The organism is Amycolatopsis sp. NPDC051106 (assembly GCF_040682775.1).
In the GTDB taxonomy this organism is placed as follows: Bacteria; Actinomycetota; Actinomycetes; order Mycobacteriales; family Pseudonocardiaceae; genus Amycolatopsis.
The window spans coordinates 1-40,544 of record NZ_JBFBBQ010000079.1; the positions used below are offsets into that span (position 1 = coordinate 1).

Here is a 40,544-nt window from a genome sequence, read left to right on the forward strand (position 1 = left end):
CGCGGGCTCGGCCTCGGTGCGGCGCATCCGGGCCCGGACCCGCGCGACCAGCTCCTTCGGCTTGAACGGCTTGACGACGTAGTCGTCCGCGCCGGACTCCAGGCCGAGGACGATGTCGACGGTGTCGCTCTTGGCGGTGAGCATGACGATCGGCACCCCGGACTCGGCGCGGATCGCCTTGCAGACGTCGATCCCGTTCATCCCGGGCAGCATCAGGTCGAGCAGGACGAGGTCGGGTTTCAGCTCGCGCAACGCGGGCAGCGCGCGCGAACCGTCGGCGACCACGGCCGTGTCGAACCCCTCCCCACGGAGCACGATGGTGAGCATCTCCGCGAGGGCGGGGTCGTCATCGACCACGAGAACACGTGCCTTCATGTCCACATATTCGCACTAGTTCCGGCGGCCGGACGCGCGACCCGCGTGTTTGACCACCAGAAAGATCAAGATCGCGACCGGCGCCTGCTCCATCCGGGTGCCCCCGGACGGTTCCGGGGACGGCCGGAACAGGTGCGTCGACGTGCCGGCGAGGCGTCCTGGTGGGTGCCGGTGCCGTCGACGGCGAAGGAGTCGTCCTCGGTGTGGAACACGGACTCCGGCGGCGGCCGCGTCAAGAGATTCGCCCACTCAGCCGATAGGACCGGCACAAAACGGATAGTGTTGCGCTATGCGGAACCAGGACTCTGCTGACGCAACCTCGGCGGGAAAGCGGGCCTCGGCCGGCGGCAACGCGACCCCAAGCCAGGTGCAGTCGGTCGACCGGGCCATCAGCGTGCTGGAGCTGCTCGCCCGCAACGGCGAGACCGGCATCACCGAGATCGCGGGCGAGCTGGGCGTCCACAAGTCGACGGCGTCGCGGCTGCTCAGCGTCCTGGAGTCCAGAGGCCTCGTCGAGCAGCTCGGCGACCGCGGGAAGTACGCGATCGGGTTCGGCATCGTGCGGCTGGCCGGCGCCGCGACCGGCCGGATGGACCTGGCCAAGCTCGGCCGCGCCAGCTGCCTCTCGCTCGCCGAGGAGCTGGGCGAGACGGTGAACATCGCCATCGCCGACGACGGCGTCGCGATCAACATCAGCCAGGCGCGCGGCTCGGCGGCGATCACGACGCAGAACTGGACGGGCCAGCGCACGCCGCTGCACGCGACCTCCAGCGGCAAGATCCTCTTGGCGTACATGGCCGAAACCGAACGCAAGCGCGTGCTGAAGCGGAAGCTGGAGCAGTACACGCCCCGCACGACGGTCGAGCCGGACGAGCTGATGACCGAGCTGGAACGGGTGCTCGAAGACGGCTTCGCGGCCTGCTACGAAGAACTCGAGCTCGGCATGCACGCGGTCGCCGTGCCGATCCACGGCCCGGGCGGCGACGTCGTCGCGGCGATGAGCGCTTCGGGCCCGTCGTACCGGCTTTCGAAGCAGCGGGTGAAGCAGATCGTGCGGCCGATGACCGAGGCGGCGGACGACCTGTCCGCGCAGCTGGGCTACTTCAGGGACTAGGGGTACAGCCGCGCCATCGCGCGGATCGTGTTTCCCATGTGGGCCACCAGTTCCGGGGGCTCGAGCACCTGCGCGTCCGCGCCGAGCCGCAGCAGCCCCGCGGCCGCGTGGGGGACGTTCTCCAGCGGCACGCGGGCGCGGCGCCACCCCGCGTCGTCCTCGGGTTCGAGCGTGCGGGAGACGAGCCGGGCCGCCCGCGGGCCGAGGATGTCGGGCAGCGCGGCGATTCCGGCCGCCGAGAACCGTACGACGGCCGTCTCGCCGGCTTCGCCCTCCTCGTAGCTTTCGACGTTCGCGCGCCAGAACTCCGCCAGGTCGAACCCGGCCGGCCGGATGAAGTGCTCGTCGAGCGTCCGCAGCTCCTCGATGTTCCCGACGCGGTAGGTGCGCACCTTCGGCCCGGCGACCAGGTACCAGACACCGGCCTTGAGCACGAGGCCGAGCGGGTGCAGCCGCCGCGTCACCACGCCGGGCGCCGGTGACCAGCGCCGGTAGGAGACCTCGACGACCTGGTCCTGCCACAGCGCTTCCGCCGCCGCGAGCAGCTGCGGCACCGGGTCGGCCTCGCGGTACCAGCCGGGCGCGTCGAGGTGGAAGCGCTGCCGGATCCGCACCGACGCGTCCCGGTACGGCGTCGGCAGCGCGGCCATCAGCTTCAGCTCGGCCGCGGCCACCTGGGCGCCCAGGCCCAGCTCCGCGGCCGGTTGCGGCAGGCCGGTGAGGAACAGCGACCCGGCTTCGCCTGCGGTCAGCCCGGTCAGCCGGGTGCGGTAGCCGTCCATCAGCTGGTAGCCGCCGTCGGGACCGGTCTCGGCGTAGATCGGGACGCCCGCGGCCGCGAGCGCCTCGACGTCGCGGTACACGGTCCGCGGGGTCACGCCGAGTTCGGCGGCCAGCTTCGAAGCGCTCATCCGGCCGCGGTTCTGCAGCAGCAGAAGCAGGGACACCAGCCGGCTCGCACGCACCCGGCGAAGTCTGCCAGCCACCACTGACAGAAGGTGTCAGTGGCAGCCACCCAAGATCACCGCCATGAACGACTTCGACTTCCTCATCGGCTCCTGGACCGTGACCAACCGGCGGCTCGGCAAGCTGCTCGCCGGCAGCGACGACTGGGCCGTCTTCCCCGGCACGACGACCTGCTGGTCGCTCTTCGAAGGCGGGGGCAACATGGACGAGATCGTCTTCCCGACCCTCGGCAGCCGCGGCTGCACCCTCCGGCTCTTCGACGTCGAGCGCGAAGAGTGGTCGCTGTACTGGGCCAACAGCCGGACCGGGCTGCTCCAGCCGCCGGTCACCGGCACCTTCACCGGCGACCGCGGCGACTTCCACGGCGAAGACACCCACGAAGGCGTGCCCGTGAAGGTGCACTACGCCTGGACCGGCACGACCACGTCCTCGCCGCGGTGGGAGCAGGAGTTCTCCGCCGACGGCGGGCGGACCTGGGAATCCAACTGGGTCATGGACTTCGCCCGCGCCTGAGCGGGCACCTTTCGGGCGCTTGACACGACGTCGCGCATAACGCACGTTGTTGCCGAAGGCGCAACTTCATCGCCCGGAGGAACACGATGGCAGCACGGCCCCGGGTGGTCGTCGCCGGTGGCGACCTGCTCGGCTGCGCGCTGGCCGACGAGCTGACCGAACGCGGCTGGACCGACGTCACCGTCCTGGGCGGCGGCGAGGCGGACGAAGGGCCGGGGCTGCTGTTCCGGACCGACGCCGACCGCACGCTGACCGAGTTCGCGAAGTACACCGCCGCGAAGTACGGCGGCCTCGACGGCCAGTGGTGCTTCAACCCGGTGGGCAGCCTGGACCTCGCGACCACGCCCGAGCGGCTCGCGGACCTGCGGCGGCGCCACGGCTGGGCGACGTCGTGGGGTGTGCGCGGCTTCCTGCGCACGCCCCGCGAGTGCGCCGACCTGCACCCGCTCCTCGACGAAACCCGGCTGCTGGGCGGCTTCCACGTCCCCGGCGACGGGCTGCTGCACGCGCGGCGCGCGGCCGAAGCCCAGGCCCGGCGGGCGAAGGCGCGGGGCGCGCGGTTCACCGCCGAGGAGGTCGTGACGATCGTGCGGGCCGGCGGCCGCGTCACCGGCGTCGTCACCGCGGCCGGGCGGGTGCGGGCCGACGTCGTCGTCTTCTGCGACGGCTCGGACGGGCTCGCCCTGCCCGAAGCGCCGCTGCGGCTGCGGTACGCGCGGTCGTCGCCGCTGCCGGAACTGGCCGGGCACAACGACGAGCACGTCCAGGCGGGCAAGCCCGTGCTGCGCGACCTCGGCACCGGGCTGACCGTCCGCGAGCACGTCGACCGGCTCGGCGTCGGCGGCCCGTGGGAGCAGGCGGTCGCGCTCCTGCCCGCACTCCGGGACGCCGAAGCCGAGGCCACGACGACGGTCCTGGTGCCCGGCACCCCCGACGGGATGCCGCTGCTGGGCGAACACCCGGAGCTCGACGGCTTCTGGGTGGCGAAGGCCGTCCGCGCGGAGCACTCCGCCGGGGTCGCGCGCGAGCTGGCCCGCTGGCTCGTCGACGGGCAGCCGGCCCTCGCGCTGCACGGCTGCGACCTCGCCCGGTTCGCGCCGTCGGCCCGGTTCACCGCGGCGCCGGTGCGGACCGGGCCCTTCCACGAGCGGCAGCTCGCGCTGGGCGCGCGGTTCGGTCCGGCGGACGGCTGGGCGCGGCCGGAGCGGTATTCGTCCGAGGCCCGCGCGGAAGCGCTCGTGACCCGCGAGCGCGTCGCGATGTTCGACCTGACGTCCGTGCCGCGGCTGGCCGTCACCGGCCCCGGCGCGCTGCCGTTCCTGCACACCATGACGACCGGCGATCTCGCGGAACCACCGGGCACGGTCACGGAAACGCTGCTGCTCGGCGAAGACGGCGGGGTGCGCGGCCGGCTCACCGTGGCCCGCCTCGGTGGCGAACGGTTCCACGTCGGCGCCGGGAGCCGTCTCGACTCCGCCTGGCTGCGGCGGCACCTGCCGGGCGACGGCAGCGTCCAAGTCCACGAAACGACGTCGGGCACGTGCTGCGCCGGCGTCTGGGGACCGCTCGCCGGGGAACTGCTGCCGGAACTGTCCACAACGGACTTCCCGGTCGAGGAGACGTACGTCGGCGACGTCCCGGTCATCGCGCTGCGGCTGCCCACTGTGGGCGAGCCCGGCTGGGAGCTGCACACGACGGCGGACCTCGGCCGCCGCCTGTGGGACACCTTGCGCGAACGGGACATCGCCGTCGCCGGCCACCAGGCGTTCGCCAGCTTGCGGCTGGAAGCCGGCACGCCCGTCGCCGGTGTGGACTTCACCACCGAGCACGACCCGTACGAAGCCGGGCTCGGCGACGCCGTCCACCGGGACAAGGGCTACTTCCTCGGCCGGGACGCGCTGGCGGGCCGGTCCCCGGCGACCGTGAGCCGCCGGCTGACCCGGCTGACGACCGGAAAGGTGCTGCAGGGCAAGGAACCCGTGTACGTCGAAGGGCGCGCGGCCGGGTACGTCACCAGCGCCGGGTACGGCCACACCGTGGGGCAAGCCCTCGCCTTCGCCTGGCTGCCGGTGGAGTACAGCGGATCCGGGACACCGGTGGAGATCGAGTTCTACGGCGAGCGCGTGCCGGGGAGGGTCGCGTGACGCACTACGACGTGATCGTGCTCGGCCTCGGCGGGATGGGCAGCGCCGCGGCGTACCGGCTGGCGCGGCGCGGGCAGCGGGTCCTCGGCATCGACCAGTTCGCGCCGGTGCACAACCGCGGGTCGAGCCACGGCGGTTCGCGGATCACGCGCCAGGCGTACCTCGAAGGCCCCGAGTACGTCCCGCTCCTGCTGCGCGCCCACGAGCTGTGGGAGGGCCTCGAGCGCGACAGCGGGCGGCGGCTGTTCACCCGCTGCGGCGGGATCATGGTCGGCACGGCCGGCTCGCGCACGATCACCGGCAGCCTGGCTTCGGCCCGCGCCTTCGGCATTCCGCACGAGCTCCTGGACGCTCCCGCGATCCGGCGGCGGTTCCCGACCTTGGCGCCATCGAGCGATGAAGTCGCGCTGTACGAGCCGGGCGCCGGGCTGGTGTCGCCCGAGGGCAGCGTCGCCGCGCACCTGCAGCTCGCCGCTCGGTACGGCGCCGAGCTGCACCACGAGGAGAAGGTGTTCACCTGGAGCACGCCGGCCGGCGGCGTGCGCGTCGGGACGTCGCACAGCTACTACACGGCCGACCGGCTGGTGCTCGCGCCCGGCGCGTGGGCCGGCGAGCTGCTGCGCGACTTCGGCGTGGAGTTCACGGTCCGGCGGCAGGTGCAGTACTGGTTCGCGCCGGCCGGCGGGGTCGCGCCGTTCCAGCGGCACCCGGTGTACCTCTGGGAAGGCGACGGCTACACGTTCTACGGCTTCCCGGCGCACAACGCGCCCGCGGACGGCGTGAAGGTCGCGTTCCACACCGGCGGCCGTGAGTGCACCCCGGACGGCATCGACCGGACGGTGTCGGTCGAGGAGGTCCTCGAGATCTCGTCCGTCGTCGAACGGCACCTGCCGACGCTGCCCGGCGCGTTCCTCCGCGCGGCGACGTGCATGTACACCGACACGGCCGACGAGAGCTTCGTCGTGGCACCGCACCCGGAGGAGGAGCGGGTGGTGCTGGCGTGCGGGTTCTCCGGGCACGGGTTCAAGTTCGCGCCGGTGATCGGCGAGATCGTCGCGGACCTGGTGGTCGACGGCACGACGGCCCACCCGATCGCGAGGTTCGATCCGGCCCGGCTACTGCGTTAGCAGGGTCTTCGCGAGTGCTTCGAGGTCGACGCCCGCGACGCCGTCCAGGACGTGCCACGGCGCCAGCCAGCCCGACGCCGCCAGCTCGTCGTACACCGCCGCGCACCGGCGCTGGAGCCCGTCGTCGGTCTCGAACGCGTCGCGCTCGCGGCCGGTCTCCGCCTCCGCGCGCCGCTCCGCCCGCTCGGCCGCCACCGCCGGCGCCACCCGCAGCAGCAGGTGCGCGTCGGGGCGGGGCAAGCCGAACCGCCCGATTTCCAGCTCCCACACCCACTTCACGACTTCGCCGGCCGCGTCCTGCCGCAACCGCGCGGCCGCGTACGCGGCGTTGGACGCCACGTAACGATCGAGCAGGACGACGTCGTGCGTGTCCCGGAGTGCGCGGATGTCGTCCGCCGCGCCGCTGCGGTCGAGCGCGTAGAGCACGGCCATGCCGTACACCGAGTCCGCGAGGTCGCCGTGCCCGCGGTGCAGCGCCTCCTTGACGAGGTCGGCGTGCACGCTCTCGCCGTAGCGCGGGAACGCCAGCTTCGCGACGCTCGCGCCGTTCGCGCCCAGCGCGTCCGTCAGCCCGTCGGCGAGCGTGCGCTTGCCCGCGCCGTCGAGCCCTTCGATGACCACCAGTCGACCCACGGAGGCCACCCTAACGGTGGTGGACCGGCGGGCTCGGTGGAAGGTGATCGACGCCGAGCCCGCCGGTTCGTCTTCAGGCGGAGATCCGCCTCAGGTGCAGCACGTAGCCGGCGCCGCTGACGGCCAGCACGCCGACCAGGATCAGCAGCGGCACCCAGCCGGTGTCGTGGCTCGACGGCGCCGGGCCGCCGTCGCCGCGGGGCATCACCTGGGACGTCGCGTCGTAGCCGCCCGCCTCGCCTTGACGGGCGTAGGCCGAGCCGGGCAGCTTGTCCGCGTACCGCTGCGAAACCGTCCGCTGGTAGTCGGCCACGGTGACCGCGGCCTTGGTGTCCGACAACGACGTCACACGGCCGTCGCTTACTGCGTACCAGGCGTCGACCTGGGGCTCGTGCAGCAGCTGGGCGCCCGCCGGCAGCTTCTGCGCGTACGCGGTCTCGACGTCCCCCGAGGCGATGTTGCCGATCTGCCACGCCCCACCGCCGTCGCGGACCGACCAGAGGGTCGCCGTGCGGCCGTCGGAGGCCCGCACGGGGATCGCGAAGTAGGCGAAGTCCCCGGGGGACACGCCCGGCTTGCCGACGACGAAGTCCGGCGAGAGCTCGTAGACCGGGTAGGCGTCCGGTGCGACCTGGACCGTCACCGACCCCTTCGCGTCCGGGGCCTGCGCGAAGAACCGCACCAGCGTGTCCCGGAGGTCCGCCGCCGCGGCGTGCGCGGCCACGGCGTCGGCGCTGCTGATGCCGGCGGCCTGGGCCGCGCCTGACACCGGTGCCGTCATCAGCAGCGCCGCGCCGGTCAGCACGGCGAGCACGAGCGCCCGCCTGCTCATCGGGAGATCCCGGTGAGCGTGTGCGTCCAGGTGAACGACGAGTTGTGCGTGTAGTAGCCGTAGGTCGACCAGTTGTAGCGCTTGGCGGGCCCCGGGTCGGCCCAGTACACCCAGCCGCCGCTGGTGTCGTAGCCGTAGAGGACGTGGGCGTGGCCGCCGCCTGAGCGGTACCCGACGCGGGTCTCGACCGGCCGGTTCGCCGCGGTCTGCGTCCGGATGTCGGCGTAGGAGATGCGGTGGTCGAGGTAGCGCCCCGGCGACGCGAACCCGAGCTTGGCGAAGGCTCGCTGCGGGTCGGCGAGGGTACCGGGGAGGTTCGCGCAGTCCGTTGCGGTCCCACCGTGGGCGAGCCGGCAGAACCGCGTCTGGCTGACGGCGGCGCCGTGGAAGGCCGCGATCGTGGCGCCGGAGCCCGCCCAGCACCACTGGCTCCGTTCCTGGGACTGCATCGTGATTCGGGTCTGGAAGGTCGACGGCACTCCGGGCGCGGCTCCGGCAGTGGCCGGCGCGACCAGGCACAACATCAGGCACACGGCCAACGTGGCGTGTACCCGGCTCGACTTCACCAGCACGGACGGCCTCCTGCTCGAACGTGGGCGAACCAGCGGTGGTCACAACGGTGAACAACCCGGTCACAAGGAGCAAGAACGCCATCCGGTGGAACGGACCGTTCCGGGGGCCGACCGGAACGCGGAACAGTCACCACAACGAGGCCAACCACCCTGAACGGGGGTCGGCCCGGGCACTCTACGCTGCTAACGTGAACGTTCCGCGGTGTTCACGCCCAGCGCACACACTGGTCGGGTGAAGGGACGAGCGGTGGCACAAGACGGGAACCTCCCACTGATCATCGATGGCGCCCGCACGACCCGGGCATCGGTCGCCGAACTGCCGAAAGAGCTGACCGAGGCGCTCCGCACCGGCGAGTTCCACCATGCCCTGAGACTGGCGATCGCCTATCGCGGCCTCTCGCTCGCGCGGCTGCGCGCGCACCTCGCGCTACGCGGGGTCCAGATCGGACAGTCCACGCTGAGTTACTGGCAACGCGGCCTGCGCCAGCCCGAGGTGCCCAAGGCGCTCCCGGCGGTCCGGGCCCTGGAATCGGTCCTCCAGCTGCCCGCGGACGCCCTCGTGGTGCTGATCGGGCCGCGACTGGTCCGCCGCGGTCACCAGCCGGCGGCGTCGTTCCACGACCTGCGTTCCGGTGACATGGGGTCGATCGTCGAGGACCTGCTCGCCGAGCTCGGCGCGTACCCGTCGTCGAACCACTACAACGCCGACCTCGAGCTGCTGTCGGTGCACGACACGATCACGTTCGACGCGGAGCACCGCCAGGTCAGCCTGCGCACGCGGCTGGTGACGCGGGCGCGCCGCCACGGCCCGGACCGCTACCTGACGGTCTACAACGGCGACCCGGGCTGCCGCATCGACGACGTCGAGCTGATCACCGACGAGGGCTGCCGGATCGGCCGCATGCGCCGCAACCCCGACGCGGACACGATGGCGACGGAGCTGCTGTTCGACCGCAAGCTCGCCGAGGGCGACATCCACGTGTTCTGCTACGAGGTCCGCGACGACTCGGGCTCGGCGTCGCCGGGCTACTACCGGATGCTGCGCGACCGGTGCGCGAGCTACCTGGTCCAGCTGCGCTTCGACCGCAACGCGCTGCCGGCCCGCTGCACCCGCCAGGTCCGGGCGCGCGACGACGCCCTGCCGGTGGTCGCGGAGGAGCTGGCGTGCGACATGGGCGGCGTGAGCAGCGCGTTCTTCAGCGACGCCGGGCCGGGGCTGGCCGGCGTCGCCGTCGAGTGGAACTGATCACGCCACGCCCGCCCGCAGGCGCTACGCGGGCCCGCCGCCGATGCCGAGCTCGTTGCCTTCGGGGTCGCGGTAGATGATCTTGCGGACACCGTTGCCGTAGGTTTCCCGATCGGCCGGCTCGATGCCGCGGGCGGAGATCCCGGCGACGCGTTCGTCGAGGTCTTCGACGAAGAGGGTGTGCATGGCGAGGCCCGCGCGTTCAGGCCGCTGCACGACGTAGACCGAGCCGTGCGGGGTGACTTCCCACAGGACCTCGGTGTCGTGCACGACGAAGGTGGGCGGTGAGCCGAAGAGGCGTTCGTACCAGGCGAGCGCACTCTTGAAGTCGCGGACGGCGATCCCGGCGAAGAGTTCGACGCTCACAGCACCTCGAATCCGTTGGCTTCGGCAGCTTCGGCTTGGCGTTGATCACGCGTGACGAAGGTGACCGGTTCGCCGGCGGTCAGCTCGGCCGTGGAGTTCATCGCGACCGCGATGTGGATCGCGTCGAGGGTGCGCACCGGATAGTTCTCGGTGACCAGCCGTCGCGCGGTGGGAATGACCCGGCCCGGGTCGAACGGGATGAGCACCAGGTCCCCCTCCGGGGAGGCGAGGTGATCGAAGTGCGCCAGCACCGTCGCGGGATCGGGGATGCGGCCGGTTCGCTTGGCAGCTGTCATCGCGCCCGCGAACTCGACGCGGGTGAAGTCACTGCTCACGATCGGGGCATCGCCTTCGAGGAGCAGCTTGCGGAACTTGTCGTGCTCCGGCTCGTCCGGCAGATAGGCGGTGACCAGCGCACTGGTGTCGACGTACAGCACGGTCACCACTCCCCTCGGGTCCAGTCGAGCGCTTCGCTCACAGCTGTGCCCCAGCCTCGGGACAGGTCCTCGATCTCATCGAGGGTCGGCACGTGAGCCGGCGGCTCCACGTGCACGACCTTGCCTTCGGCGATGAGTCGCCGCTTCCATTCCGCACGCGTTTCGGTCTTCGCCACTACGCCCCTCAACGCTTCCGTGACCAGGTCGTTCATGCTGCGCCCTTCGGCTTCGGCCCTCGCCTTCAGCCGGGCGTGCAGCTCGTCGTCGATCCTCGTGATCAACTGTTTCACGCCTCCATGATAACACGTCACCCATTCGTGCTATCACTGTCGCAAACGCAGAACAAAGGGCCGCCCCGAACACGTTCGGGGCGGCCCTGACCTGCTGAAACGCCGTTACCTCAGTACCGGTAGTGCTCCGGCTTGAACGGGCCTTCGACGTCCACGTCGATGTACTCGGCCTGCTCCTTGGTCAGCTTCGTCAGTTCGCCACCCAGAGCGTCCAAGTGGATCTTCGCGACCTTCTCGTCCAGCTTCTTGGGCAGCCGGAAGACCTCCTTGTCGTACTCCTCGTGCTTGGTGAACAGCTCGATCTGCGCGATCACCTGGTTCGAGAAGCTGTTCGACATCACGAACGACGGGTGCCCGGTCGCGTTGCCCAGGTTGAGCAGCCGGCCCTCGGACAGCACGATGATCGTGTTGCCGTTCGGGAAGATCCACTCGTCGACCTGCGGCTTGATGTTGATCCGCCGGATGCCCGGGTAACGCGCCAGCCCCGCCATGTCGAGCTCGTTGTCGAAGTGGCCGATGTTGCCCAGGATCGCCTGGTGCTTCATCTTCGCCATGTGCTCGACCAGCACGACGTCCTTGTTGCCGGTCGTGGTGATGATGATGTCGGCCTCGGGCAGCACGCTCTCGAGCTTGCGGACCGCGTAGCCGTCCATCGCCGCCTGCAGCGCGCAGATCGGGTCGATCTCGGTGACGATCACCCGCGCGCCCTGGCCGCGCAGCGACTCCGCCGCGCCCTTGCCGACGTCGCCGTAGCCGCAGACCACCGCGACCTTGCCGCCGATCAGGACGTCGGTGCCGCGGTTGATGCCGTCGATCAGCGAGTGGCGGATGCCGTAGCGGTTGTCGAACTTCGACTTCGTCACGGCGTCGTTGACGTTGATCGCCGGGAACAGCAGTTCACCGGCCGCGGCGAGCTGGTAGAGCCGCAGGACGCCGGTGGTGGTCTCCTCGGTGACGCCGCGGATGCCCGCGCCGATCTTCGTCCACTTGCCCTTGTCGGCCGCGACCGAATCGCGCAGCAGCTCGAGGAACACGCGGAACTCGTCCGAGGTGTTCTCGTCGGGGGTCGGGACGACGCCGGCCTTCTCGAACTCGGTGCCCTTGTGCACCAGCATGGTGGCGTCGCCGCCGTCGTCGAGGATCATGTTGGGACCCTCACCGTCCCAGGTGAGCATCCGCTCGGTGCACCACCAGTACTCCTCGAGCGACTCGCCCTTCCACGCGAAGACCGGGACGCCCTTCGGCTCCTCCGGCGTTCCGTGCGGGCCGACGACGATCGCGGCGGCCGCGTGGTCCTGCGTCGAGAAGATGTTGCAGGACGCCCAGCGCACCTCGGCACCCAGCGCGACCAGCGTCTCGATCAGGACGGCCGTCTGCACGGTCATGTGCAGCGAACCGGAGACGCGCGCGCCGCGCAGCGGGTAGACCTCGGCGTATTCGCGCCGCAGCGCCATCAGGCCCGGCATCTCGTGCTCGGCGAGGCGGATCTCCTTGCGGCCGAATTCGGCGGCGTCGAGGTCGGCGACGGCGAACTCGATGCCGCCCAAGGTCTGGTGCCGCTTGGCAACGCTTTCGGGGGGCATAGTGGCGATTCCTCCAAGACTCGATGACGTCCGAACACTACCGTTGTCCGCTCGACCTGCCCCAGGATCGCGTAGGAGGCCTGCACCGTGCCCATGCCCGGCCCGGACACCCGCGTCGTCGAAATCCGCGTCGCCGGACTCGTCGGCACCAGCGGCGAGACGCTGCTCGACGCGGTGTCCACCGTCGACGTCGCCGGCGACGGGCTGGGCCGCGTGATCCGCCCGGCCGACCGGCTGCGTCGGCCGGCGCCCGGACCCGTGCTGCCGGCGCTCGGCCGGTCGATCCCGCGGACCCTCGAAGGCTACCTGTGGCACGGGATGACCTCCGGCGGCGCCGCCAAGGCGACCTGGGCGCTGCTGTTCCCGTTCTCCCTGGCCAACGTCGCGTTCTGGATGCTGCCGCCGGTCCCGCCGGACCGCCGGCTGCCGCGCGTGCTCGGCGCGGTGTGCCGCGGCCTGCTGCGCGTCGGCGCGCTGCTGCTCACGATGCTGCTGATGGGCCAGCTCGCGGCGATCGCGCTCGACCTCTTCGCCGCGCAGTGCCTCGCACCCGGGTCCGGCTGCCTGCCCGTGGTCCCCGACGTCCTCCGCTCGGTGCCGGCGCGGATCGCGGTCGGCGTCGTGCCCCTGCTGGCCGTGATCTTCGTGCTGCACCGGATCTCGTCGGCGACGTGGGCGGTGCACGCCGACGGCGACCTCACCGGCGGCCCGCTGCGGATGCGCGCGGACCCGGACACCCCGGCGCTGCGCTGCCTGCACACCGTCGGGGCGCTGGTCTCGGTCGCGCTGCTGCTGCTCGGCGGGCCGTTCCGGGTGCCGGGCGACGGCTTCGGCCTGGTGGTGTGGATCATCACGCTGGCGCTGGTGCTCGCCACGGTCGTGGCGGCCGCGATCGGCGTCGACACCGGCCGGTTCGCGCGCCCCGGCGTGATCGCGCTGGCCGCGCTGCTCGTCGTCGTGGCCGCCGTGCGGCTGCGGCCCGGCCCGGGTCCGCTGCCCGGGACCAACGGCGTCGTCGAAGGGCTGGGCGCGGCCCTGGTCGCCGTCACGGTGCTGTTCGCGCTCTTCCTGGCCCCGGCCGCGCTGCTGGCCCGGCCCGGCTGGGCGCACAAGCCGCGCCGGCTGCGGCCGTGGCTGGGCGGCTGGGCGGCCGCGCCGGTGCTCGCGCTGGCCGGGCTGCTGGGCGGCGGGTTCGGCGCCGGTCTCGCCGAAGCGCTCCGCCGGCTTTCCGGCGCGGAACTGCTGCGCGTACCCGACACGTACCTGCTGGTCACGGTCCTGTGGGGCGCCGGTCTGGCGCTGGCCGCGGTGCTCGCCGTGCTGGGCTTCGCGGTCGCCGTCCCGCTGCGCCGGCTGCGGCGGGGCGTCCCGGAGATCGTCGAACTGATGGAGCACGACGAGCGGCAGGAGGCCCAGGCCGCGGCGGCGTGGGCGCGCTCGGCGTGGGAGCGGCGGCACCTGCACCACCTGGCCCTCACGGTCGCGTCCGCGATGTCCGCCGGCGGCGCGGCACTGCTCGTGCTGCGGTTCGGGTTCGGGCTGGTCCCCGGCTGGTTCGGGCCGCTGTCCGCGATCGGCGTGGTCGCGCTCGGCGCGCTGGCCGCGGGCCTGCTGCGCGTCGTCTACACGGCCGCGCGGACCCCGCAGCGCAGCCGGCACCTCGGCGCGCTGGCCGACCTCGTCTGCTTCTGGCCGCGGGCGGCGCACCCGACCGTGCCGCCGTGCTACGCGCTGAAGGTCGTCCCCGAACTGGCCGCGCGGGCGCGCGAGCACCTCGCCGAACCGGGGACGCGGGTGGTGCTCTCCGGCTACAACCTCGGCAGCCTGCTCACGGTCATGGCCGCCGCCCGGCTCGCGGCCGAACTGCCGGAGGCCGACCTCGAACGCGTCGGCGTGCTCACCGCCGGCTCCCCGCTGCAGTGGGGCTACCAGCGCGCCTTCCCGGCGCTGCTCCCGCAGGAAGCGCTCGAACGGCTCTTCGGCGACCTCGACGGCCGCTGGCGGGCCCTGTGCCGGGGCACCGACATCTTCGGCGGCGGCGTGACGACCTGGCGGCACGAGGTCTCCGACCGCTGCCTCTACGGCGTCGGCTACCAGCCCGAAGGCGGCATCGGCCCGCTGAAGGCGAGGGCGGACGCGAACGGCGTCCTCATCCTCGGCGGCGACCACTGGCTGCCGGACCCCCTGCGCGGCCCGACCGGGCGGCACCGCTGGGCGCCCGGGGTGCTCAAGCACCAGGACTACGTGGTCGACGCGGAATGGGACCACGCCGTCGCGATGGCCGCCGGCCTCGGCAAGCCGTCCGGCGGCGAACAGGGTCTGCTCTTCGGGGACTTCGGATTCCCCGGAAAGCCGTGAAGGCCCCCTTCCCGGCTTCTTGAGCCGGTAAGGAGGCCTTCACGGAACTTCTGGCTAGCTCAGCCTCACTCGGAGGCCTTGCGGCGGAACTTCAGCAGCGCGAGCAGGCCGCCACCGCCGAGGATCAGCAGGGCCGCGATCCAGACCAGCCACATGTTGTCGAAACCGGTGTTGGCCAGGCCGCCGCCGGTGCCGGACTCGTTGCCCGCCGGCACGACGGCCGCTCCGGTGGTGCTGGTCGGCGCGACCGAGGTGTCCGAGGTCGCCGGGGCGCTCGGCTTGGTGGTCTCGGTCGGCTTGGTCGTCGGCGGCTTCGAGGTCTCGGTCGGCTTCGAGGTCTTGGTGCCGCAGAGGAACCACTTGTCGATGTTCGGCTGCTTGCCCTTGAAGGTCAGCGTCGCCTGCAGGTTCTCCCACGGCGCGTTCGCCGAGAGCTTCTTCTTGCCCGGGACGTACTCGTTGAAGCCGTCGTCGCCACCGATGACCACGATGCGGGTCACGGTCACGCCTTCGTGGACCTTCGTGATGGTCAGGGTCTTCTGGCCCACGCCACCGGTGAAGTCGACGTCGTCCTGGGTGATCTTGTCCTGCTTGGGCGCGCACGCCGAGTGGCTGCGGTCCGGGACCGGGTTCGACCGGTCGTCGTCGCTGTAGCAGGCCAGCGCCGAACCGGCGGTGCCGATGAGGGCTGCGGTGGTCAGCGCCATGACGGCGACGGCGCCGCGGAAGGTACGTCTGCGCATTCAGAACTCCTGATACCGGCGGGGAGAGAGCACTTGCGAAATCTGGGGTCGCAAAGCCACCGAGCGTGCGAATCACGCTGCTGTAATTCACCCGTCAGTGGCACGCGAAGGATCGAAAGGTATCGCACGTCACTCGGCCCGCTACACGGGGTCCCCTTTTAAGCACGAAACGCAAGATCGTCCGATGTGAAGTCCCGCGAAAAAGCCCCGCCGACCTGCGCGAACGCGGATCGGCGGGGCTTCTCGAACGAGTGGGTGACGCTAGGCCTCCGGAGCCTTGACGGGCTCGTCGAGACCACCGGACTGCCGCTTGCCCAGCAGCGAGTGCCGCCGGCTGTAGCCGAAGTAGATCAGCACCCCGACCACCATCCAGGCGACGAACCGCAGCCACGTCAGCACGGTCAGGTTCAGCATCAGCCACAGGCAGGCGACGATCGCCAGGATCGGGATCAGCGGCACCAGCGGCACCTTGAACGCGCGCGGCAGGTCGGGGCGCGTCCGGCGCAGGATCAGCACGCCCGCCGACACCAGCACGAACGCGAACAGCGTGCCGACGTTGACCATCTCTTCGAGCTTGTCCGCCGGGAAGAAGCCGGCCGCCAGCGCGACCAGGCCGCCGACGATCAGCGTCGCGCGCTTCGGCGTGCCGTTCTCGCCCGTCTTCGCCAGCCCGCGCGGCATCAGGTTGTCGCGCGACATCGCGTAGATGATCCGGACCTGGCCCAGCATCAGCACCATGACGACGGTGGTCAGGCCGGCCAGCGCGCCGAAGGAGATGATGTTGGCCGCCCAGTCGACGCCGTTCGCGGAGAACGCCGTGGCGAGCGTCTTGTGGCTGCCGTCGCCGGCCGAGGTGGCCAGGTCCTTGTACGACGTCATGCCGACGACTACCAGCGAGACCGCGACGTACAGCACGGTGACGATCGCCAGCGAGCCCATGATCCCGCGCGGGACCGCCTTCTGCGGGTTCTTCGTCTCCTCGGCGGTGGTCGCGACGATGTCGAAGCCGATGAACGCGAAGAACACCAGCGAGGCGCCGGCCAGCAGGCCGTAGACGCCGAACGAGCTGCTCGCGCCGCCCGCGATCAGCGAGAACAGCGACTGGTCGACGCCCGTCTGGCCCGAGCCGCCGGTCGAGCCCGGCGGGATGTAGGGCGAGTAGTTGGCGCCCTTGATGTAGAAGAGGCCGAGGATGATCACGAACAGCACGACGGCGACCTTGATGCCGGTGATCACCATCGAGACCCGCGAAGAGAGCTTCGTGCCGACGGCCAGCAGCGTCGTCAGGATCGCGACGACGAGCAGGGCGCCCCAGTCGACGGTGACGCTGCCGATGTCGAACGTCGTCTTGGTGCCCTTGCCGAAGAGGTAGCTGAGCACCGTCTCGAGGTAGACCGACCAGCCCTTGGACACCGCGGCCGCGCCGACGGCGAGCTCGAGGATCAGGTCCCAGCCGATGATCCACGCCATGAACTCGCCGAACGTGGCGTAGGAGAACGTGTACGCGCTGCCCGCGACCGGCACGGTCGAGGCGAACTCGGCGTAGCACAGCGCCGCCAGCGCGCAGGCGATCGCGGCGAAGACGAACGCCAGCGAGACCGACGGGCCGGCGTAGTCACCGGCCGTGCGCGCGGTGAGCGTGAAGATGCCGGCACCGATGACGACCGCGACCCCGAACACCGTGAGGTCCCACGCACTCAGGTTCCGCCGGAGCTTGGTGTCCGGCTCATCGGTGTCCGCAATGGACTGTTCGATCGATTTAGTGCGCCACAACCCTGTTCCGGGCACCGTTGACCTCCTGCGGCTGACCTGTGGGTATCGCGGTAGGTCACCCTATCGGGTCAAGCGCGTGACGGCTCGCCGAGCGATCGGGCTACTTCGCGAGACTGCGGTCGAGGTCCGGTTCGAGGTAGATCAGCCGGGCGACGGGCACCTTGGCGCGGACACGCGCCTCGGCGTCGTCGATGGCCGAGGCCAGTTCGGCGGTGTCGAGGCCGGGGACCATCGCCAGCTTCGCCGCGACGAGCAGCTCGTCCGGGCCCATGTACTGGGTGCGGATGTGGATGACCCGCTCGACCTTGCCCGCGGCGAGCTCGTCGACGATCGTCGCGAGCATCGGCTCGGTGGCGCCTTCGCCGATGAGCAGGCTCTTCATCTCGATGATCAGGATGATCGCGATGACACCGAGCAGCGCGCCGATCGCGAGAGTGCCGAGGCCGTCCCAGACGGGGTTGCCGGTGATGACGGACAACCCGACGCCGAGCAGCGCCAGGACGAGACCGAGCAGCGCGCCGGCGTCTTCCAGGAGGACGACGGGGAGTTCGGGCTCCTTGGCCTGGCGGATGAAGCCCCACCAGCTGGCGTCGCCCTTGATCTTCTTGGACTCGCCGATGGCGGTGTAGAAGCTGTAGCCCTCCAGGCCGACGGCCACGACCAGGATGATCACCGCGACGATCGGCGATTCCAGCGGTTCGGGGTGGCCGACCTTGTGGACGCCTTCGTAGATCGCGAAGGCGGACCCGAGGGTGAAGAGCATCAGCGCGACGATGAAGGAGTAGAAGTACCGGTCGCGGCCGTAGCCGAAGGGGTGTTCCTTGTCGGCCGCGCGCTTCGACGTCTTCTGGCCGAGCAGCAGCAGGCCCTGGTTGGTGGTATCGGCCAGCGAGTGCACGGACTCGGCCAGCATCGACGACGACCCGGTGACGAGGAAGCCGACGAACTTCGCGGCCGCGATCCCGGCGTTCGCCCCGAGCGCGGCGATGATCGCCTTGGTTCCGCCTCCAGCTGACACGACCGCTCCCCTGGTTGGTCCTGAATGTCCGGGTGGAGCGTAATAGGGGCGGCGGTGCCGGGTCGCCACCGGCCGGGGGTTCACTCAGGCGATGGCCGCGATGTCGCCGTAGATCGCCTGGTGCCCCGGCCGGGGCGGATCTCGGCGAGGCGGCGCCCCTGGACCGTGGCGAGCAGTTCCTGCTTGCCGGCTTCGACCGCTTCCTCACCACCGGCCCGCTCGACGTGCGTCGCACGGACGTCCTTCCAGCGCGTGTACCCCGTCACAGTCGTCCCTCCTCTCTTCGGGCCCGCATCGGGCTCGAAGACGAACGGGCATCCGGACGGTACTGCCGCCGTTTCGTTCTCGACTCGGTGATCTTGCGACCGGCGGTCACCCGGGCGGACCTCCCCGGCCGCCGGTTTCTGTCGTACCCCTCCGCTACCGTGACTTTCCCTGCTCACCAGCCTGGGAAAGGTGCCATGGCTCACTTCGGCGTGCTCGGGCCGCTCGCCATCGAAAGCCCGCCGGGGCACTGGGTCGCGCTGCGCGGTGATCGGCAGCGCACCCTGCTGGCCGTGCTGCTGCTCAACGCCAACCAGCACGTCCACGTCGACGTGCTGGTCGAAGCGCTGTGGCCGGAGCGGCCGCCGAAGTCCTACGCCTCGAACCTGCACACCTACCTCTCGCGGCTGCGCGAGCGGATCGACGGCCTGCGCGTCGAACACGGGCCGCTCGGCTACCGGCTGTGCGTCGAGCCCGACGAGCTGGACCTGCTCGTCTTCCGGTCGGCCGTCGCCGAGGGGCAGCGGGCCGGGGATGCCCTCGCCGCGTCGGGGCACTACCGGCGGGCGCTCGCGCAGTGGCGGGGGCCGGTGCTGGCCGGGCTGCACGTCCCGCGGCTCGACGCCGACGTCGCGCGGCTGGAGTCCGAACGGCTCGCCGTGTTCGAGGACTGCGTGGACGCCGAGCTCACCGCCGGGCGCCACGGCGAACTGACCGGCGAACTGCAGGCCATGATCACCGAGCACCCGCTGCGGGAACGGCTGGCCGCGCAGCTGATGATCGCGCTGCACCGGGCCGGACGGCAGGGCGACTCACTGGAGATCTACCGGCGGCTGCGGACCACGCTGATCGAGGAGCTCGGCGTCGAACCGGGCGCCGAAGTGCGTCGCGTGCACGCCGCCGTCCTGCGCGGCGAGGACCCCGTCCCGCGCATGCCGCCGCCGGTCTGGCCGGTGTGCCAGCTGCCGCCGGACATCGCGGACTTCACCGGCCGCGAGGCCGAGCTCGCCGAGCTGACCGCCGTGCTGGGCAGCGGCGCCGGCGTCCCGCTCGCCGTGCTCACCGGCGAACCGGGCGCGGGCAAGAGCACCCTGGCCGTGCGCGCGGCGCATCGGCTGCGGGCGCGGTTCCCGGACGGCCAGCTGTACGTGCCGCTGGGGCGCGACGTCGGCGAGGTGCTGGCCGACCTGCTGCGCGCCCTCGGGGTGCCCGGCCCGGCGGTCCCGGACGACGTCCGCGCCCGCGCGGCGGTGTTCCGCGGCCGGCTGACCGACCGGCGGGTGCTGGTGGTGCTCGACGACGCCGGCGACCCCGAGCACGTCCGCGCCCTCCTGCCGGGCACGCCGGGCTGCGCGGTGCTCGTGACGAGCCGGCAGCGCCTGAGCGGGCTGGCCGGCGCGCACCGGCTGTCCCTCGGTCCGCTGTCCGACGCCGAAGCCACCGAGCTGCTGAACCGGCTCGCCGGGGCGCGGGTGGCCCGCGAGCGCGCCGAGGCCGGCCGGATCGTCGCGGCGTGCGCGCGGCTGCCGCTGGCCCTGCGGATCGCGGGCAGCCGGCTGGCCATCCGCCCGCACCTGCGGCTCGGCGAGCTGGCCGATCGCCTGGAGGACGAGGTTCGCCGGCTCGACGAGCTGACCGTGAGCGACCTGGCCGTCCGGAGCAGCATCGCGCTGAGCCACGAAGGACTGCGGCCCCCGGCGCGGCGCGCGTTCCGGCTGCTCGGGCGGTGCAAGCTCGTCGACCTGCCGGCGTGGGCGGTCACGACGCTCATCGGCGAGCCGGACGCGGACGAGGCGGTCGAGGAGCTCGTCGAAGCGAGCTTGCTGGAGGCGCGCGAACCGGACGCGACCGGCGAGGGCCGCTACCGGATGCACGACCTCGTCCGGTTGTACGCGGCGGAAGGGCCACCCGTCGAGGGCGGTGCTTCGACGGTGCTCGCGGCGACCCTCGCGCTGGCGGACGCGGCGGCGGCCCGCCTGCCGCGCACGGTGCCGATGCCGGCGATGGCCCACGAGCCGTTCCCGCAGCCGTTGCCGGCCGCGCTGGTCGAGCGGCTGCTGGAGCGTCCGGAGGAGTGGTTCGCGGCCGAACGCGCCAACCTCGTGCGGCTCATCGGGTCGCTGGGCGCGCGGGAAGCGTTGCTGCTGCTGGACAAGCTGAGCGTGTACCTGTACCTGCACGGGCACTACGCCGACATGAGAGCGGCGTACGAAACGGTCCTGGCGGCGACGGACGACCGCCCGTCGGCGGCGATCGCCGAGGCCAACCTGGCGCTGCTGCGGCACGCGCGCGGGCAGTACGAGGAGGCCGCGGCCGCGTACCGCGAATGCGCGAAGGAGCTGGAAGCCCACGGCGATCACCGCACGCACGCGTGGGTTTCGGCGAACCTGGCGCACTGCCTGATCGGGTTGGGCCGCGCCGAAGAGGCGTTGCAGACCGCGCGCGCGTTGTCTGTTTCGGACGATCAACCGGAGGCGCTCCTGGTCCGGGAGGCGGAGTCGGCGGCGCTGCTGCGGCTGGGCCGGGTGGCGGACGCCCACGAAGCCGACCTGCTGGCCTTGGCCTCGGCCCGCGCCGGCGGCGACCCGCGCCGGATCGGCACGGCGCTGCACGGGTTCGCGTGGTCGTCCCTGCTGACGGGCGACGACGAGGAGGCGGAAGCGGCGATCGCGGAGTCGGTGGAGCTGCTGCGCGGCACGATGGCGCGTTCGGCGCTGGCGAAGTCGTTGCGCACGCTGGGCGCGATCTCGGCGGCGACGGGTGCGCGCGACCGCGCGACGGCGGCGTTCGAGGAGGCCCGCGCCCTCGCCCGCGACCTGGACGAGCGGCCCCGCGAGCTGTCGTGCACCCGGGCGATCGCAGCGAGCTGGATCGGCGAAGGCCGCGCGGCGCAGGCGATCCCGGTGCTGCGGGCGTGCCTCGACGAGTTCCGCGAGATGGGCGGCCGATCCGCGACCGGCTTGACGTGGCTCGTGCTGAGCCGGGCGTGCGAAGCGGCGGGTTCCCCGGAGGACGCCGCTTCGGCGGCCGCCGAAGCGGCGAGCTTGGCGGATCCGCGCGATGCGAGCGCGGCGGCGTTGCGGCGGGCGCTGCTGGCCCTCACGGAACCCGCCTGACGTCCCGGCGAGACGAGGTGGTGCTGCCCCTCACCGCACCACCCGCCTCACCCCCGTCCGGTGAGGGGGATCCGAGATGGTGCCGCCCCCTCGCGGCACCATCCCCAGCCCACGGACGCCGGGCGAATCCGGCCGGCGTCACCCCCAGCGGACCGGCGGCGCGCACCAGCGCACCAAGGTCCCCCGTCGGTGTCGATCGTGGCGGACGCCGCCACACGGAACGCACACAGAAGTCGTCGGGCACGCGTGTACCCGGAGGGTCGGCTCGCGTACCTGCGCAGTCGGCTCGCGTACCTGGAGGGTCGGCTCACGAACCGACCCTCTGGGTACGCGAACCGACCCTCTGGGTACGTGAGCCGACCGCCTGGGTACGTGAGCCGACCGCCTGGGTCGTCAGTCCTCGCAGTTTCCCGCGGTCGCGCGGAACAGCTGGGCCCGCGCACCGTCCAGCGGGCGCACGCGCACCGGCGGGTCCGCCGCCGGCAGCCACACCGACTGACCCCGGCGCAGCTCGACCTTCTCGCCGTCGTCGGCCGTCACGAGCAGGTCGCCGGCCGTGCACAGCAGGATCTGCGGGCCCACGCTGTCGACCGAAATCTCGTCGTCCTCACCGGCAGCCCACTCGACGCGCGAAAGCTCGAACTCCGGCGCGTCCGTGCGGTACACCGAAAGACGGTCTTCGCTGTCGCCGCACTGGACCGGCATCTCGCCGCACGCGAAGTCGACCACGCGCAGCAGCTCCGGGACGTCCACGTGCTTCGGCGTCAGGCCGCACCGCAGGATGTTGTCCGAGTTCGCGAGGATCTCCACGGCCGTGCCGTGCAGGTACAGGTGCAGGTTGCCGGCCGGCAGGTAGATCGCCTCGCCCGCGCGCAGCGTCAGCCGGTTCAGCAGCAACGCCGCCAGCACGCCCGCGTCCCGCGGGTGCGTTTCCCCGAGCTCGAGGATGGTCCGGCACTCGACCGCGAACTCGCCGTGCTCCTGGACGTGCTTCACGCACGAGTCGAGCACCTCCGGCAGCAGCCGGTCGAGCGACGACTGCGGCAGCGTGATCCACGTCGTGAACAGCGCCCGCAGCCCGGACGGGTCAAGCTGGGCCTCCAGCAGCCCTGTGTACTTCGCCAGCCCCGGCGTCTCGATCGCCTTCAGCAGCTTGACGGTGCGCTCCGGCTCGCGGAACCCGGCCAGCGCGTGGAACTCCGTCAGCGCGCAGACCAGCTCCGGCTTCGCCGTCGGGTCCGGGTAGTTGCGGTTCGCCGCGTCGCGCGGGATGCCCAGCCGCTCCTCGCGGGCGTGCCCCTCCGCGGCCTGCGCCGCCGACGGGTGGGCCTGCATCGACAGCGGCTCCTCCGCGGCGAGGATCTTCAGCAGGAACGGCAGCCGCCCACCCCACCGCTTCGCGCACCGCTCGCCGAGCTGCCGCACCGGGTCGGCCTCGACGAGCTCGAGCAGGCTCCGCTCGGTCCCGTCGGGACCGATGACGTGCGACGGGTCACCCGGGTGGGCGCCCATCCACAGCTCGGCCTCGGGGTGCGGCGCGGGTACCGGACGGCCCAGCAGCTCGGGGATCGCCGTCCGCGATCCCCAGGCGTAGGGCCGCACCGCGTTGCGCAGCAGCTCCACTGTCACCTCAACTCCACTCCTTCGGCACCGGCCGCTACCGGTACTCGGCGGGTCTCACGCCGTCACGGGCTCGAAGCGGCCCGCGCCGCCGATGCTGCCCGCCGCCAGCCCGAGATAGACCGCCGCCAGTTCGAACCGCAGCGCCAGCACCGCGGCCCGCACGATTTCGTCCGCCTCGATCTCCTCGGCCGGGGCGATGACGTCCGCACCGGGCAGCAGGTCCTCGACTTGGTAGCGCGCCGCGTCCGTGGCCGGACCGGTCCGCACCGAGAGGAGCAGCACCCGGGTCGGGATGTCACCTGAGGGATCGTCCGGATCGGCGAAGATGTCACGCTCCGCGCCACTCGATTGCGCCGCCCGCCGCAACGCCGGGCGCGCCAGAGCCTGACGATAGTCCTCGACGTCGCACACAGTAGCCGCGTGGGCGGCGAAAGCGTGCGCAGCGTGTTCGCCGACGGCGACCGCGACCGGGTCCAGCCCCCACAGCAACGGCACGCGGTCGGCGACCCGCAGGGCGAGCGCCTTGGCCGGGTTCTCGAACGAATCCCGGGCCAGGTAGTCCTTCCCGGCCTCCAGGTCGAGCTGGTCGGCCAGCGTCTGGACGTCGGCGACCAGCAGGCCCAGCGCGTTCGCGGTGAGCAGTCCCGCGGCCAGGCCCCGGGGGAACGCCAGCTCCGGCGGCACCGGGACGCGCGGCGTCAGCAGCACACCCTTGCCCGCCACGGCGGCGGGGACCGGACCTTCGGCCGGCGCGGAGAGCACCACCGAAGCGCCGAAGCGCGCGGCGCGTTCCAGCGACGCGGCAAGCTCGCGGTCGCCGGGGTCGTCGGTGTGCGCGAAGACGACGTCGAGCGCGCCGATCCAGCTCGGCACCACTTCGGCCACGACGACCGGCACCGGGCACGACGGCGCCAGCAGCGCCGCGAGCAGCCGGGTGAGCGTCCGGCTCACGCCCGGCCGGTCGATCAGCACGACGGCACGCGGCCGCCCCACGTCGAGCCGGTCGGACAGCTCCAGTTCGGCGGCCAGCTCGGCGGTCGCCCGCACCTGCGCGCCGGCCATCGCGGCCGCCCGGAGGAGCCCCGCGCTGTCGGCCTCGGCCAGCCGCGCGGGGTCGTCGAGCAGCGAGTCGTCAAGCACTGTCGGCATCGGACGTTCCGGTGTCACCGGGCAAGGTCGCCTCGTCGAGGAGCAGCACCGGGATCCCGTCACGGACCGGGTACACCCGGCCGCACTCGGTGCACGTCAGTGCGTCGGCCTCGGGGTCGTCCGGTGCCCCGGGGCGCAGTGGGGCGTGATCGGGCGACGGGCACGCCAGGATCTCGAGGAGCTGGGCGTCGAGCGTGATGGCCATGGTTCCTCCATACCACGCGATGAGGTGTGGTGAAGGGCACCTTCCGGACACAGTTGGCCCCGGAAGCCCCTCCACGGGGACGGGTCAGCTGCGGATGATCGCGAGTACTTCGTCCACCAGCCCCTGCACGGCCTCGGCGTTCGCGGCCTCGACGTTGAGCCGGAGCAGCGGTTCGGTGTTCGACGGGCGCAGGTTGAACCAGGCACCACCCGGTAGCTGGACGGTCAGCCCGTCCAGCTCGTCGAGCTCTACGCCGGAGCGGGTCCCGAAGCTGTCCTTGACCGCCATCATCTTCGCGACCTGGTCGTCCACCGTCGAGTTGATCTCACCGGAGGCCGCGTAGCGCGAGTACGCGCTGGTCAGGTCGGACAGCGGGCCGTCCTGCTCGCCGAGGGCGGCGAGCACGTGCAGCGCCGCCAGCATGCCGGTGTCGGCGCGCCAGAAGTCGCGGAAGTAGTAGTGCGCGGAGTGCTCGCCGCCGAAGATGGCGTTCGTGCGGGCCATCTCGGCCTTGATGAACGAGTGGCCGACGCGGGTGCGGACCGGCTTGCCGCCGTGCTCGGCGACGATCTCCGGCACGCCCTTGGACGTGATCAGGTTGTGGATGATCGTGCCGCCCGGGTCCTTCGCCAGCTCGCGGACCGCGACCAGCGCGGTGATCGCGCTCGGCGAAACCGGCTCGCCACGCTCGTCGACGATGAAGCAGCGGTCGGCGTCGCCGTCGAAGGCCACGCCCGCGTCCGCGCCGACCTCGCGCACCTTCGCCTGCAGGTCGACGATGTTGGCCGGGTCCAGCGGGTTGGCCTCGTGGTTCGGGAAGCTGCCGTCGAGCTCGAAGTACATTGGGACGACCTCGATCGGCAGGCCGTCGAAGACCGTGGGGACGGTGTGCCCGCCCATGCCGTTGCCGGCGTCGACGACGATCTTCAGCGGCCGGCTGCCGGACAGGTCGACGAGGTTGCGCAGGTAGGCGGCGTAGTCGGCCAGCACGTCCCGCTCGCTCGTGGTGCCCCGCTGGCCCTCGAACTCCGGCACGCCCTGCTCGACGGTGTCGCGGATCTCGGCGAGCCCGGTGTCCTGCCCGACCGGGGAGGCGCCCGCGCGGCACATCTTGATGCCGTTGTACTTGGCCGGGTTGTGGCTCGCGGTGAACATCGCGCCCGGCAGGTTCAGCGAACCCGAGGCGAAGTACAGCTGGTCGGTGCTGGCGAGCCCGATGCTCACGACGTCCAGACCCTGCGACGTGACGCCGTCGGCGAAGGCCGCCGCCAGGCCGGGCGACGAGTCACGCATGTCGTGCCCGATCACCACCGCCGGCGCTTCCGGCTTGATGAGCAGGGCGAACGCGGCGCCGAAGTCGCGGACGAGCGCCGCGTCGAGCTGCTCGCCGACCACGCCGCGAATGTCGTAGGCCTTCACGATGCCCGAAAGGTCTGGCACGCCGTCTCCCCGCGAATAGTCGTCCCGGCGCCCGCTGCGCCGCGCGGAAAGCCTACCGGCGAGGTGAGTGGGTTACGCGTTCAGGCGCGACCAGGGAGGACCCGCAGGTGCCCGCGGCGCCCGGAAGGGCCTTCGGGCTCGGGCGCGGGGGCCGGTTTGCCGGGGCGGCCGGCCTCGCGCACGGCCTCGGCCAGCGCCGTCAGCTCGTCGGCCGACGGGTCCGGCGCGGCGAAGGCGCCTTCGTGCCGGACGACTTCCCAGCCCTTGGGGACGGTCAGCCGCAGCGCGTGCGCTTCGCAGAGGTCGTACGAGTGCGGCTCGGAAGCGGTGGCAAGGGGGCCGACGACGGCGGTCGAGTCGCTGTAGGCATACGTCAGCGTGGCCACAGCCGGCTCGAGACAGCCGGTACGCGAACACTTCCGTACGCTCCGCACGATTCGAAACGATAGCGCGTCGCCGCAAGGTAGGAGGAGCGACACGCGCTGGGACGTGCCGACCGCATAGACTTCCGGGGTGGCGACGGCTCGTGACTACCGACAGCGGCGGCGCTCGCGACGGGACCGGCACGGCCGGGGCCTGCGCGGGACGCTGTACCCGGCGACCCTGCCCGCCGCCGCGAGCCGCGCGGAGCGGTTCGACGCGCTGGTGCTCGACGCGCTGGAACCGATCGAGGCGCGCTGGCGCCACGAGCTGACGAAGCTGGACGTCGCGGTGGACGACGTGCCCGAAGTCCGCGAGAACGGCCGGGCGCCGTCCGACGGCGTGCTGCACGACGGCTCGGTGCCGTTGTCGCGGCTGGTGCCGGCGGGCGTGGACCGGACCGGCATGCCGACGCGGGCGCGGATCGTGCTGTACCGGCGCCCGCTGGAGGCGCGGGCGAAGGATCCGTCCGAGCTGGCGGACCTGGTGCACGACGTGCTGGTCGAGCAGGTGGCGGGCTACCTCGGCGTGGAACCGGACGTCATCGAAGGCGAGTGACCTACCGGACCGGGCCCTGCTCGTCGACGAAGCGGGTGGGCTCGCCCAGGAACACCTCGGCCGGCAGGTCGCCGTACCCGACGTTGAACGTGTCGAGCCAGTACGACCAGTCCTGCATCCCGGCCGAGCTGCTGAAGCGGTAGTTGAGCCGCCAGCGCACCCACTCCCCGGGCGCGAGCTTCACCGCCGGCGGGCGCCGCTTCCGGGGCGGTAGCCCGTACAGCGGCCCGATGCGGGGCAGCACCCGCAAGCGCCCGCCTGCCTCGCGGAGGCTCACGTTCAGAGCGCCCACGCCCTCGACGGTCTCGACCGGCGCGAAGCCGGCCTCCTCACGCATCCGCACCACGTGCGCGCCGCGTTCGGGCAGCTCGGGCAGCGCGAAGCCGGCCGGGAGCGCGTTCCGCACGGCCGCGGCGGGTCCGCCACGCGAACGCTTGGTCCAGGACGCGCGGACCCACTGGGCCGTGATCGTCACGGGCGGCGCCGGGCCGGGACCGCCGTCAGGAGCGTGAACAGCACCGCCGCCAGCTGGGCGAGCAGCAGCAGGTTCCGTTCCGTCCCCGGGAACTCGACCGTCACCTCGGACGACGCCGGCGGCACCGACACCGCCACCTGGTGCCCCCAGGCCGGCACGATCGGGACGCTCTTGCCGCCCACCGACGCCTTCCAGCCCGCTTCTTGCTCCGCCGCGAGCGCCAGCAGCCGCCCGGTCGGCCCGTCGGAAACCCGGACCCGCACGTCCGGCAGCCCTGCCTGGACCGGCGCTACGCCCGGCGCGTTCCCGGGCGCGCCGCCGCCCGTCACCGCCGCTTTCGCCTGCTCCGGGGAGATCAAGATCACCTGTCCGGCCGGCGGGAGCAGACGCAGCACGCCTCGGCCGTCGGACGTCGGCGCGGCCACCGAAACCAGGTCCTTCGCCGGCGGCACGTACGCCCGCGGGTCGACTCCCGCCGGCAGCACCACGAACTGCACGCCCGAGGCGGCCGCGGCGGCGAACGCGCGCTGGACCGCCGGCGCGTCGCCCTGGCCGAGGTCGCGGCGCCACGCCGCCAGCCGGGCCGGGGTGCCGGGCGTCGGGGCCAGTTCGTCGTCGCCGTAGTGGGGCAGGCGGCCGCCGATCTGGCGGGTCGCGTCCGATGCGAGGTCGAGCACCGACCGGCCGGACGCCGACACCTCCGCCGACACCTCGGGCGCGAGCGCGGGCCGTTCGCCGGCGCGAAGCGGTCCCTGACCGCCGACGACCACCGCGCCGGCCGCCAGCGCGAGGAAGACCCCGACCCCGGCGACCGCGAACACCTTGGGCAGCCACGGCGACGGCACCCCGGCCGAACCCCCGCGCTGCCACGAGCCGAGCACGACCCACAGCAGCCCGGCGCCGACGATCAGCAGCGGCACGCCGGCGTGGCCGTGCGCCGGTGAGCCACCCTGCATCGGCGTCGCCGTCACCAGCCGCACCAGCACCAGGCCGCCGGCCCCCAGCGCGGCCAGCGCGAGCCCGCCCGCCGCGAGCTTCGTCGGGCGGACGACGATCGCGATCAGGGCCGCCGCGATCACCGCGACACCGATCGGCCACGCGCCGGGCCCGCCCGGGTCGAGCCCGGCCAGGTCGGTGCCGGACACCGCCGAAGCCGCGCCGCCGAGTCCCTGCACCAGCAGTTCCGGGTGCCGCAGCAGCACGGTCGGCCACGGCAGCAGCAACGCCAGCGGCAGCAGGACCACGATGCCGACCGACGCGATCCGCCGCGCCAGCCCGGTCGGCGCGGGCAGCACGACGAACCCGATCAGCAGCCCGGCGAGCGCGAGCCCGTGCGCCAGCGGGGAGAACGCGCCGAGCAGCGCCACCCCGAACGCCGAGAGCGCCGAGACGTGCAGCCACCGCGTGTCCGCCCGCACCAGCAGCCCGGCGATGCCCGCGGCCACGAGCGGCAGCACGAGGTGCACCACGACGACGTCGAGCCGGCCCTGCGCCACTCCGGCGGTCGCCGCCGGCAGCAGCGCGTAGGTCGCGGCGACGACCGCGCGGACCCAGCGGCGCACGCGCAGCCGTCGCGTCGCCGCGTACGCGCTCAGCGCGGCCAGCGGGATGTCGCCGAGGAGCAGGATCGCCACCAGCGCGGCCGGGCCGCCGATGGGGGCGAACACCGCGCCGAGCGTGCCGAGCACCGGCAGGGTGGCCGACGCGGGCGCGCCGGTGCCGCCGGCGATCGCGTGCCACGGCGTCAGGTAGGACGACCAGAGTTCGCCGAGCCCGCCGACCGGCAGCAGCTTGCCGCCGAAGAGGTCGAGGCCGAGCCGGGCGCGGTTGACCACCAGCCCCAGCGCGGTCATCACGACGAGCAGCACGACCGGGGGCGCGAAGATCGTCGCCGCGAGCACGCGCCGGCGGTTCACCTCGACGAAGACGAGCTCCGGCTCTTCCGAGACGGCTTCGGTGACTTCGGTGGCTGCCGGGTCGTCGGTGGCGGAGACCGGTTCGGGCGCCGCGGTTTCCGGCAGTGCGACGGCGACGAGCGTGCCCGGTTTGCGCAGCCCGTTCCCGCGCGAGCTGAGCCCCCGCAGGGCGCCGGCGGGCAGCGCGTCCGGCCCGACCGGGCGGGTCTCGCGCGCGTCGAGCGCTTCGGGCGTGATCCACGCCGACTCGGTCTCGACGGTCTCGGGGATGCGGCCGAGCGCGACGTCTTCCTCGACGCCGCGGCGGACCAGCCCGACGACGCCGGCGCGGACGGCGTTGCGCAAGCGCGTCCCGCGGCCGGTGAAGAGCCCGCGAACCGTACCTGGCCGCGGATTCCGCCGCCGGCGGGCGCGGGCGGCGCGCAATCCGCCGCGTCCACTGAGGAGGTACGTCGCGGCGGCGAACTCGGCTCGCGCTTCGCCGGTGCGGCGCAGCAGGACGAAGGCCAGCGCGCGCAGGAGGGAGAGCAGCGGGAGCCGGATCATGCCCAGCCAGAAGGAAAACGACGAGCAGTTCACGAGGAACACCCGCAGCCCGTGAGCGCGGTTCGCGGCCGCGAGCGGGGTGGTGAGGGCGTCCGCCGCGCGTTGCCCGGTGGTGACGGCCCGCGCGTGCCGCACCCGCGCGGACGGCACGGAGAGGACGAGGCCGCCGGCGGCGTTCGCGCGCCAGCCGAAGTCGAGATCCTCGCGCAGCAAGGGGAAATCGGGGTCGAAGCCGCCGAGCTCGTCCCAGGCGTCGCGGCGCACGAGGGAGCCGGCGCTGGGCACGGCGAGCACCTCGGCGGGCTCTTCGCCGAGCGCGGCCACCTGCTGGCGGTGCCCGGAGGCGTCGGTGGACAGGCCGGCTTCGACGATCAGCCGCGGGTCGGTCCAGTCGAGGCCGAGCGAGCCGAGCACGGTCGCCGACGGCGTTTTCGTGGCGACGCGCAGGAGTTCGTCGAGGCAGTCGGGCTCGGGCGCGCAGTCGTCGTGCAGCAGCCACAGCCACGAACCGGGGTCGCCCCAGCGCTCGGTGGCGTGCTCGACGGCTCCGGCGACCGCGGCGGCGAAGCCGGTGTCACCGGAAAGGGTGACGACACCGGAGAGGACGGGCGCGGAGTCCGGGCCGGGATCGGCGGCCGCCTCGGCGAGCAACCGCGGGGTGGCGTCGGTGGAACCGGTGTCCACCGCGAGCACGTGCCGGGGCCGGACGGTGCTGCGGCGCAACGAAGAAAGCGCCAGCGGCAGCCAGTTCTCGCCGTTGTGACAGACCACAATGGCCAGAACGGGCGCGGTGCGCAGGACGGGCGGCGCGGCGGTGCGGGGCAACGAACGCTCCAGATCAGGCGGCGGATCGGTGCGGCCACCCTACGGCCCCGGTCCGTCACCCGATGGTGAACCCACGCCGTGCGCCCACGCAGTGGAACCGCGTGGGCGAACGATCAAGACAACTGCCGAAGCCGAAGCTGCACGCTCAACGCGACCACGGCGGGGGTCCGGGGGCTTGCCCCGGGCGGGGTCTGGGGGTTGCACCCCCAGAAGACACTGAAACGAGCGATCATGGTTCGCGCGTTCCGCGAACACACCTCTCCCTAGATCGCTCGTTTCTTCAGCTTCCGGCGCTCCCGCTCGGACAGACCGCCCCAGATGCCGAAGCGTTCGTCCTTGGCCAGCGCGTACTCAAGGCACTCGTCCTTGACCTCGCAGCCCAGGCAGATCCGCTTGGCTTCACGGGTGGAGCCGCCCTTCTCGGGGAAGAACGCCTCCGGGTCCGTCTGCGCGCACAGGGCGCGCTCCTGCCAATCCTGCTCTTCCTCGGTGGCATCGATGAGCTCGGTGAGATCTCCCAGAGCCTGCTCCGGGATCTCGCCCCAACTCATGACGTGCCCCCATTCCTTACCATCGGCTTCCAACCGCACGTCCGCCTCCTCGCTCCCTAGCACTCCCCAGGCTGGCGGTGGTGAAACGACACTCGCTGTCCCCTCGACAACGAATGACATCACTGTGATTACACCCGTGTAGTGCGGTCAGGTCAAGCGGAGTAGCGAGTTCGGGGGACGTTCGGGCCCGACCGCGCAAGGGGACACGCCGGTAACTTCACACCGGGCATACGGAAGACTGGAAGCGTGCAGAAGTCAGCAGTGCGTCCCAGCCCGGTCTTCCTCGGCATCCTCGCGCTCACCGTCGCCGGTGGCGCGATGGCCGCGTTCGGTGACATCAACACCGTTTTCGTCCGCGACCGCGACCCGCTGCTCATCGCCGGGGTCGTGATCTTCGTCGCCGCCGGCTGGGTGGCGTCGCTGTCGCTGCACGAGTTCGGCCACGCGATGGTCGCCTACCGCGGCGGTGACTACAGCGTCGCCCACAAGGGTTACCTGACGCTGGACGTGCGGAAGTACACCGACCCGGTCCTGTCGATCATCCTGCCGCTGATCTTCCTGATCATCGGCGGCATCCCGCTCCCCGGCGGCGCGGTCTGGATCAACCGCGGCGCGCTGAAGTCCCGCGGGACGTCGTCGTGGGTGTCGCTGGCCGGGCCGCTGAGCAACCTCGCGGTCGGGGCGGCGCTGGCCCTGGTGGTGTCGCTGGTCCCGATGGCGGGCGGCCTGGTGATCGCGATGTCCTACCTGGCGCTGCTCCAGGTCGTGACGTTCCTGTTGAACATCCTCCCGATCCCGGGCCTCGACGGCTGGGGCGCGATCGAGCCGTACCTCCCGCCGCGGGCCCGCGAACTCGGCGCCAAGGTGCGCCCGTGGGCGCCGATCATCCTGTTCGCGGTCCTGTGGTTCTTCCGCCCGGCGAACACGGCCCTGTGGGAAGGCTCGTACGCGATCTTCGGCGCCTTCGGCGGCTACGTGGAAGGCGCCCAGATCGGGTTCAGCGTCTTCCAGTTCTGGAACTGAGACGCGGACCGGGCACCGCGCGGGAAGATCACGTGCGGTGCTCGGTCAGCCACGCGTGCGCCCGCTTCCAGACGACGCGCAGTCCCGAACGTTCCCCGAGGTAGTCCCCCGCCGCGCCCACGACCGGCAGCAGGCCGAGCGCCCGGTGGAACAGGTTGCCCCGCGGCCGCTTCTCCAGTTCCTCCGTGATCCCGAGCAGCCCGCGCCCGAGCCGCCACAGCGTGCGACCCGCCGCCTTCACCGTCGCCTTGCCGTGCTTCTTCTCCGACGCCGTCAGCTCTTCGGTCAGCCTCGCCGCTTCGTCCGCCTCCGCCGCTTCGTCGTGCTCCGGATGCTTGCCCGCCGCGAGGTCGGCGTCGATCTCGCGCTCGAACAGCACCCACGCGATCAGCCGCACCCGCGTGCCCACGTCCGTCACGCCGTACTCGCCGGCGATCGCGCACAGCAGCAGCCCCTGCGACGCCGCGCCGAGCGTGTCCTGCACCGGCAGCCGGTCGGCCAGCGCGCCGCCCAGGCCCGGGATCGACGTCAGCAGCGCCGTGAACCGGCCGACGCGGTTCATCCACCAGCTCGACCGGTCGTAGCCCGTCATCCGCGCCCACGCCGCCGTGCCCGGCACCTTCACCGACGTCACGCCGTGGATCAGCTTCGCCTTCAGCCCGGACTCGACCTCGGCGAGGTCGTCGGCCGCGCGTGCCTGCAGGCCGAACGGGTCGGACTCGCGCAGCGCGTCGAGCATCGGCCCGCACGCCCGCACGAACGGCCGCAGCACGGCCACGACCTGACGGTCGGAAATCGCTTCACCCACGTCCCGGACTCCTTCCCGCGGCGGCGCGGCCCAGCCCGCCGCCGAGCACCAGCGCGCCCGGCAGCGCACTCGCGCCGAGCAGGACCAGCGCCCGCCAGTCCTGGATCAGCACCAGGTCACCGCCCGGGCCCAGCAGGCCGACGCCGAACACGACGACCACCCACACCGCCAGGGGTACCCACGAAAGCCCGGGCCGCACCAGCTTCGCCGTCGTCGACACCAGCCACGGCGTGGTGACGGCGCCGACGACGACCATCAGCGGCAGCGGCACGACGCCGATCCGCAGTGGCAGGAAGAACAGCTCCAGCACGGCCAGCAGCACCGTGTCGAGGGCGAGCAGCAGCAGGAAGAGCCTCTGTTCCCCGGTCAGCGGCTCGGGCACCGTCACAGCCCGCCGAACAGGTCGTCCGCCGCGCCGTCGGCCGGGCCGTGAGCCAGGACGAAGGAGTCGCGCGCCGGGATCGGCTGGGCGAGCTCGTTCGTCAGCGCGAAGTACGGGACGTCGCCCTCGACCACGGCCAGCTGCGTCGCGTGCGCACGGAGGGCGGCCAGCTTCGCCGGGACGTACGCGGCGACGTCGAGCGTCGTCGTGATCTCCTCGTCCGGCGTCACGGGCAGCTCGTCGTCGGCCGGTACGGGGTACGCGGTCTCGCCGGCCCGCAGCGCGGCCAGCCCGGTGCGCATCGCGTCACTCGACGTGACGACGTGGAACACCCGCGCCACCGACTCCGCGCGCGGGGCCGCGGCCATGGTGATCTCGTGGGCGCGGATGTGGTCGGGGTGGCCGTAGCCGCCGAAGGAGTCGTAGGTGACGACGACCTGGGGCCGCACCTCGTCGAGGATCTCCGCCAGCTGCGCGGCCTGCTCCTCGGCGCTCCCCCCGGTGAACGCCCGCGGGTGCGCGGCCGACGGCGTGCCCGCCATGCCCGAATCGCGCCACCGGCCGATCCCACCCAGATAACGATGCCGTGACACCCCCAGCGCGGCGCACGCGGCCTTCAGCTCGGCGACGCGGTAGCCGCCCAGCTGGTCGGCCGCCCAGGCGCCCAGCCCGGCCAGCTCCGGCAGGCCGGCCATGATCTCGCCCTCTTCGCCGAGCGTGCAGGTCACGACGGTCACTTCGGCACCTTCGGCGGCGTATCGTGCGATCGTGGCGCCGGTGGTGATGCTCTCGTCGTCGGGATGGGCGTGGACGAGCAGCAGCCTGCGCGGTACCGGGGAGATCACGGGTTGAGCGTAATTCCCGTGCTCCGACCTTCGTCGGGGACACCCTCGGTTATCCTCGCGCGAGTCGCGACCGCCGCGTCGCGATCGTCTGTACCCCCACGAAGGGCATCTTGGTGAGCACTGAAGCAACTTCGGCGGACGTCGCCGGCGTGTCCGGTTCGGTCCTGTCGATCTCCGACCTCAGCGTGTCGTTCCAGACCGAGGACGGTGTCGTCGACGCCGTCAAGGGCATCGGGTTCGACGTGCAGCCCGGCGAGATCGTCGCCGTGGTCGGGGAGTCCGGGTCCGGCAAGTCCGTCACGTCGATGTCGGTGCTGGGCCTGCTGCCCAAGACCAGCCGGATCGCCGGCGAGCTGCGCCTCGGCGAGCGCAACCTGGCGGACCTCAAAGAAAAGGACATGCAGAAGATCCGCGGCAACCAGGTCGCGATGATCTTCCAGGAGCCGATGACCGCGCTGAACCCGGTCTACACGATCGGCTGGCAGCTGCGCGAGGCCCTGCGCTCGCACCTGGACATCTCCAAGGCCGCCGCGGACAAGCGCGCGGTCGAGCTGCTCGACATGGTCGGCATCCCGAACCCGGAGCTGCGGTTCAAGCAGTACCCGCACCAGCTCTCGGGCGGTCTGCGCCAGCGCGTCGTGATCGCCATGGCGATCTCCTGCGATCCGAAGGTGATCATCGCCGACGAGCCGACCACCGCGCTCGACGTCACCGTGCAGGCGGAGATCCTCGGCCTGCTGCGCAAGCTGCGGGACACCCTCGACACGGCGATCGTGCTGATCACCCACGACATGGGCGTCGTCGCCGACATGGCCGACCGCGTCATCGTGATGTACCAGGGCGAGATCGTCGAAGAGGCCCCGTCGCGCGAGCTGTTCGCGTCGCCGAAGGAGGACTACACCCGGCGGCTGCTGGCCGCGGTGCCGGTGCTCGGCCAGCGCCCGGAGGGGCGCCGGCTGCTCGACGACTCCGGGATCGCCTCCGACAGCACCGAGGCGGCCAAGATCGCCGAGGAGATCCGGCTGGCCGACGCCGAGCTCGAGGCCGTGATCGAGGAGGCCGCGCCGGCCCTCGAGATCAAGAACCTGGTGCTCGAGTACCCGGGCCGTCGCGGTCAGGGCAAGAACCGCGCGGTGGACGACGTCTCGCTGAGCATCGCCAAGGGCGAGATCGTCGGCCTGGTGGGCGAGTCCGGCTCGGGCAAGACGACCGTCGGCCGCTGCGCCGTCGGCCTGCTCCAGGCCACCGAGGGCACCATCGCGATCGCCGGCAAGGACATCACGAAGATGTCGGCGAAGGAGCTTCGCCCGCTTCGCCGGTACTTCTCGATCGTCTTCCAGGACCCTGCGTCCACTCTGGACCCGAAGATGACGATCGGCGAGTCGATCGCCGAGCCGATGGTGCTGCACAAGGTGCTGGGCGGCAAGGAGCTCTCGGCCCGCGTGCGGTCGCTGCTCGACAAGGTCGAGCTGGGCGGGCACTACATGAACCGCTACCCGCACGAGCTCTCCGGCGGCCAGCGCCAGCGCGTGGCGATCGCCCGGGCGCTGTCCCTGGACCCGGCGCTGCTCATCGCGGACGAGCCGACGTCGGCGCTGGACGTGTCGGTGCAGGCCCGCGTGCTGGACCTGTTCCTCGACCTGCAGCAGTCGCTGCAGTTCGCGTGCCTGTTCATCAGCCACGACCTGGCGGTGGTCGACCTGCTCGCCGACCGCGTCGCGGTGATGCAGCACGGCAAGCTGGTCGAGATCGGCACGCGCGACCAGGTGCTGCACTCGCCGCAGCAGGACTACACGCGCCGCCTGCTGTCGGCGGCGCCGGTCGCGGACCCGGTGCTGCAGGCCGAGCGCCGCGCGGCCTGGGAGGCCGGCAAGCTGGCCCCCGTCGCCGACTGACATACGACGCTGAAGGGCCCGTACCCTGCTGGGTGCGGGCCCTTCCGCGTTTCCGGACCAGAGCGCCCCAATGTGGCCTTCGGTGCGTTGAACGCACCCAAGGCGGCCTTCGGTGCGTTGAACGCACCCAAGGCGGCCTTCGGTGCGTCTGACGCACCGAAGGCCACATTGGGGCGCTCGGGGTGAGCGTCAGCCGCGGAGCATCTCCGCGACCAGGAATGCCAGCTCCAGTGACTGCTGGGTGTTCAGGCGCGGGTCGCAGGCCGTCTCGTAGCGGCCCGACAGGTCGATGTCCGAGATCTCCTGGGCGCCGCCCAGGCACTCCGTCACGTCCTCGCCCGTGAGCTCCACGTGGATGCCGCCCGGGTAGGTGCCCAGCTGGTTGTGGACCTCGAAGAAGCCCTGGACCTCGTCGACGATCCGGTCGAAGTGACGGGTCTTGTAGCCGGTGGACGACTCGTGCGTGTTGCCGTGCATCGGGTCGCACTGCCAGATGACCTTGTGCCCGGACGCCTCGACCCGCTCGACGATGCCCGGCAGCACCTCGCGGACGTTGCCGTTGCCCATCCGCGCGATCAGCGTCAGCCGGCCCGGCTCGTTGCGCGGGTCGAGCCGCTCGACGTACTCCGCGGCCTGCTCGGGCGTGGTCGTCGGGCCGATCTTCAACCCGATCGGGTTGGCCAGCAGCTCGGCGAACGCGATGTGCGCGCCGTCCAGCTGCCGGGTCCGCTCGCCGATCCAGAGGAAGTGCGACGACAGGTTGTACAGCTTCGGGTTCGCCGCGTCGGCGTTGTCCAGGCGCAGCATCGAACGCTCGTAGTCGAGCAGCAGCGCTTCGTGGCTGGCGAAGATCTCGGTGGACTGCAGCGACGTGTCCGTCACCCCGCAGGCCGACATGAACCGCAGGCCGCGGTCGATCTCGTTGGCCAGCGCCTCGAAGCGCTGCGCCGCCGGCGACGCCGAGACGAAGTCCTTGTTCCAGTCGTGCACCTGGTGCAGGTCGGCCATGCCGGCGCCGGTGAGGGCGCGGACCAGGTTCATCGCCGCGCCCGCGTTCGCGTAGGCGCGGATCATCCGGCCCGGGTCCGGCACGCGCAGCTCGGGCTTCGCGACCAGGGAGTTGATGATGTCGCCGCGGTAGACCGGCAGGCCCAGGGCGTCCGTCGCGGCCGAGCGCGGCTTCGCGTACTGGCCGGCGATGCGCCCGACCTTGACCACCGGCAGGCTCGCGCCGTAGGTCAGCACGACCGCCATCTGCAGCAGCGTGCGCAGGTTGGCGCGGATGTGCGGCTCGGTGTTGGACTCGAACGTCTCCGCGCAGTCACCGCCCTGCAGGAGGAAGGCCTCGCCGCGGGCGACCATCGCGAGCCGGCCCTTGAGACGGTCGATCTCGGCCGGGACCGTGATCGGCGGCACGCTCTCCAGCACGCCGCGGACCCGCCGGGTCGCGTCCGGGTCGGGCCACTCCGGCTGTTGCGCGGCGGGCAGGGCCAGCGCCTTGTCGAGCCGCTCCCGCAGCTCGGGCGGCAGCGGCGGCAGTTCGGGCAGGGTGTCGACGGGGACGTCCACAGTCCAGTTCACGAACACCAGGATAGGGTTCGCGCCCCGCTCCTCTTCGCCCGGTTCGCCCCCGGACTGGCGGATCCCTCGAAGTGTGGCCCGGGACGCACCCGGTTCTCGCCGCCGAGCTGGGAACTCGTGCCCAGCTCGGCGGCCGGGGTCCGCACGGCGCGAGAACCCCGGAGAGAGAAACCGACTCCCTCACCGAGCAGATCGGCAGGAACCGTCCGCCGCGGGGAAGACCCCGTCACGCAGATAGCCCAGCACCACGGCGTTCCCGCACGCGTTCTCCCGCGTGAAGACGCCGTGGCCGCCCGCGTCGACGGTCACCATCCGCGCCCGGTTCCCGAACGCCGCCCGCGTTTCGCGCGCCCCCGAAAGCGGGGTCGCCGGGTCGCGCAGGTTCTGCACCAGCAGGACGTTCGCCGGCCCGGGGCCGCCGGCGCGCACCGGCGGTTCGGTGCGCTCGACGGGCCAGAACGCGCACGGGTTCACGTTCGCCGCGGCCGGGCCGAACATCGGGTGGCGCCCCCGTTCGCGCTCGACCGCGCGCTGGTAGAAACCGATCTGCTCGGGCCAGTCGGAGTCGTTGCAGATCACCTGGAGCTGCAGCGACGCGCGGGTGTCGCCGTCGAGCGGTCCCGCCGCGACGCGCGCGGTGCTTGCCCACTCCGCGGCCAGCGCTGGGAAGCGCGCATCATCGTAAAGCCCGTTCCACGTGTTCGACCGGAACTCCGGTCCGCGGACGGCGGCCAGCTCGAAGAACTTCGCCGTCACCGCCGCCGGGGTCCGCCCCAGGTGGTAGGTGTCGTCGCGGGCGGCGGCCCAGGCGGCGAAGTCGGGGAACCGGTCGTCGAACCCTTCGGCGAAGCGCTGGTTGGCGCGGACGTCGAGGCCTCGCGGGCCGAGGACGCTGTCGAGCACGATCCGGTCGCCGCGGGCGGGGAACATCGACGCGTAGGCGGCGCCGAGGTAGCTGCCGTACGAAAGCCCGTAGTAGGAGATCTTCTTCTCCCCCAGCGCTTCCCGGACGCGGTCGAGGTCGCGCGCGGTGTTCGCGGTCGTCATGTGCGGCAGCAGGTCCGCCGTCGCCGCCTCGCCGCACTGCTTCGCGACGACACGCGCTTTCGCCGCGGTGACCACGACGTCACGCGGGCTGTCCGCGTAGGGGCCGAGCACGGCGCCACGCTGCTCGGGCGTCATGGCGCACGTCACCGGGGTGCTGTAGCCGGTGCCGCGCGGGTCGAAGCCGATGACGTCGTAGGCGTCCGGCAGGCCGGATCCGCCCATCCGCTGCAGCAGCTGGGCGGGCATGGCGAGCCCGGGGCTGCCCTGGCCGCCGGGGTTCATCAGCAGCACGCCGCGGCGCTTGCCCGGAGTGCCGGCGTGCCGGGACAGGGTCAGCTCGATGGTGCGCCCGGGATGGGCGTAGTCGAGGGGCACGCGCAGTCTCGCGCATTCGAGCCCGGCCGTGGGCGACGGCGACATGCCGTAGTCCGGGCAGGGCGTCGTCCACGCGAGACGCGGTGACGCGTTCGCCGGCGGCGCGGCGAGCAGGGGCAGGAAAGCCAGGAGTACAGGAGTTTCCGCATACCCCGAGCCTGCCCCGGCGGGAGCGCGCGGACGTCAGCCCGGAGGCCGGACCCTCGGGTCCTCCCCCGGGCTGACGGCGGTCACGCGGCTTGCGCGCGGTTGTACAGGTTCTGCGCGTCGGTGCCGAAGTACGGCCCGAACATGTACCCGGGCAGGAAGGTGTAGCCGAAGCTGTTCACCGAAGCCTGGACGCCGGATCCGCTGCCCTCGTTGAACGACAGGAACCACGGCCCGCCGCTGGAGCCGCCGGTCATGTCGCACCGCATGCCGTGGTCCTGGGTCAGCAGGAAGTCGGTGAACGTGCTGCCGCTGCAGTAGATCAGCTTCGTGCCGTCGTACGGCGCCGCGGCCGGATAGCCGAAGGTGTACATGCTCTGGTTCTTCGGCTGGTTGAAGGCGATGCCCTGCGCGCCGACGACGTCGGTGAGCCGCTGGCCGTTCAGCGGGTTCACCACGGCCATGCCGACGTCGTAGTTCATGTCCTCACTGGCTTCCCACTGCGGCGTGGTGAGCGTGGTCTTGGCCGCCCACTGGCCATAGGGCGCGTTGCCGTTGTCGTAGCCCGGGACGAACGTCCACTGCGTGTGCCAGGTGCCCTGGTACTTCACGCAATGGCCGGCGGTGACGACGACGCTGCCGTTGGTGCTCGTGACGGCGTCCCCGGAGCAGGAAGCATTTTGGCCGTTGAAGACGAAGAACACGCGCCCGGCGGTGTGCGTGACCTGGCCGCCGCCGGTCCAGGCACCGCCGCCGTTCGGAATGCTCCGGATGATCGCGCTCTGTCCTCTGGCCACGTCTCTCGGCGTGAAGGCAGGCGCTTTGACGAGGTTGTCCATCGGGACGGCCGCCCGCATGGCATCGGGCGTCCAGAAGGGTTTCGGCGCGGCCTGGGCGGGCGCGCCGACCAGGGCGAACGCAAGGGAGAGGACCGCGGTGACGACCGCTGTACGGAGAGCCGTGTGCTTCAAGACGCCCACCTTCCGCCGAGGTGAATTGCCGCGAAACCGGCACAGTTACCCGAAAGTAGTTGCCCGTGCACACAGGGCACAGCCACCGTTCGGCCCAAAAGCGAAACCGTCGAAGGCCGCCTCACCAGCGGCACGGCTTCCGACGCGCAGGGCTCCCGAGCCCCGGCTGACCCCGAAGCGCGGGAGCCGGCGGCGACTCGCGAGGGGACCTCCGGTGCAGTGAATGACTCATTCCTGGCGTCCAGCGCCAGGAATGCGCGGAGCTGGAGCGGGCGGGCAAGAGCATCGTCAC

Annotated in this window: 37 protein-coding genes; 10 read left to right on the forward strand and 27 right to left on the reverse strand. The window is 72.2% G+C overall.

From position 1 onward, the window contains the following. The coding region (locus AB0M83_RS38040; protein ID WP_364524882.1) for a response regulator at positions 1-375 on the reverse strand (375 nt) is incomplete at its 3' end. 289 nt (positions 376-664) lie between these two features. On the opposite strand from AB0M83_RS38040, the gene AB0M83_RS38045 reads away from it, so the two are divergent. Beyond that, complete coding sequence (locus tag AB0M83_RS38045; protein WP_364524884.1) at positions 665-1,489, forward strand: IclR family transcriptional regulator; 825 nt, start codon at positions 665-667, stop codon at positions 1,487-1,489. Here AB0M83_RS38045 and AB0M83_RS38050 read toward each other — a convergent pair. Further along, positions 1,486-2,454, reverse strand: a complete 969-nt coding sequence (locus AB0M83_RS38050; protein WP_364524886.1) for a WYL domain-containing protein — start codon at positions 2,452-2,454, stop codon at positions 1,486-1,488. The genes AB0M83_RS38045 and AB0M83_RS38050 overlap by 4 nt on opposite strands. Positions 2,455-2,518: 64 nt before the next feature. Between AB0M83_RS38050 and AB0M83_RS38055 the strand changes: the two genes are divergently transcribed. From AB0M83_RS38055 to solA, 3 genes are all read left to right on the forward strand, one after another. Further along, on the forward strand, positions 2,519-2,968 hold the full coding sequence (locus AB0M83_RS38055; protein ID WP_364524888.1) for a hypothetical protein: 450 nt from the start codon (positions 2,519-2,521) through the stop codon (positions 2,966-2,968). A gap of 86 nt (positions 2,969-3,054) precedes the next feature. Further along, positions 3,055-5,112, forward strand: a complete 2,058-nt coding sequence (locus AB0M83_RS38060) for an FAD-dependent oxidoreductase (protein WP_364524890.1) — start codon at positions 3,055-3,057, stop codon at positions 5,110-5,112. After that, entirely contained in the window at positions 5,109-6,239 is a 1,131-nt protein-coding gene (gene solA, locus AB0M83_RS38065; protein ID WP_364524892.1) for an N-methyl-L-tryptophan oxidase, read from the forward strand. Before AB0M83_RS38060 ends, solA begins: the two co-directional genes overlap by 4 nt. Here the strand turns inward: solA and AB0M83_RS38070 are convergent. From AB0M83_RS38070 to AB0M83_RS38080, 3 genes are all read right to left on the reverse strand, one after another. Next, positions 6,228-6,881 carry a dTMP kinase gene (locus AB0M83_RS38070; RefSeq protein WP_364524895.1) on the reverse strand — a complete coding sequence of 218 codons (654 nt, stop codon included), beginning with the start codon at positions 6,879-6,881 and terminating at the stop codon, positions 6,228-6,230. The two genes, solA and AB0M83_RS38070, sit on opposite strands and share 12 nt — an antisense overlap. A 64-nt stretch (positions 6,882-6,945) precedes the next feature. Next, the gene (locus tag AB0M83_RS38075) at positions 6,946-7,704 is read right to left on the reverse strand and encodes a hypothetical protein (protein WP_364524898.1); all 759 of its coding nucleotides are present in this window, start codon (positions 7,702-7,704) and stop codon (positions 6,946-6,948) included. Next, complete coding sequence (locus AB0M83_RS38080; protein WP_364524900.1) at positions 7,701-8,276, reverse strand: papain-like cysteine protease family protein; 576 nt, start codon at positions 8,274-8,276, stop codon at positions 7,701-7,703. Before AB0M83_RS38080 ends, AB0M83_RS38075 begins: the two co-directional genes overlap by 4 nt. Before the next feature lie 247 nt (positions 8,277-8,523). Between AB0M83_RS38080 and AB0M83_RS38085 the strand changes: the two genes are divergently transcribed. Then, positions 8,524-9,522, forward strand: coding sequence for a hypothetical protein (locus AB0M83_RS38085; protein WP_285477926.1), 999 nt, complete (start codon positions 8,524-8,526; stop codon positions 9,520-9,522). A 24-nt stretch (positions 9,523-9,546) separates the two neighbouring features. On the opposite strand, the gene AB0M83_RS38090 is transcribed toward AB0M83_RS38085, so the two are convergent. The 4 genes from AB0M83_RS38090 to ahcY form a co-directional block, all read right to left on the reverse strand. Beyond that, the gene (locus AB0M83_RS38090; RefSeq protein ID WP_364524903.1) at positions 9,547-9,888 is read right to left on the reverse strand and encodes a VOC family protein; all 342 of its coding nucleotides are present in this window, start codon (positions 9,886-9,888) and stop codon (positions 9,547-9,549) included. Then, a complete protein-coding gene (locus AB0M83_RS38095) occupies positions 9,885-10,331 on the reverse strand; it encodes a type II toxin-antitoxin system VapC family toxin (RefSeq protein ID WP_364524905.1) in 447 nt (148 codons plus the stop codon). The genes AB0M83_RS38090 and AB0M83_RS38095 overlap by 4 nt, the downstream gene beginning before the upstream one ends. After that, entirely contained in the window at positions 10,328-10,615 is a 288-nt protein-coding gene (locus AB0M83_RS38100; protein WP_086858448.1) for a toxin-antitoxin system HicB family antitoxin, read from the reverse strand. The genes AB0M83_RS38095 and AB0M83_RS38100 overlap by 4 nt, the downstream gene beginning before the upstream one ends. A 110-nt stretch (positions 10,616-10,725) precedes the next feature. Next, positions 10,726-12,198: an adenosylhomocysteinase gene (gene ahcY, locus AB0M83_RS38105; RefSeq protein WP_364524907.1), complete on the reverse strand. Its 1,473-nt coding sequence runs from the start codon at positions 12,196-12,198 to the stop codon at positions 10,726-10,728. A gap of 93 nt (positions 12,199-12,291) precedes the next feature. Here ahcY and AB0M83_RS38110 point away from each other — a divergent pair, with 93 nt between their 5' ends. Next, positions 12,292-14,556: a hypothetical protein gene (locus AB0M83_RS38110; protein ID WP_364524945.1), complete on the forward strand. Its 2,265-nt coding sequence runs from the start codon at positions 12,292-12,294 to the stop codon at positions 14,554-14,556. A 65-nt stretch (positions 14,557-14,621) separates the two neighbouring features. Here AB0M83_RS38110 and AB0M83_RS38115 read toward each other — a convergent pair whose 3' ends face one another. The 4 genes from AB0M83_RS38115 to AB0M83_RS38130 all read right to left on the reverse strand — a co-directional run bounded on the left by AB0M83_RS38115 (position 14,622) and on the right by AB0M83_RS38130 (position 18,356). After that, positions 14,622-15,299: an LPXTG cell wall anchor domain-containing protein gene (locus AB0M83_RS38115; protein WP_364524909.1), complete on the reverse strand. Its 678-nt coding sequence runs from the start codon at positions 15,297-15,299 to the stop codon at positions 14,622-14,624. Positions 15,300-15,560: 261 nt separating this feature from the next. Then, positions 15,561-17,087, reverse strand: coding sequence for an amino acid permease (locus AB0M83_RS38120; RefSeq protein ID WP_364524911.1), 1,527 nt, complete (start codon positions 17,085-17,087; stop codon positions 15,561-15,563). A gap of 85 nt (positions 17,088-17,172) precedes the next feature. Further along, complete coding sequence (locus AB0M83_RS38125) at positions 17,173-18,090, reverse strand: cation diffusion facilitator family transporter (protein WP_364524913.1); 918 nt, start codon at positions 18,088-18,090, stop codon at positions 17,173-17,175. An 80-nt stretch (positions 18,091-18,170) separates the two neighbouring features. Further along, positions 18,171-18,356 (reverse strand): hypothetical protein, encoded by a 186-nt coding sequence (locus AB0M83_RS38130; protein ID WP_364524915.1) that lies wholly within the window; start codon positions 18,354-18,356, stop codon positions 18,171-18,173. Between the two features lie 195 nt (positions 18,357-18,551). Here AB0M83_RS38130 and AB0M83_RS38135 point away from each other — a divergent pair, with 195 nt between their 5' ends. Further along, positions 18,552-21,470 (forward strand): BTAD domain-containing putative transcriptional regulator, encoded by a 2,919-nt coding sequence (locus tag AB0M83_RS38135; protein ID WP_364524917.1) that lies wholly within the window; start codon positions 18,552-18,554, stop codon positions 21,468-21,470. A gap of 393 nt (positions 21,471-21,863) precedes the next feature. On the opposite strand, the gene manA is transcribed toward AB0M83_RS38135, so the two are convergent. The 5 genes from manA to AB0M83_RS38160 form a co-directional block, all read right to left on the reverse strand. Then, a complete protein-coding gene (gene manA, locus AB0M83_RS38140) occupies positions 21,864-23,093 on the reverse strand; it encodes a mannose-6-phosphate isomerase, class I (protein ID WP_364524947.1) in 1,230 nt (409 codons plus the stop codon). Positions 23,094-23,147: 54 nt separating this feature from the next. Further along, a complete protein-coding gene (locus AB0M83_RS38145) occupies positions 23,148-24,242 on the reverse strand; it encodes a hypothetical protein (RefSeq protein ID WP_364524919.1) in 1,095 nt (364 codons plus the stop codon). Next, positions 24,226-24,447, reverse strand: coding sequence for a Trm112 family protein (locus tag AB0M83_RS38150; RefSeq protein ID WP_364524921.1), 222 nt, complete (start codon positions 24,445-24,447; stop codon positions 24,226-24,228). The genes AB0M83_RS38145 and AB0M83_RS38150 overlap by 17 nt, the downstream gene beginning before the upstream one ends. A gap of 84 nt (positions 24,448-24,531) precedes the next feature. Further along, positions 24,532-25,887: a phosphomannomutase/phosphoglucomutase gene (locus AB0M83_RS38155; RefSeq protein ID WP_364524923.1), complete on the reverse strand. Its 1,356-nt coding sequence runs from the start codon at positions 25,885-25,887 to the stop codon at positions 24,532-24,534. Between the two features lie 80 nt (positions 25,888-25,967). Next, on the reverse strand, positions 25,968-26,321 hold the full coding sequence (locus AB0M83_RS38160; protein ID WP_026468546.1) for a DUF3499 domain-containing protein: 354 nt from the start codon (positions 26,319-26,321) through the stop codon (positions 25,968-25,970). Positions 26,322-26,400: 79 nt separating this feature from the next. Between AB0M83_RS38160 and AB0M83_RS38165 the strand changes: the two genes are divergently transcribed. Then, on the forward strand, positions 26,401-26,865 hold the full coding sequence (locus AB0M83_RS38165) for a metallopeptidase family protein (RefSeq protein ID WP_364524925.1): 465 nt from the start codon (positions 26,401-26,403) through the stop codon (positions 26,863-26,865). A 1-nt stretch (position 26,866) separates the two neighbouring features. Here AB0M83_RS38165 and AB0M83_RS38170 read toward each other — a convergent pair whose 3' ends face one another. From AB0M83_RS38170 to AB0M83_RS38180, 3 genes are all read right to left on the reverse strand, one after another. Further along, entirely contained in the window at positions 26,867-27,340 is a 474-nt protein-coding gene (locus tag AB0M83_RS38170) for a hypothetical protein (protein ID WP_364524927.1), read from the reverse strand. Beyond that, a complete protein-coding gene (locus tag AB0M83_RS38175) occupies positions 27,337-30,627 on the reverse strand; it encodes a glycosyltransferase family 2 protein (RefSeq protein ID WP_364524929.1) in 3,291 nt (1,096 codons plus the stop codon). The genes AB0M83_RS38170 and AB0M83_RS38175 overlap by 4 nt, the downstream gene beginning before the upstream one ends. 263 nt (positions 30,628-30,890) lie before the next feature. After that, positions 30,891-31,178, reverse strand: coding sequence for a WhiB family transcriptional regulator (locus AB0M83_RS38180; protein ID WP_364524949.1), 288 nt, complete (start codon positions 31,176-31,178; stop codon positions 30,891-30,893). Between the two features lie 261 nt (positions 31,179-31,439). Here AB0M83_RS38180 and AB0M83_RS38185 point away from each other — a divergent pair, with 261 nt between their 5' ends. Beyond that, positions 31,440-32,201 (forward strand): site-2 protease family protein, encoded by a 762-nt coding sequence (locus AB0M83_RS38185; protein ID WP_364524951.1) that lies wholly within the window; start codon positions 31,440-31,442, stop codon positions 32,199-32,201. Between the two features lie 28 nt (positions 32,202-32,229). Here AB0M83_RS38185 and AB0M83_RS38190 read toward each other — a convergent pair whose 3' ends face one another. From AB0M83_RS38190 to mshB, 3 genes are read right to left on the reverse strand one after another with little or no spacing between them, the layout of a single operon-like run. Continuing rightward, complete coding sequence (locus AB0M83_RS38190; RefSeq protein ID WP_364524931.1) at positions 32,230-33,009, reverse strand: hypothetical protein; 780 nt, start codon at positions 33,007-33,009, stop codon at positions 32,230-32,232. Then, positions 33,002-33,397 (reverse strand): hypothetical protein, encoded by a 396-nt coding sequence (locus tag AB0M83_RS38195; RefSeq protein WP_364524933.1) that lies wholly within the window; start codon positions 33,395-33,397, stop codon positions 33,002-33,004. Before AB0M83_RS38195 ends, AB0M83_RS38190 begins: the two co-directional genes overlap by 8 nt. Beyond that, a complete protein-coding gene (gene mshB, locus AB0M83_RS38200) occupies positions 33,394-34,236 on the reverse strand; it encodes an N-acetyl-1-D-myo-inositol-2-amino-2-deoxy-alpha-D-glucopyranoside deacetylase (RefSeq protein ID WP_364524935.1) in 843 nt (280 codons plus the stop codon). The genes AB0M83_RS38195 and mshB overlap by 4 nt, the downstream gene beginning before the upstream one ends. 113 nt (positions 34,237-34,349) lie before the next feature. Here mshB and AB0M83_RS38205 point away from each other — a divergent pair, with 113 nt between their 5' ends. After that, a complete protein-coding gene (locus AB0M83_RS38205; protein ID WP_364524937.1) occupies positions 34,350-36,131 on the forward strand; it encodes an ABC transporter ATP-binding protein in 1,782 nt (593 codons plus the stop codon). Between the two features lie 189 nt (positions 36,132-36,320). Here the strand turns inward: AB0M83_RS38205 and AB0M83_RS38210 are convergent, their stop codons facing one another. The 3 genes from AB0M83_RS38210 to AB0M83_RS38220 form a co-directional block, all read right to left on the reverse strand. Beyond that, positions 36,321-37,712, reverse strand: a complete 1,392-nt coding sequence (locus AB0M83_RS38210; protein WP_364524939.1) for a class II 3-deoxy-7-phosphoheptulonate synthase — start codon at positions 37,710-37,712, stop codon at positions 36,321-36,323. A 180-nt stretch (positions 37,713-37,892) separates the two neighbouring features. Further along, positions 37,893-39,179, reverse strand: a complete 1,287-nt coding sequence (locus tag AB0M83_RS38215; RefSeq protein WP_364524941.1) for an alpha/beta hydrolase — start codon at positions 39,177-39,179, stop codon at positions 37,893-37,895. Between the two features lie 185 nt (positions 39,180-39,364). Further along, positions 39,365-40,252: a peptidase gene (locus AB0M83_RS38220; RefSeq protein WP_364524943.1), complete on the reverse strand. Its 888-nt coding sequence runs from the start codon at positions 40,250-40,252 to the stop codon at positions 39,365-39,367. Positions 40,253-40,544: the final 292 nt, after the last annotated feature.

Bases quoted from the DNA above. Each gene is read 5' to 3' on its own strand.
- AB0M83_RS38045 (WP_364524884.1), top strand. From the start codon at position 665: ATGCGGAACCAGGACTCTGCTGACGCAACCTCGGCGGGAAAGCGGGCC.
- AB0M83_RS38055 (WP_364524888.1), top strand. From the start codon at position 2,519: ATGAACGACTTCGACTTCCTCATCGGCTCCTGGACCGTGACCAACCGG.
- AB0M83_RS38060 (WP_364524890.1), top strand. From the start codon at position 3,055: ATGGCAGCACGGCCCCGGGTGGTCGTCGCCGGTGGCGACCTGCTCGGC.
- AB0M83_RS38075 (WP_364524898.1), bottom strand. From the start codon at position 7,704: ATGAGCAGGCGGGCGCTCGTGCTCGCCGTGCTGACCGGCGCGGCGCTG.
- ahcY (WP_364524907.1), bottom strand. From the start codon at position 12,198: ATGCCCCCCGAAAGCGTTGCCAAGCGGCACCAGACCTTGGGCGGCATC.
- AB0M83_RS38110 (WP_364524945.1), top strand. From the start codon at position 12,292: ATGCCCGGCCCGGACACCCGCGTCGTCGAAATCCGCGTCGCCGGACTC.
- AB0M83_RS38115 (WP_364524909.1), bottom strand. From the start codon at position 15,299: ATGCGCAGACGTACCTTCCGCGGCGCCGTCGCCGTCATGGCGCTGACC.
- AB0M83_RS38135 (WP_364524917.1), top strand. From the start codon at position 18,552: ATGGCTCACTTCGGCGTGCTCGGGCCGCTCGCCATCGAAAGCCCGCCG.
- AB0M83_RS38145 (WP_364524919.1), bottom strand. From the start codon at position 24,242: ATGCCGACAGTGCTTGACGACTCGCTGCTCGACGACCCCGCGCGGCTG.
- AB0M83_RS38150 (WP_364524921.1), bottom strand. From the start codon at position 24,447: ATGGCCATCACGCTCGACGCCCAGCTCCTCGAGATCCTGGCGTGCCCG.
- AB0M83_RS38180 (WP_364524949.1), bottom strand. From the start codon at position 31,178: ATGAGTTGGGGCGAGATCCCGGAGCAGGCTCTGGGAGATCTCACCGAG.
- AB0M83_RS38215 (WP_364524941.1), bottom strand. From the start codon at position 39,179: ATGTCGCCGTCGCCCACGGCCGGGCTCGAATGCGCGAGACTGCGCGTG.